Origin of the sequence: Clostridium sp. AF27-2AA, from assembly GCF_003478505.1 — a bacterium.
Taxonomy (GTDB): domain Bacteria; phylum Bacillota; class Clostridia; order Lachnospirales; family Lachnospiraceae; genus Brotaphodocola.
The window spans coordinates 1-57671 of record NZ_QUFI01000007.1 but is presented as its reverse complement, the minus strand read 5'-3'; the positions used below and the strand labels follow the sequence as shown (position 1 = coordinate 57671).

Sequence of the window (57671 nt, the reverse complement as noted above, 5' to 3'; positions counted from 1 at the left end):
TTTCTGTTTAGAAACTGTTATAATCAAATGTGCTTTATTTTATAGAAGAAACACATACAGCCGCATTTGTTCATGGGAGGTTTACATGGATACCAAACAAATCGAATACATATTAAAAATCGCAGAGGAGAACAACATCACCAAGGCTGCGGAAAAACTGTTCATCACCCAGTCTGCCTTAAACCAGCAGCTTTTAAAGCTGGAAAAAGAACTTGGCACACCTCTGTTTCACCGTTCCCGCACCAACTGGCGCCTGACAGAAGCCGGGGAAATTTATATCGAGGGTGCAAAAGCTGCTCTTCAGATTAAAAATACCACATACAACAGAATCTACGATGTTGTCAGCGCCCGCAAAGGCCATCTGACCATCGGCCTGACACCGGGACGGGGACTTCGCATGTTCACGTCCATTTACCCGGAACTGCACCGCAGCTTTCCGAACCTGGATGTGCGCCCTATTGAGATGCGGGTCCGGGCCCAACAGGATGCCATTGCCAAAGGGGATATTGATGTGGGTCTTATGACCCTCACGCAAAAGGATCAGACCAGCGATACCTACTATCCGCTAAAGCAGGAGGAGCTGGTACTGATCATCCCAAGCGGGCATCCGCTGGCAGCAAAAGCTGCACCTTCCGGCGAACCACTGACAACCCTGGACCTGACCGAGCTGCGCTATGAGCCCTTTGTGCTGATGGACAAGACCTCCACACTTCGTTCCTCCTGCGATCTGCTGTTTGAGAAAGCCGGTTTCGCCCCAAATATTCTGTTTGAAACCAACAATACCAGCGGTATTGCCGCCATGGTGCAGTCTACTCTGTGCTGCGGTATCATTCCGCGGTATTATACGCTGGGACTCACCGAAGGCGTTGCCTGCTTTTCCCTGCCGGAACGTCCGTCCTGGGAAATTGTCATTTCCTGCCAGAAAAATGGTTACTTAAACTCCGGTGCACGGGAATTCATTCGGCTCGCACGGGAATACTGGGAAAACTCAGCGCCATTATTTTAAGAACAAATATTAATTATTTTAAGAGTTGGCTAAGTACAGTTAATTTTACTTATGTATCAATTTTCGCTATAATGCCTCTTGTCATAATTTTATCACTTCGTTCACAGCCTTGCAACAGCGGCTTTGCGAATGCATCCCCCCATATTTGATGCATAGTTACTGTACATGGGTAGGCATTTTCTGAACTGAAAATGCCGTATGATACAGCCGTGGAAGCAGATTTTGCCGATTTGGAATGCGAAGCATCGGCAAAATCCGTTGCTGTTTGCGCAATGCGTGAACAGTAACGATGCATACGAAGTGAGCACACTACAGAAAGAGGTATGAAATATGTCACATGAAACCCAGATGCTGCTTGGCCTGTTCTTAGGCATCGCGATCATGATCTTCCTGGTTATGAAGACCAAGACCCACACCTTTATCGCGCTGCTGCTTGCTGCACTGATCACAGGTCTGATCGGCAAAATGTCCCCGTCTGATGCCATTACCGCAATCCAGGATGGCTTCGGAAACACCTTAAAAAGTACCGGTATCATCATCGGTCTCGGCGTTATGATGGGCGGTATCCTCGAAAAGACCGGCGCTGCAGAGCGTATGGCTTACTCCTTCATCAAGAAAATCGGAAGCGGCAAAGAGGAGCTTGCCCTTGGTATCACCGGATGGCTGGTATCCATCCCGGTTTTCGCAGATTCCGCAATCGTAATTTTCGCACCGTTATGTAAGGCAATGTCCCGCGTAACCGGTAAATCCGTTATCGCTCTGGCTCTGGCTCTGGCCTGCGGCCTGCAGTGTACCCACGTAATGGTTCCGCCGACTCCGGGTCCGTTAACCGCTGCCGGAATGATGGGCGTAGATGTTGGCCAGATGATCATCGCAGGTGCCCTGATGTCTGTTCCGATCCTCATCGCAGCTCTGCTGTATGCACACTGGATCGGCAAGAAGATCTACCAGATCCCGCGTGAGGACGGTACCTACGACCGCAAGGAATTCAAGAAAGAATACTTAAAATCCATGGATCAGTTAGATGAGATCATGGGCAGCAAAAAGCTTCCGGGCCTGGGCGAGTCCCTTGCTCCGATCCTGATTCCGCTGGTACTCATTCTGAGCAAAACCGTTTGCGATTTCGTAGGTGTTGACAAAGAAAGCTTCATCTACAGCATCATTACCCTGGTAGGTTCCCCGATCGTAGCCCTGGCTCTTGGTACCACCATTGCTGTTTACGGCATCGGTAAAGATATCCCGAAGGATAAGCTGATGAACATCATGGGCGACAGCATCAAAGATACCGGTATGATCATGCTGATCACCGGTGCAGGCGGCGCTCTCGGAAACATCATCAAAGTCAGCGGTATCGGCGATGTACTCGGTGCTACCGTAGTTTCCTGGCCGATCCCGGCTATTCTGATCCCGGTCCTGATCGGTGCCCTGATGCGTCTGGCTCTTGGTTCCGCAACCGTAGCGATCACCACCTCCGCATCCCTGACTGCTCCGCTCATTGCCACCCTGGGCTTAAATCCGGTTCTGCTGGCACAGGCTTCCTGTATCGGCGCGATCGCATTCAGCTACTTCAACGACAGTGGCTTCTGGGTGTTCAATGGTATGTTCGGCTTAACCGAGATCAAAGACCAGCTCCGTTGTAAGACAGCCGTATCCTTCGTCATGACTGGCGTCGGTATCGTAGAGCTGCTGATCTTAAATATGATCTGGAAATAAAATATTGCTTTATCATGAAACGAAAAAGAACCTTGCCCGATGGAAATATATCTATCAGGCGAGGTTCTTTTTTGCATCTTGTCACTTTCATTCTTTAATAAGCGGCGCGCACCACAAAGTTCTTCCGGTTCTCATCTGCCTTAAAGTACTTCACCCTATAGCGCTCTTTTAAAGAAATGGCAGCTGACCGTCCTTGATCACCATTTTCAGTTCCAGGTCTTCATCCAGCAGTACGATATCTGCTTTTTTCCCTTCCGAAATAGAACCGTAGGTGTCATACACACCCAGGCACCGGGCCGGGTTGGCTGTTGCGCAGGCCACTGCCGTTTCCAGCGGGATCTTCATAACCTTCACTACCGTGCGCATGCAGTCCATCAGATTGGTCACGGAACCGGCCAGTGCACCGCCATCCACCAGGGTTGCCCGGTTTCCGTTCACGCTGACATCCAGGCCGCCCAGCGTGTAAGTACCGTCCGGCATTCCGGTGGCCCGCATACTGTCACTGATGAGGACCATCCGGTCCGCTCCCATCATGGCAAAGGTAGCCCGCACCACCGCCGGATGAATGTGTACATTATCACAGATCAGTTCCACCATTACATGTCTGCTGTCTGCCACCGCACCGATGACTCCCGGTGCCCGATGGGTAAAGGCCGGCATTGCATTGTACAGATGCACTGCATGGTTTGCCCCGGCCGCAAAGGCTGCCATGGCCGTATCATAATCTGCATTGGTGTGCGCCAGGGAAATATCCACAGAATCTTTCATTTCCTGAATAAAGGCAACTGCCTCGCTGCTCTCCTCCGGCGCAATGCCAATGAATTTCACCAGACCTTCAGATGCTTTCAGGAAACGTTTTGCAATTTCCACGTTGCAGGGAACAATGTTTTTCTCATCCTGCGCACCCTTCTTGACCGGGCTGATGAACGGGCCTTCCATATTCAGGCCGAGAAGATCTGCCTCCGGAAATTCCAATTTTCCTTCTGGCATCCCGTCTGCTTTCTGTTCTGCCCTCTGCACACTCTGGCCTGCTGCCGCATTCGCCGCCCTGTGTTCGTCCTGCGCCCGCTTATAAGCCGCCGCATTCCGCAATATCTGCTCCAGCTCCTCCACCGGCAGCGTCATGGTAGCCGGAGCAATGGCTGTGACTCCGACAGATGCCTCATACTGCGCAATCTTTTTCAGCGCCTCCGGCGTTCCATCGCAGACATCTGCCCCCACACATCCATGGAAATGCAGGTCAATAAGACCAGGAATGGCATAAGCGCCTTCCCCATCCACCACGACCTCTTCCGCTTCTTCGTCTTCCGGGAATCCGTTTACTGAAAGCTCCGTTTCCAGAGCTTCTGCGGCAGCCTGTCTCTTCTCCCCGTCTGCACGCACCTTTGTGATCCGGTCTCCCAGAACCACGATTTCGCCAAGTACAAATTTCTGTTCTTCTGTGTAAACCCTTACATTTTTAATGATCATGCGTATGCACCCCCTATGGGCGTAGTATAGTTGACTCTGCGCAGAATTACAATAGTTTTTGCTAAACTGTTTTTTCTATTGTATTTCCGCCAAAAACCGATATACTTAAGGTGGAAGGGGTATTTTATATAAATAAGGGGGTATTACTTACTATGAACATCTGCAAAGCAAAAAACTATCAGGACATGAGCCGCAAAGCGGCCAACATCATCTCCGCACAGGTTATCATGAAACCGCACTGTGTATTAGGCCTGGCCACCGGCTCTTCCCCGATTGGCACCTACAAACAGCTTATCGAGTGGTACAACAAGGGCGATCTGGATTTTGCCCGGGTTATGAGCATCAACCTGGATGAATACAAGGGATTAAGCCCGGAAAACCCGCAAAGCTACCGCTATTTTATGAACACCAACCTGTTCGACCATGTCAACATTGATAAAACCCGCACCTTCGTGCCTAACGGTCTGGAACCGGACCCGGAAAAAGCCTGCGCGGCATATGAGGAAATCATCCGCCAGTCCGGCGGCATAGACTTACAGCTTCTCGGACTTGGCCGCAACGGCCACATCGGCTTCAACGAACCGGCAGACTCCTTCGCCCGCGAAACCCACTGCGTCAACCTGACCGAAAGCACCATTGATGCCAACAAGCGCTTCTTTGAGTCTGAAAACGATGTTCCGAGACAGGCCTACACCATGGGCATCGGAAGCATCATGAAGGCCAGGAAGATTCTGGTGGTAGTCAGCGGCGAAGACAAAGCCGATGCATTAAAAGCCACCATCTGCGGACCTATCACTCCGCAGGTTCCGGCATCCATTCTGCAGCTGCATAATGATGTCACGATCGTGGCCGATGAAGCTGCGATGAGTAAATTATAGCAATATCCCTAACGTAACAGGACCGCGGAAATTACCAAAGGCAACTTCCACGGTCCATTGTTTTACGCTCAAATTATTTACTCATTTTTCCAGGATTTCCCGCACCATCAGGTCAGCTGCTTCCTTCCAGCCATCCATGAAATGCGGAATAAATCCGTGGGATGCTTCCGGGAAGCGTTTTAAGATGACTTCCGCACCTGCGTCTGCCAGGCAGATCGCGTAATCTTCGTCTTCATAACGGAAATTGCAGAGACCTGCGGACAGAATCAGGGTTTTTGGCTGCTTTGCCAGAATCTCTCTCGGCGCATAAAGCGGAGAATTATGAATATCCTCAAAATTTTCTTTCTTATCATCGAAGTAGAGATCTGCAAATGCCTTGCACCGCTCCATTCCAATCTGGCGGTCGTAAGCATCGATCTTGTACTGATCCGGGATACGGTATTCCAGCGGAGGATAACACAAAATCTGAAGTTTTGGCACAAAGCCGCCGCGCTCTGCACAGCAGATTCCCATTGCTGCTGTCAGGGCGCCGCCGGCGCTGTAACCGCCAACGCTGATATCTTTCGCCGACGCGCCCCACGTGTTTGCATGCTCTGCCACATAATCCAGCGCATCCATGCACTGATGGAGTGCCACCGGATATGGTGCTGCATCAGAAAGGGTATAGTCCAGATCTACCGCAATTCCATGAATCTGATCTGCCATGTACGCACTGAAATAAGTATCGTTTTCCCGGTGCGGACCAATAAATCCGCCTCCATGGATATTGATAAACAGCGGGCAGTTTTTTCCCCGGTTCTTTGCCCTCAGAATATCCATGCGATAGGAAAAGCCATCCACGGTGCGGCTAATGCTTTCTATCTCTTCACAAAGATTGGGATATGCCATAATTTCTTCCGGGTACAGCGGTTTGCCGGTTTGTGCCGGTCTCCGGTTTGTATTTCTTATGATTTCGAGAATTTCCTGTTTTCTCTCCTCTGTCATCTTACTTTACCTCCCTGTACTCTGCTTTTTTCAGATACCGTATGATGAGGTCCTGGGCTTCTAACCATGCTCCTGTCATGCGGATGGTAAATCCATGGGCACTTCCCGGGAAAAGCCGAAATGCCACTTCGTTTCCGGCCTGTGCCAGCCGCTGTCCATAACGCTCGGTAACCGTCCGAAACGGGCAATGCTCTGCGTTGATGATCAAGGTGCGCGGCTGATTTTTCAACATTTCACCGGACGCAAAAACCGGAGAACAGTATGGGCTCTTTAATACACGTACATTTCCATCGCAGTAAAGCATGGAGAACGCGCGGCTGCGTTCATTTCCGCCCGGCTCAAACGACATTGCATTATCCAGTGCCGCATAATCCAGGATCTGAAGCGCAAATTTCATGTTTCCTGTTTTTGCTGCACGCAAGCAGATAGCTGCAGTCAGCGCACCTCCAGCGCTGTGACCGCCGATGGAAATCCGGTTCGAGTCTGCGCCAAGCTCTTTTGCATGTGCAAAAGCCCATTCTGCCACATCCCAGACCTGCTCAAACGCCGTTGGAAATACATATTCCGGTGTTACCGCATAATCGACATCCACTACAATTCCACCGATTTCGGCTGCCACCCTGGCGCAGAACAGGTCGTCATCTCCATCCTGCGGATGGACAAATCCGCCCCCGTGCAGATTAATAAACAGCGGGGCATCTTTCTCAAGATTGTTTGCTTTTGTGATCACACACCGCACCGGCACACCGGTTGACGGGCTCTCAAGCATCGTCTCTTTCTGTTCCACCTGGTTTTTGTAAGCCAGATAGCTTTCCGGGATCACGCGTTCTTTTGCTGCGTTTTTATGCATATTGGTGCGATCCAGGATTTCAAGCTGTTCCTGAAGCAACTCTTTCGTCATATCACTTTACCTCCTTAACTGTAAACCGGGAAAAAAATACTTGCGGAAATGATCAGGGAAACAGATCCCAAGATCAAAAACGGCAGCGTAAACCGAAGCAGCTTCATCGGGTTATGATTTCCAATGGAGAATGCCATCATCGCTGCGGCGCATCCGGTTGGGAATGCAATCGCCAGGCAGGATGCACCGAATACAACCAAAACAACTGCCTTTGGATTCATGCCCCCGGCCAGTGCCGTCGAAACTGCGATCGGTGTCATGATTGCAATGGTTCCATTGTTGCTTAAGAACGTAGTCATAATCACGGTAACAACACAGAACACCGTAATAACCAGGGTGCTGGACGGATTACTTCCCAAAAGCTTCAGCACAAAATCACCGATCAGCTGACCTGCACCGGAAGAGTTCAGCGCTGAAGAAACAACCAGAACACCCGCTACGCAGAATACCATGTCACCGGCAAGTGTGCAGGAAGCTTCCTGACTGGAAACAACACCGGTCAGCACCAGGATAATGCAGCCTGCGATCGGAAGCAGATAAACCAGATTTCCAAGCTGGGTAGAAAATACAAATGCCAGCATGATGACTCCAAATACGCCCCAGACAATCTGCTCCTGACGTTTTGTCAGCTGGGATGCCTTTGTATCTTTGTTGGTGTGCTGCATCGCATTCACGTCCATCTTTGTCTTTGGAATCAGCTTCCATGCAAACAAGCAGTAGATCGTCAACACGATGGACGGGATCAGTCCCACTTTCATATAGTCAAATACACCAAGCAGGAATTCCGGATGCTCTGCTACCAGCCCCTCATAGTAAGAGTTATGGATCATCGGCAGGGTTGCACCCATACCGATCGGAAAACGTCCGAACCAGGCTGCATTGACCGCTGCGATCAGGAAATAAATTCTGGACTGTGCCAGATCGCTGTCATCATCCAGTGTAACGACTAACATCAGCATGACAGACATCAGGGCAGTCATACCGATCAGCTGGGTCAATAAAATGGTGAAACCAAGAATCGCCAAAAGCAGGAAAATTCCGCTTTTCTCCTGAATGGAAGACATCCGCTTGCGGATTACGCTTACCAGACTTGTCTTTCCGATACAACCAGCTACCAGCATCATAGTTGCAACCAGAATTGTGGTTTTATTGGAAAAACCTGAAAACGCCGTGTTTAAATCTATGACTCCGGTCACTGCCAGTGCGAGCATGCAGATCATGCCAGTCAGACCGAATGATATTTTTCTCACCATAAACGATACTGCCATGAATACCAGCACCGCCAAGGTAATGATCAGTTGTGTGTTCATTATTTGTTGCCTCCTCCTTTGTACCATAAGAAAACTGCATCGTAATGATTTTGAATCCAGGCCTGATTCCAACAGGTTACTGTTTACACATGCGTACCCAGCACCTCTTATAGTTCCATCATACGCTTGAATCTTCGGATTTTCTAATATATACTAAACATAATACTATAAGAAAAAAGCATAGCATCTCTGTCCATACGCGGAATTACTGTCTCCACCGTATTTCTGACAGCAACTCAGATGCTTTTCAGGAGGAGACTCGTGAACACACTCCACTACGATTACTTCATTGCCATCGCTGAAAATAAAACACTTTCCCAGGCTGCCCGGACGCTTCATGTCTCACAGTCCGTGCTGAGCCGCTACTTGAAAAATCTGGAGGAAGAAACCGGGATCCGCCTTTTTCTCACCTCTTCCGGCTGCTATACCCTGACCCAGGCCGGACAGATTTATCTGAAAAGCGCACGCAAGATCCAGCTGCTGCAATCCCAGCTTCATCAAAAGCTGACTCTTCTGGAACAGGATTCTCCAAACGAAGTACGTTTCGGAATTCCGCCCATCCGTGGAGGCACTGCGCTTGCCTATATTTATCCGTATCTTCTGGAGCAGTATCCATACATTCAGGTTTCGGTGACAAACGAGGGATCTGCCTCTCTACATGAAAAGCTTCTCGCCCATCAGCTGGATTTTATTCTTCTGATGATCGATGACTGCGAACTTCAAAGAAAATACGACTACCTGTTTTTCTCTCTTGAACAGAAACAGATCCTGCTTGGCATTCCCAGTTTTCACCCGCTCTATGACAAAGGAGGTACTGCCACCGCGCCTGCTGCCTTATCCGTTTCAGAGCTTTCTGCCATGGAAGATGCTCCGTTTATTCTCCCAGATATCGGAACCGTAATCGGGGAACGCGTCAGCCGTTTTCTGGAACAGAATCATCTGAAGTTAAATATTCAGCTCAAAACTTCCAATCGCCTGACAAACGAACATCTGCTTGCAGAAGGAAGCTATGCCGGTTTTCTGGATGAAGCAAGCGCTTTTGGTCTTCCACAGCTCCATTATTTTTCACTTCCAGGTATGCCCACTCTTTTCGAAGGATTTGCCTTTCGCAAAGGGCATGTTCTGACCCCAATGGAAAAATTTTTTATTTATCTGGAATACCGACGCCTGCACCAGGCAAATTCTGAATTTTTGTGTCCGGACGAAAACACCAGACAAATTCTGAGAGAATATGGAGAAGACTGCTTATGAATTCCAGAATTTACGAATACCTTCTGGCCATTGAAGAAGAACAGAACATCAGCCGCGCGTCAGCGCGCTGCCTGCTTTCCCAGCCAGCACTTTCCCAACAGCTGAAAATCTTTGAAGAAAAACTTGGTTTTCCGGTCTTTGCGCGTTCCAAATCTGCTATTCTTCCGACTGAACGCGGAAAAATCGTGCTGGAGACCGCAAAGCAGATTGCAAAAACAGAGCAGGAGCTTCAGGATGCTTTAACCTCCCTGAAGCAGACTGCTCTGCAAAATGTCCGTATCTATATTGAATACACCATGCGAAACATGTTCCTGAAAGACATCTGGCCAAAAGTCCTGAAACTTTATCCGCAGGCGCGGCTTACACTCACAGCCGGAGACTGTGAAAATGCCTGGCAATTTCTGGAAAATGATGTCGTTGACCTGCTTATCGTAAATACCCGGACCATGTTTTCCAAGCCCTGCATTCAGCAGATCTTTCACCAGGATTCCTATCTTCTCGCCGCATCTCGCTCCCGGTATCAGGAAACGTATCTAATCGAAAGAATGAAATCCAAAGGCTCCTGGAAGTATGACCGCGTTTTTATGAAAGATAATTTTTCCCTTTTCCCATCCCTGCAGCAACAAGCTATGGAACAAACCGGGCTGGCTGACTGCCCAAACATCGTCAAAACCAGCACGTATCAGGAAGCCGCACGCCTCTGCTGCGAAAAAGAGGGACTTAGCATTCTTCCGGAAAGTCTGTTTCATATAATAGAAGCAGACCTGCTCCATATTCCTCTGCCGGAACCATTTTTTGTAAAAGGGCTGCTTGTCTGGAGAGAAGAGCAGGCGCTGAACCCACTCTACCCCTGCATACGGAAACTGTTGGAAGAACGATACCAGGAACTGTAGCAGATTACTCCTGCTGGCCAAACAGCAGATTATCCGCTTAACTGCTCTTCCGGTCAACAACCGGATGACCTGTCAGCCGGTTATCTGACAATTCCCAGAAGCTTCTCGGCCCGCTCCACTTCTTCCTTCGTCGGAGCCGGTACACCTTCCAGCGTATACGGGATTCCCAGATTCTGCCACTTGAACAGTCCCAGACTGTGATACGGCAGGATTTCTACCTTTTTCACGGTCTTTAATTCATCAAGCATACCTCGCATAGCCTTCAGATCATCTTCCTGGTCGGTGAGCCCAGGTACCAGCACATGGCGGATCCACATATCTTTTCCGGTGTCGGAAAGATACCTTGCCAGATCCAGAATGTTGTCATTCGCAACACCTGTCAGTTCTTTATGGCGCACGCCATCCATCTCTTTAAAATCCAGCATGACCAGATCCGTCAGTTCCATTAATTTCCGGAACTTACCGAAAAACGGTTCTTCCCTGGTAAATGGATTTCCTGCCGTATCCAGTGTGGTGTGGATGCCCTTTGCCTTTGCCAGCGCAAAGAACTCCAGCAGGAAATCAATCTGCAGAAGCGGCTCGCCGCCGCTGACGGTAATACCGCCGTTGTTCTTCCAGTACGTGCGGTAACGGTACACACGGTTGAATAGATCCTTCGCAGTCCATTCTTCGCCGCCGGACATGCTCCAGGTCTCCGGGTTATGGCAGTAACGGCAGCGCATGCGGCAGCCCTGCAAAAATACCACGGTGCGGACACCCGGTCCGTCTACCAGCCCAAAGGTCTCCAGGGAATGCACATGACCCACAAGTGCTTTGTTCTCTTCCATGAACTCTCCTCCTGTATTGTTTCTATGATTATAGTATCTCCCGAAAAATAAAAACACTCCGGTATAGGGAAATTTTCGTTTCCCCCGGAGTGTTTTTTATCAGACTTCCGTCCGTAAATTACATGCTAGCGTGGCAGGTTCTGGAGATTACATCCATCTGCTGCTCTCTGGTTAAGTCGATGAACTTAACTGCATAGCCGGATACACGGATGGTGAAGTTTGCGTACTCCTCTTTCTCCGGATGCTCCATAGCATCGATCAGCTTCTCGGTACCAAATACGTTTACGTTTAAGTGGTGAGCGCCCTGATCGAAGTATCCGTCCATAACCTGTACCAGGTTGTCGATACGCTCCTGAGCGTCGTGGCCCAGTGCATCCGGGTTGATGGTCTGGGTATTGGAAATACCATCCAGAGCCCACTCGTACGGAAGCTTTGCAACAGAGTTCAGGGAAGCTAACAGTCCGCTCTTCTCTGCGCCGTAAGACGGGTTTGCACCAGGAGATAACGGCTCGCCTGCTCTTCTTCCGTCTGGCATGTTGCCGGTTGCCTTACCATATACTACGTTGGAGGTAATGGTCAGGATAGAGGTGGTAGCCTCGGAATTTCTGTAGGTGTGGCGTTTCTTTAACTTCTCAAGGAAGGTCTTTAACAGCCATACTGCGATGTCATCCGCACGGTCATCATCGTTGCCGTAACGCGGGAAGTCACCCTCGGTCTCGAAGTCCATGATCATGCCTTCCTCATCACGGATTGCTTTTACCTTAGCGTACTTGATCGCGCTTAAGGAGTCTACTACGTGAGAGAAACCAGCGATACCGGTTGCGAAGGTACGGCGGACGTCGGTATCGATCAGAGCCATCTCAGCTGCCTCGTAGAAGTATTTATCATGCATGTACTGGATCAGGTTTAAGGTATTTACATACAGACCTGCCAGCCAGTCCATCATAACATCGTATTTCCGGATAACCTCATCGTAATCAAGATACTCGGAGGTGATCGGTCTTAACTCCGGACCAACCTGCTCTCTGCTCTTCATGTCGCGGCCACCGTTCATAGCGTACAGCAGGCACTTAGCCAGGTTTGCGCGTGCGCCGAAGAACTGCATCTCTTTACCGGTCTGAGTAGCAGATACGCAGCAGCAGATGGAGTAGTCATCGCCCCATACCGGTTTCATCACGTCATCGTTCTCGTACTGAACAGAGCTGGTGTTGATGGAGATGTGAGCTGCATACTTCTTAAAGTTTACCGGCAGAGCAGAGGAGTACAGAACAGTCATGTTCGGCTCCGGGCTCGGTCCCATGTTCTCTAAGGTGTGCAGGAAACGATAGTCGGTCTTGGTTACCATAGAACGGCCATCTACGCCGATACCGCCAACCTCAAGGGTAGCCCATACCGGGTCACCGGAGAACAGCTGGTTGTAGGACGGGATTCTTGCGAACTTCACCATACGGAATTTCATTACCAGATGGTCGATCAGCTCCTGTGCCTCAGCCTCGGTCAGCACGCCGTTCTCAAGGTCACGCTCAATGTAAATATCAAGGAAGGTGGAGATACGGCCAACACTCATTGCAGCACCGTTCTGGGTCTTAACTGCGGACAGATATCCGAAGTACAGCCACTGAACAGCCTCTTTTGCGGTCTTAGCCGGCTGGGAAATATCGTAGCCGTAAGACTGAGCCATAACCTTCATATCCTTCAGAGCCTTGATCTGCATGGACAGCTCTTCTCTCTGACGGATGATGTCGTCGGTCATAACGCCATCGCCACAGTTTGCGAAATCATTCTGCTTCTCCTGGATCAGGAAATCGATACCGTACAGAGCAACACGACGGTAGTCGCCTACGATACGGCCACGGCCGTAGGTATCCGGAAGACCGGTAATGATCTTATTGTGACGAGCCTTCTTCATTTCAGGAGTGTAAGCATCAAATACGCCCTGGTTGTGAGTGCGGCAGTACTCGGTGAAGATCTTATGCAGCTCCGGATCCGGCTCATAACCGTAGTTCTGGCAAGCCTGCTCAGCCATCTTGATACCGCCGTACGGCATGAAAGCTCTCTTTAACGGCTTGTCGGTCTGAAGACCAACGATCTGCTCTAAGTCCTTATCAGCCTCGCTGATGTAGCCAGGGCCATGGGAAGTGATACCGGAAACAATGTGGGTATCCATATCCAGAACGCCGCCCTTTGCGCGCTCCTCTTTCTGAAGACCCTGCAGGATTCCCCACAGCTTGTCGGTAGCCTCGGTCGGGCCAGCCAGGAAGGACTCATCTCCCTCGTAAGGCTTGTAGTTATGCTGGATAAAATCACGGGTGTTTACTTCTTCTTTCCACAGACGGCCGTCAAATCCATCCCACTGATCAAAGTTAGTCATTTGGTGTTTTCCTCCTTAAAATTGTACTGTGTTTTTGCATACTGTATACATAGTTGCCAGAAAAAAATATAACTTCTCAAATATTTTGCTATCTGATTAGTCATATTGTCTGTCCGTCAACTGCCGCTGTCTGTTTTGGGGGGATCAGCAGCTTCTCTGTATACCTTAATACCGTCATGATTTGTTAAATTCATAACGATTCATTCTATAGCAGGCCATTCATCTGACCTGCATATAGAATATCATATTTTTTCTAAATTGCAAGCGGTATATTTGCGTTTTTTTCTCAATACATCCCAGGTATCTGTTTTTATACAATCATCCTTTTTGTTAGGTTGAATGACTATTTTTCTGTTGAATGTATTCCTTCTTTGTTAAAATATTATCTCCCTACGCAGCCGCTTCTCCCAACATCTTCACTGCCTGAATCAGCAGCGTCGGCACAAAGGCGCAGACCAGCACCGTTGCCAGCTGCCTTGCGCTCAGATCTGCCACCGCAAACAGCACCTGCAGCCCCGGCAAAAACAACACTGCTGCCAGAAGCAGCGTTCCCGTTTCAAAAGCCATCACACTCCACATATTGCTCCGGATTCCAAGGCTCAAAAGCGAATGGCTGCTCCGGCAGTTAAATCCGTGAAACAGCCGGGCCAGAGTCAGCGCGGAAAATGCCATAGTACTGGCCGTCCCGGCTCCGCCTGTATCCATCCCCACATGATACGCCGTCATCGTGCTCACCGCAATCAGCATTCCCTGTAGCACAAGCCGGAGCAAAAACGCGGCGGTCAGAATTCCCTCCTTTGGATCCCGCGGCGGCTGGTCCAGAAGTCCCTCCTCCTGGGGTTCCATGCCAATGGCAATCGCCGGCAGCGAATCTGTCAGCAGGTTAATAAACAAAAGATGCACCGGGGCAAAGGGCATGGGCAGAGCCAGAATTGAGGCATACAGCACACACAAAATGCCGGCCATATTGCCGGACAACAGAAACTGTACCGCATTGCGGATATTCCGGTACACATTCCGGCCATTCGCCACCGCCTTGATCATAGTGGCAAAATTATCATCTGTCAGGATCATGGATGCCGCATCCTTGGAAACCTCGGTTCCCATGATTCCCATGGCCACACCAATGTCCGCTTTTTTCAAGGCCGGGGCATCATTCACCCCATCCCCTGTCATGGCCACAATCCTGCCCTGCCGCTGCCACGCTTCCACGATGCGGATCTTGTGCTCTGGTGAGACCCGCGCGTAAACAGAGATATATTCCAGCTTCCGGTCCAGCTCCCCATCCGTCATCTGATCCAGTCCAGGCCCGGTCACCGCCAGGTCACCGGCCTCCAGAATTCCGGTCTTTTCTGCCACCGCCAGTGCCGTCACCGGATGATCTCCCGTGATCATGACCGGACGGATGCCCGCCTTTTTTGCCGTCAGCACCGCCGGTTTCGACTCCGGCCGCGGCGGATCCAGCATAGCAGCTATGCCCAGGAAAATACAGGAATCCTCCAGTTCCAGGCTGCAGGCCTGCATCTGCTCCAGAGGCCGGTAGGCCACTGCCAGCACCCGCAGGCCTCCGGCCGCCCAGCTCTCATTCTGCTGCCGAATCTGTTTCTTCTGCTCCGGCGTCATAGGTCTTACTCCACTTTTTGTCAGAATCTGGTCAGTTCGTTCCAGAAGGACATCCGGCGCTCCTTTGGTAAACAGGACACAGATTCCGTCGCACCAGTGCAGCGTACTCATCCGCTTTCTCCCGGAATCAAAAGGAAGTTCTCCCAGGCGCGGCATCTCCCGGCGCAGCGCCTCAGGTGAAACATCTGCCCGCAGAGCCATTGCCAGAAGTGCTGCTTCCGTTGGGTCTCCCGTGCAGACGTCCCCCTGTACCACTGCGTCGTTGTCCAGAACTGCCCCATATAAAAAGTACCTCTGGACCGGGTCATACAGCCTTAGCTGCCCGGGTTGCAGAACCCTTCCATCTACCAGCACCTGCTCCACTGTCATACGGTTCTGGGTCAGGGTTCCAGTCTTATCGGAACAGATTACCGAGACGCAGCCCAGGCTTTCCACCGCTTTTAAATCCTTGATGATGGCGTGTTCCCGGGCCATCTGCTGCGTTCCCATGGCCTGCACAATGGTCACGATGGAACCGAGCGCCTCCGGAATGGCTGCCACCGCCAGCGCCACCGCAAACATCAGCGATTCCAGTACGCTGGTTCCCCGGTACAGACTCAGCCCAAACACCAGTACACAGATTCCGAGAATCAAAGCCGCCAGATGGGTACTAAACTGGTCCAGACTCACCTGCAGCGGCGTTTTCTTCTCCTTTGCCATATTCATGAGCCGGGCAATCTTTCCAAGCTCCGTTTCCATGCCGGTGGCCGTCACCACAAACACGCCACGGCCACCCGTCACCAGCGAACCAGCAAAGACCATGTTGTACTGGTCTCCCAGGGGAATTCCTGCTACATCTTCCACCCCTGCCCGCTTCTCCACCGGCAGCGACTCCCCCGTCAGTGAGCTTTCATTCACCTGCAGGTTATAGCATTCCAGCAGACGGCCATCCGCTGCCACCAGGCTTCCGGCATCCAACAGCACAATATCTCCCGGCACTACCTTCGCTGCCGGAATCTCCTGGCTTTTTCCATCCCGCAGCACCTGCGCAACCGGCGCGGACAGTTTTTTCAGGCTCTCCAGAGACTTTCTGGCCTTCTCATGCTGAATCGTTCCCAATACCGCATTCATGGTGATCACCGCAAAAATAACAGCCGCACTCTCCCCACTGCCAGAAAGAACAGAAATTGCCGCTGCCACGATCAGGATCAACACCAGAAGATCCTGAAACTGCTCCAGAAATACCTGCCAGATTTTTTTTCCGGCATGCTCCTGCAGCACATTTTCTCCAAACTGACCACAGCGCACCTCAGCCTGGCCGGATGAAAGTCCACCATGGCTGCTCTCCATCCCGCGCAGGGCTTCCTCTGCCGTCATCTGATACCATGTTTTCATTCTGCCACCGCGCTCCCGGAAATGTTCAGGCTCCGCGCTTCTTCCCATGCCCGAAACCATTCTGCTCTATCATATGTAAACGCCCGGTCATTCAGTACTTGTTTGCAGTTTCATATGCTAAAACGCAAACCCTATTTTCCCGCCTGCTGCCAGCCTTTCTTTTACCGGCTCCGCGCATGCCATTCCCGCAATTTCCGGTAAATCCAAAGCAGCGCAAGCACTAAAAGTCCGCCAAAAAAGAAGATAGCCCCGATTCCCACCGCAATCAGCAAAATCCTGGTCACTCTTTCCAGAAATTCCTGTAGCCTGGACTTCTTTTGTTTCGGCTGTTTCTCCACCTCTTCCGGCTGTGCCGCGTCCGTTTCCGCCTTTGCCCCGGCTGTCTCCTCCGCTTTCTCCGAAGCAGATTCTTCCTGCATCTGAGCCTCGTCCAGTTCTCCCGGCGCGCCACCCCGTTTCAGCTTCTCCCATCGTTCCGGATCCACAGTCCCTTCATACATTACCTGATAATCCCGCAACAGCCGGCTTCCGCGGGCCACCGCGTCCCGGCACACAATACCGTCCTCATTTTCATAGGGCATTCCTGCCCAGCCAATCTCCTCCACTTCGTATTCTTCTTCGGAGAGTCCCATGCTCGAGAGCAGTTCTGTTCCATACTGCTGCGCCAGCTCAGTCAGCTCAGAAAAATCTATCAGCTCCGATTCCTTTACCATAATCTCCCCCAGCTGGTATTCCCCCGCCCCATACTCATAAAATGTGATGGGAAAGGAAAAATCATCCCGCCAGTAAGCATCCTCTTCCACCTGATCCACCGCCCGGCACCGCACCAGCTCCTCATCGTTCCCGGCCAGCACCGAAACCGTGATCTCATCCGGAAGTTCCGCTTCTCCCTCCACTGCTTCATAGGTCACCTCCCGCCGCACAGTTTCCGCGCGCACCTGAAGCGCGCCGACTACCGTCATCTGCACCAGTACCAGCGCCGCCCAGAGCGCAGTCTGTATTCCCCTTGCTTTTTCTTTTGTCACCCAAATCCCCCTGAAACATTAAGTTGCTGTCTCTTCCCTTATGACACAGCTGTAACCTCATTTTGATACTGAAATTCCTGTCACGAACGGGACAGGTTTGTCTGCACATGCCGGAACCGGCGAACTGTGCGAAACGGTGTGTCTGCTGACTGTACACACCGCGTTTCTTATGCCCATTGTACTTCGGGCCGGAACACGCGTCAAGCGCATTCCGGCCCGCTTATAGTTCTCCTCGCCGCAAAAATCGACACGGTTCATATATGCTATGAACTGTGCCGACTTTTGCCGATGCTTCTTCTCTATGATTCATATACCAGATGATACAGCCGCTCCAGTTCCTGAAATGGCGGCAGTTCCCGCAGTTCCTGCAGGCCATCCATAATTCCTTCCAGATACCACTGGTGGCATTCCCGGTGCTTTTCGTTGAAACGCTGCCAGATTTCATCCCCGATCACCATATAATCGCGGGCGGTGCTGCGCATATTACTGAGTTTGTCTCCCAGCGTGAGCAGCTTCACCTCACGCGGCGCCCGTTTTAAATGGGCAATCGTACTGGCCTTCCGCTCCCGCCAGGTACGGGACTTGTCCTCACTCTCCGCCATCACAAACGACAATACCCGGCTTCCAAAATTCTGTTCCAGTTCTTCCGGCGTCACACTGGTATCTTCCAGGACATCGTGAAGATACGCCGCGGCAATGACCTCCGGATCATCGGTCATCTGCGCCACAATGAGCGCCACTTCCATTGGATGATAGATATAAGGAATCCTGCTTCCCTTCCGTATCATGCCCTCATGGGCCTTTGCCGCAAATAGCGCCGCTTTCTGAATCATCTGTTTATCCCCATTCATATACCGTTTTGCCGCTGACCTTTCGTTCTCTGCCTGAAAACATGCTTCAGCAGCATCTCCTCTTCTGCAATCCGCGTTACCAACCATCTGATATTTACATTCTACCATACTCCCAGGCTTCCCGAAAGGGGATAACTCATGGAATCGTAAGAAAAGTTGTCTTGTAAATCCGTGGTTTTTCTGTTATGCTAATGGACAGATCATCGGGCATTTTGCCTTGCGATAAAAGGAGTTTTTTATGGAACAGAATCAGCCATCTGCGTCCCGCCGTGATCACCGGTACCGCAGAAAAAAACAAAGTGAATGGCCGCATATCCTCTTATTTTATGTGCTCCCGTTCATTGTATTTAACAGCATCCTATTTGTCTGTCTCACCGCGAAGCCAAAGCTGGACGTTGTGGTAGAAGACACCAACGACTACCTTTCCACCCATGTTGTCCTGACCGTAAAGTCATTTTTCCCGACCAAATCCGTCAGCATGACATTAGATGGTGAACCGCTGGAACTGGAAAAAGGCAGGCACCGTACATACACAGCCACCGTTTACAAAAACGGCTCCATTGAGTCTTCCGTAGTGAATTTAAACGGCATGCCGGCCACTGTCTTTGAGCACGTAAACGTGTTAGACGATAATCCGCCGGAATTTTCCAGTACCGATATCAAGGACGGCGTCGTTACCATCACCTTATCCGACAGCCAGTCCGGCATCAATTTTGATTCCATCTACGCACTGGATTCCGCCGGAGTACGCGTAGAGCCCACCAGCGTGGACCGCGCCAGCAACACCCTCTCCTTCGAGATGGACCCGGCCGGACTTCATATTTACGCCCGCGACAAGGCTGACAACGAGGTACAGGGTACCTTTACTTCCCACAAAGAGGGCAGCGTAGAAACCCTGGAGGGCGGCGCAGTCGACCCGGAGGAAAACGGCAATGCCGCATCTGACACAGACGCACAGGCCGCAGCTGCTACACAGGTTTCCTTTCATTAGTCTTTCCATTGTCATGGAAGCATTATTTTTCAAACAAAAAACGCGCAGATTACAGCATCATCTCTGTAACCCGTGCGTTTTTCTTTTTTATACTGCGTTACTGCGGTGCTTCATCCGCGGATCTTCGTTCTTCTTTTGCAGTCGGCTTCTCTTCCTTTTCCGCCGGCCGCTCTTCTTGCATCTCCCGGGTGTCTTTATCTGCCCGCTCTTTTTCCGGTAAATCTGCCTGAACCTTCTTTGCCCGTCCGTAAATCTCCGCCATCTCCCGGCACTTTGCAATCAGCTCCGGTGTCAGATCATCCTTCTTCATGCGCCAGCGCCAGTTCTTTCCAAGGGTGGATGGCTCATTTGTGCGCGCCCAGTTTCCCAGACCCAGATAATCCTGCACCGGAATCACCGCCAGCTTTGCCACACTGGCCAGCGCCAGGCGGATATAATCCCAGTGGATCTCCCCCTCCGGCGTATACGCATTGCCCAGATACCGCAGCGCAAACGTCTTCGATGCCGGAGACAGGCTGTGATACCAGCCCTGTAGCGTCATATTGTCGTGGGTTCCCGTATAAACCACACAGTTCTTCGGATAGCGGTGCGGCAGATAACTGCTGGCGCCCTCATCATCAAAAGCAAACTCCAGCACCTTCATGCCCGGGAATCCAGTCTTCTTCACCAGCTCCAGCACAGAAGGAGTCAGGAATCCAAGATCCTCCGCAATGATCGGAAGCTTGCCAAACTGCTTCTTCATTGCCTTAAAGAGGCTATAGCCAGGTCCCTTCTCCCAGTGGCCAAACTCCGCAGTCTTGTCCTTTGCCGGAATCGAATAGTAGGCATCAAATCCACGGAAATGATCCACCCGCACCACATCATACAAGCGGAAGCTGTACTCCATCCGCGCAAGCCACCAGGCATAACCGGTCTCCTTATGGCGCTCCCAGCGGTAGAGCGGATTGCCCCACAGCTGACCCGTTGCCGAAAACGCATCCGGCGGACATCCGGCTACCGCCTCCGGCTGACCCTCCGCATCAAACTGGAACAGTTCCGGATGCGCCCAGCTGTCCGCGCTGTCCATGGCCACATAAATCGGAATATCCCCGATGATCTTCACGCCGTGCTCATTGGCGTAATGCTTTAGCTTCGCCCACTGCTCCTGAAATTCATACTGCAAAAATTCATAAAAGAAGATCTCATCCTGGCAGCTCTCCCGGTACCGCTCCAGCGCTTCCGGCCTTCTGGTACGGATATCCTCATCCCACAGAAGAAAGCTCTTCCCGCCAAAATGATTCTTAACCGCCATGTAAAAGCAATATTCCCTGGTGTCCTCTGTAAGAGCATCCGCAAAAAATTCCTGCAGCTTTTTTTCGCTGCGGCCTTTCTCCTGCTGCTGTTTTTTCCATGCTCCAAATGCCTTTTTCAGCAGTGGGAATCGATGGAAATACTGCTTCTCATAGTCAATATCCTGCGAATCTGCTCCCAGGTCCGCCGCGTCACATTCTGCCTTCGTCAAAAGTCCCTTCGCAACCAGCGTTTCCAGATCAATGAAATACGGATTTCCCGCAAAGGCACTAAATGACTGATACGGAGAATCCCCATAACCAGTAGGCCCTAACGGCAAAATCTGCCAGTACCGCTGCCCAGCCGCAGCCAGCTGATCAACAAAGGCGTAAGCCTCTTTTGAAAAAGCTCCAATTCCATACTCCGATGGCAGACTCGCCACCGGAAGCAGTATACCACATGCCCGTTTCATACTCCGCTCCTCCTTCTCGCTTCCATCACTGTATCATACGGAATTTTCAGTCCAGAAAAATCCCACCTGTAAACTGCAGTCTTCTCACACCTGACGCACCCGCGCTGAAAATCCCTGAAACCGCCATACAAATACCACCAGGCGGAAGATCCAGTCTACAAACATGGCGTACCAGATTCCCATCACGCTCATGTGAAGTCCCTTGACAAATACATAGCCCAGTCCGATGCGGAACACCCACATGGAAAATACCGAAACCATCATGGTAAACTTCGCGTCCAGTCCGGCACGCAGCGTATTCGGCAGTGCGAAAGCCAGCGGCCAGAGCACCATGCCGCAGGAATGCGCCAGCAAAAGTTTCTGTGCCAGAACCGATGCCTCCGGGGAAAGGTTATAAATTTCCACCACACGGCTCCGGAAAACTGCCATGCAGGTACAGATCACAAGCAGCAGGCCATAGTTGACCGCAATGACCTTTCTCGTGTAGAACTTTGCCTGCTCCGGCTCACCTGCGCCCACACACTGCCCCACAATGGTAATAAGCCCCAGTCCCAATGCCACACCTGGCAGATACTGAAACGTCACCAGGTTGGTGGCCACTGCGTAACCCGCGATGGATGCCGTGCCAAGCGTTGAAACCAGGCTCTGCAGCGCGATCTTTCCAAACTGGAACATGCCGTTTTCCAGACCGCTCGGAATTCCCACCGCCAGAATATTCCGGATCATATCCGGCTGCGGAATCATCTGCCCCAGATGGTCCACCCGAATGCTGTTTTTCGGATTCCGCACCAGGATCACCATGACCACCGCCGCAAACATACGGGAAACCAGCGTAGGAATTGCCACACCTTCCACTCCCATATGCAGCCCGAACACGCAAAGAGCATTGCCCGCCACATTGATGGCATTCATTGCCAGGGAAACCTTCATGGACACCTTGGAATTGCCCATAGACCGAAACAGCGCCGCCCCGGAATTATAAAGCGCTAGAAACGGATACGACATGGCAGTGAACCAGAAATATGTCTGCGCGTTGTCCATGACCGCCGTCTCCACCGAACCGAAGATCAGCCGCAGCAGATGCCGGTTTCCGATAAATGCCACCGCCGCGATCAGAAGCGAAAGCGCCGCTGTGATCAGCACCAGCTGTCCTGCCGCCCGGCAAGCCTGATCCGGCTTTTTCTTTCCTATATATTGCGAGCAGACCACCGCGCCTCCGGTTGCCATAGCCGAAAGCACCTGAATCACCAGCACACTAATGGAATCCACCAGCGCCACGCCGGAAACCGCCGTCTCTCCAACAGCCGCTACCATCACCACATCCGCCATGCCCACCAAAACAGCCAGAAGCTGCTCCACCAAAAGCGGGCCAAACAGACGGATCATATCTTTCCGTGAAAACATTCCCATTCTCTTATCCTCTGTTTCTCTTTGTTTCAATAATTTTTATGAGTTACTGTTCACGCGTTGCGCAAACAGCAACGGATTTTGCCGATGCTTCGCATTCCAAATCGGCAAAATCTGCTGCCACCACGATATCATACGGCATTTTCAGTTCAGAAAATGCCTACCCGTGTACAGTAACTTTTATGATACATATTTTGCCGTGAATTTACAAGTATTACTTTTCACAGAAACAAATCTGGGATATACTAGGGAATGCAGTTTGGCGCTCCAAAGAGCAGCAAAAAGACACCATCTGATAAAAGAATCTTTAATATAAGAAAGTGAGACACCATGATCAATCCGATGAAATTAATGAAAATGAAAAATGCCTGGTCCCGCTTTGCGGCACACCATCCGAAATTCCCGCTCTTTTTAAACGCAATCGTGAGAAAAGGCATCCAGGAGGGTACCATTTTTGAATTCAAAGTCACCTCCCCGGACGGCCAGGAACTTGTCACCAATATGCGCCTCAGTTCCGAAGATATTGAACTGTGGAAGGAAATCTCAGAAGCCATGCGGTAATCTTATGGCTTCATCAGCTGTTCGTACCCGGCCGCGCCGGACGCTTCTCCGACGTGCTGATTGACAGCAGCGGCGCAGCATTGATTCGGCTTCTGGGACCGCTGTTCTGGCGGCATGACAATGAATTATGAGCAGCCCTGGAAAGCCTCATTACTGCGTATGCCAGAATCAGACCATGATCAAAGGCAAGCCCGTGCTCTTCCGTTTCTAACTGTAACCGCGGTTCCAGCTGCCCTGGCAGCTGTTCCGAACGAAACGGAATGCGGATCATTTCCTGTTTCCCACAAAGTTCCAGTACCCAGCGGTGAACCTGCCACAATTCTTCTTTTCTTCTATTCCCGGCCTTCTCGCCCGGCCCACTCGCATCCGGCAGCCGCTCCAGCTTTACCGAAAACCACTCTGCCGCCTTTGCGTCATCTCCCGCTTTTACAGTAATTTCCGACTTCTCAACCAGAGCCAGATACGCGCAGGTAATCACCCAGCGCCGCGGATCCCGCCCCGGCGTGCTGAACGTGCGCAGCTGCTCCAGGCATCCACAGTCCACGCCCGTCTCCTCTTTCAGTTCCCGCGCGGCAGCATCGTCCACCGACTCATCCGGGTTTACAAAGCCGCCCGGCAGCGCATACTGGCCGCGAAACGGCGGACGACCGCGCTGAATCAGAAGCACCTCCAGATGTTCCTCTTCACTGCCACGGGCAAAAATCACCATATCTGCTGTCACAGACGGCTTTGCGTATTTGGAATCATCGTAGGTTTTCACAAATTCCTGATCTTCTTTTGAGAGATTCATCCGTTATTCCTCCCGGCCAGAATTTCTAACGCCGCGTAAAGGGCCGCCACATGTACAGCTTGTTCAAACACGCCATCCCGCAATGCCCTTCGCACATCCTTTAAATCCATGAACTCCACCGCCACATCTTCCATCTCATCCAGATGCTGCTTCGCCGCCCACTCTGTATCCGTTGCCAGATAGCAGTAAGCATATGCTGTAGAATTGGCTGCGTTCGGCGCTGTCTTCATCAGAAACTCCAGCTTTCCGGCCCTGTACCCGGTCTCCTCCAGAAGCTCCCGCGCGGCTGCTGCCTGAGGATCCTCCTCTTTTTCAATCGCGCCGGCCGGCAGCTCCACAAGCACCTTCTCCGCGCCATGGCGGTACTGGCGCACCAGCACCAGACGTTGATCCTTTGTCACCGCTACTACAACCGCGAAATTCGGATCCCGGTGAATATAGAAAGGCTCAATAATCCGCCCGTCCGGCAGTTCACAGCTCGATGCCTCCAGCTGCACCCAGGTATCCTGAAACACAATTTTCCGGTTCAGCACCTTCCAGGCCATATCCCGTTTCTTCTCCATCCAGACTGCCTCCTCTTCCCAGTTACAAATTTAACACTTTAAATACTTTCATTATACGGAGAAGGCAGAGAGAACGCAAGAAAATTCTGGCACGGCAGCTCTTACCGTTTTTACAGGCAATACTCCTGAATCGCCGCTACAATGGCGTTGCGCTCACATTTTACCGTTACCCGGCAGTTGATCTGCATCCGCTTTGGCACAGGAGAAGCATCCCAGTCCCGGACACCAATCAGTGGCTTGTGCATTTCGTTGGCAATGTCGATTGCCAGATCAATCCACTCTTTATAATTCCCATACATTTCCGCGAAAAGTACCACGCAGCCGCACTCCGAAATCTTGCGGCGCAGGAGAAGCATCCGACGTTTTCGGTCCAGTTCTTCCAGTTCATTGTTGTAACTCACCGAATCATCGGTCCACTTAAAATAATTCGTTGTATTCAGCCACTCACACACCGTATCGTAAATTTCACGGCCATTTCTCGCACGGCTGATCACAACATGTCTGTCTTTCAGTACCGGCATTATCATCCCCCCTAACCTGCTGAAAAGAATGCTGCTTCCATGAACGGAAAAAGACAGCTCTTTTCAGACTGTCTTTTTGTAATGTAATGCCTTTATTTTACTGTAGTTTTCCGAAAAGAGACACCTCACTGTCAACTTTTCCTGTTATTTGTCACCTTTTGCCAGTGTCCAGAAACGGACAACATTCGTTTCAGAACAGCTTCCCGGACTTACCCGGTAGAGCCTTCTACCAGCCAGCCTCCATACGGGATGCCACCTTCTCGCGGTATTTCGGGCTGATACGGAATGTCTCGCCGTTCTTTAAGCGGATCATCTGGCTCTTAACCGCATCTACGTATTTCAGATTGACCAGATAGCTGACCTGAACCCGTACAAAATTGTAATCCTGCAGAATCTTCTCGATGTCATCCAGCTTGCCGCGAATCAGAGGCTTATTGCCATTGGCCATATATACATCAATATAATGGTTCCGGCTGACAAGATACATAATCTCGTTCACATCCCACACATGGTACTTCGCGCCCTCCGGCACAATCACCTGCGTTGCGGAAATCTTTCTTTTATAGGAAATGATTGCCTGCTCCAGATCCTCATCCAGATTCGTTTTTCTTACAAAATACAGCGGATTGGTGTCAAAAGAAGCAAACACCTTATCATCATATGCGGATACAAAAACCACTTCCTCAAAACGTCCGGAATTCTTCCACTGTCTTGTAATATCAATTCCGTCCTGCTCCGGCAGCACAATATCCATAAATGCCAGCTGATAAGTTTTATCACACGCCTCCAGCTGACTCAGTCTGCTCATGCGGTCCACTTCAAATTCCAGACCGTACTTTCTAAACAGGGCCTCCACCTTCATCTGCACAAGCTCTGCCAAAATTTTATTATCATCAAAAATTAACGCATTTCTCATACTGTATCCTTATTCTCCCCCAATGAAAATCACGTACCTTATTAATTAAACGAACTCATTATACTAGAGGGAAATATGTTTGTAAAACGTATTTGAAAGATTCAGAAGTTCGCACAAAGAAGCAACGGAGAAACGGGGATTCCATGGCTGTTTTTGCCATAGGCATTGATGAAATTTTGTCACAGTGTACCCTGTGAAATCTCATTCTCTCCGATTCCATTCTTCTTTTCCAGACCTTCAATTCCGCTTTTAACCATATAACCAAGCAGATTTTCTCCGGATTCCTTCATCTCCAGCCAGATCCGGAAGCTGTTCGCCTCTCCATCTTTAAAGTCGCAAAGTTCTCCATCCAGGGCAATCAGTTCTCTGGATTTTGATTTCGTTAAAACAGACGAATTATTTTTTTACCATATATTGCCATAATATCCACTGCTTCTCCCCAAAACTGCTGATATCGTCTTGATGGATAATTTTTCCTATTTCGGTCTCCGTAATCCACCCTTTCGGCGCAAGCCAAATCCATGCAGATAGATTTCCGGCATGTTGATTCTTTCATCCGTGTTTTTCTGTATGATACCCAAAGACATCAGCAGATTCATTAATTCTTCAACCGTTCTAACAGGAGGTTTCACTTTCGTATCCATATCAAGAAGCTGTTTCATCTTCTTTCTGAACTCCATCCCCGGCATCAGCAATGTTTCTCCTTCCAGAACCGTCTTCAAGTTTTCCAGCCACGGAAAGTCCTCTTTCAATTCAGCCACACGATCTGCGGATACCTCCTGAACTGCCCCCTGAATGGAAGATGCCGTCAATAAAGCTGTTGTTGACTGCGTCTTAGGATTCTGCAGCATCACCTTAGCAGCACAGGCATAACACTTTAAAAAAGATCTCGGTGCCAGGTCTCCATTGGCATCCTGCAGATGATTCGGTACCCAGGAATAACTGTCTCCCTTTTTCGGAGATGCTCCCATATAACGTCCTATCAGATAAATAATAAATCTTCTGATGATTTCTTCCTCTTCCGTCGGAAGATAACCAACAGAAGGATTCTCCTGAACCAGCCCCGGAACTGCTGACATATATTCTATCATTTCCCGTGTCTGCTCCTCCGTTTTTGCATTGGCAAGCCGACGAATCAGGAGACGGTACAAAGAAAGCGTATTCCAGCTTAAATCAATCTGCCGGCTTCCCAGTTTTGATGCATCCGGAAACTGCAGGCTTTCTGAGTTCCGCAAATCTGTACGGATAAAGACCTTGCATTTCAGCCTGCGCCAGCGTGTGCTGACCGAGAACCAGTACATGATTAATGTACGGATATAAGAATACATGATATCATGGTCCGGACTGATTCGGTCAATCTGATCATATGCCATAATTAGCCAACGATCTCTCCGCGCAAGAATTTCATCCACCTCGTCCAGAAAATTTTCCCAGTTTTCCGGGTGTTCCTGATAAAGCGAAAGCCATTTGCCCGGCGATTTTAATGTGGTTTTCTTTTCAAACAATTCCAATTCCTGCTGTGAAAAAAACTCTTCTGCCACTGTACAAACTTCCGTATCATTGGCAAAAAAGGCTAACAGCTTCAATACAATAGCCCCCACCCAGAATGCCATTGTGTCCTTATCTTCCTGAAGAGTTCCTAAAACATTTTGATTTGGCAAACTGTTATCTTCCTTCGAATACCCCACCAAAACATCCGTATTTTTATAATTTGGCCTGTTAAAATAAATTCCAGCTCCGATTACACGACGAAATCCATCTTCACCCACAAATGTCTTAAATACCCTGGTCTTTCCCGCACCTCGTCCGCCTACGATCAGGAACTTTGTAGGATCCTGCAATTCCTGATACTGCTTTACCTGCAGGAAACTGCGGATATCCTCCATCTCATATTCGGTTGTTCCACCAAGCTGCTCAAATGTTTCAAGCAAAACTGTCCTGTCCACTGTTTTCCGCATCTCCTTCCTGAGCTTCCCCAAACCGTTCCATGATCCGTTCTGCTATCTCCCGATAAGGCTGATCAGACAACTGGGTTTTCAAATCTTCTGTTCTATTCTCGTCATATAACGGAATATCCCCCGACAAAGCAGGCATGTACCGAACAAACACTGGATCATGAGCTTCTCTGCTGGCCCGGATTCCTGGCTGCATATCGTTGTCATAATAATCTGAACAAAATACTTCATAGGACTTTTGCCGAAAGTGTTCTTTTTCTTCCTCAGACACAATTCCATTCACTCCGCAAGCACTGTCCACCATAATCGCAAATGGCTTGTCAGCCTGACTTGTTGCAATGGTTCGTACCGCCTGCTGAATTCCAAACCACGACTGGAAACTGTCTTTTCCAAAAAGCACTATGCCATGAGGAATCTGTGCCGTAACCACTCCGGCCATATCATGAAAGCCCGCTCTGGAATCAATCAAGATATAATCAATTCCACCGCTGCCCTTCAAAGCTTCACAGCAATCCTTCAGAAGCTGAACCAAATTCTTTTTTAAATTTTCTCCCACCAATTCCTGACTGTCTATTCTTGCAAGCTTCAGCAAAAACTCATCGTTCAGTTTTCCTCCGCTTACCAGATACAGATTACCCATACCATTCTCCATATAAACAGGACTGGTCAGAGGAATAATATAGTCTGACATATTCATCGGAGTGTTCGGATTCATGCTCTTTTCCTGCAGATAATCTACCGTTCCTTTTCTAATATAGCCCGCATCATCAGCTGGGAAAAAGAAGGTTGATAATCCCGGTGCTTCCAGATCTGTGTCAAGCATTAAGACATTCTTCTTTCGTCTCAGCAATTCCAATGCCACTGCCGTTAACGCTGTTGTTCTTCCCATGCCACCTTTATAAGAGAAAAAGGTTACAATCTTAGGCAGCACTTCTGAAGCGTCTGGCTGCGTATCTCCATAAGGCCACGCTGCCTGTTCCTTCTGACAGCATTGAATCCATGCTTTCTTTGCAATTCCACGTTCTACCACATACCACTTTACAGACGTATTTGCCCCAGACGGCGGATCCTGATCCTCCACACGCAATTCATGAATCTTACCAAACAAATCCTTCGTCCAGTCTTCTGCTCCTTCTACAAATATCGTGTCTGAAAAGAATCCACCTATATTTGTCGTCAGATCATTTTTCAACACATCCACACTGTTTTCTGCCACTGTATAATGATTCTGCGGTACCACATAAACAGAAATCCGTCCCTTTGCATCCCGCACAAGATTTACTTCATCCAGTCCGGCAAAATCATTCCATCTCGCGATCCTGCTCTTTGCTGTATCCAATGCATTCTCAAAACTGACCAACTATTCGCCCTCCTGCCTCATATTGTTATAAGCCCATCCATTAGCATATTCATAATCACCTGCTCCATACTCTGGGCAAATGCCTGGCAATCAGCCATCTCCTGCTCCGTAACATCAAAGCACCGCTGATATCGTCTTGATGGATGATCCTTGTAGAGTTTTGGCGGCATTATACCTATGGGCATTGCAGAAGCAAGTCCGCTATCTATAGCGGCCCAGGCATTCAGAAGAGAAGAAACCTGTGTCCAGTCCTTATCTATGCCATGCGCAGACGGCCTCAACTGATATTTCCAGTATAACAATGCCTTCTGCGCGCATTCTACTGAGAATGCATAATGACACAAAGCATTTTCATACGCATCTGCATCTCTCAGAATCTCCGCATCATGAAAATGCCGTAACGCTGCCGCCGGATAGTTGTCGTTTGCATTTTGTGGATTTCGGGTATTATTGCCGCTGCCAGCCATGTCTTATCCTCCGAATGAAATAATATGTTTATTATAAAACGAATATGTTTTATGTACAATTGTAAATTTGTATCTATATATCATTTACTCCTACCTCTCCCCCTCCTTCATCAGCAATCCAACCTTACTCTCATAGATCAGCCCATCAATCCGGTTATGATGTTCTGACTCCGATGCCGCAAATATGGTCTTCAGCAAGGTTTCAAGATTTTCCCACCGGAACAATTTTGTATGACAGCAGTCGTTTCGCCGGTTTTTGCATTCGAATAATTTTGCCCGGAAATCGTCCCACCACTGCCGGTCATATACCTCATAACCAAGCTGAGCCATAATACTGCCGAGATTATTCTTCTTATACTTAATGAAGGTCGAGTACCAGCCAAGTGTAAATTCTTCCGGACTGGCATCTTTCAGACACCGGATCCGCTGATCCGGAGAACCGGCAGTCCGCATTCCCCGCATTTGATGATCCGGGAAATAATGCTTTAACGCGTCTGCAAAGCATTCCTGCATCTGCTTAATTCGCCAATCACTTCCTCCGTTGATGGGATATATTCTTCCTCTTCTTCGCTTTCGCCCTGCTCATGCTGAGCCGGGAATGTTGTTCCTCCCGGAATCTGCAGGCATAAATGTTTCAGTTTTTCCTGATCCGGCTGCGCTTTCTGTAATTCGCGATCCAGGCCTTCAAACGCATAGGTGTCTATAATCTCTTTCGCCCTGCTGACGCATTTTGACTGCTTCCATGCCTGAATATCACCAATCACATAGAGCCTGTATTTTGCCCGTGTTGCAGCTACATTTACAATGTTATTGTTGACCCACCGGATTGCCGGCCCGGCATCCGATGATGTATCGCAGCCGAGCAGGAATATGACCTCCGCAGCCTCTTTTCCCTGAAACCGGTGTACCGTTCCCACATTTTTGTCCAGCCAGCCAGAAAGTGACGGCTCATACTTCAGCAGAACACTCTCCCTGTGGTTGTTCTGACAGGCTTTTGCATACTTCTTCACATAATCCTTAATTCCCGATACCACAGTTGTAAACGGGCTTATAATAAACAGATCCGGAGACGGATTCTTTGAAAAAGCGGTTTCCAGCATTTCGATCACTTTATCGCCCTGTTCCTTCACAAAATGTCTCTTTCTTCCCGCTTCTTTTCCGCTTATATTCATCCACTGCGACTGCGCGGCTATGAATGTGGCCAGCTTCTCCGCCTTAGGCTGGGCGGTCTGCTGTTTCATGATATTGTTATAAGAAATGTCATTGGAAATATCATACATCGGAGCAATACATCTTCTGTGCACCAGCAGCGGACAGCCTACCCACTCCTGTGCTCCCTGGTCATTCTCAAGATAGGTTCCGTATGGATTCATAAGATCCGCAAAACGCTGAACGGAGTTTGTCTTATCCGCATAGAGCTTAAACATATCCTCTGTATACGTCTGCTTCAGCACATCCTGGTCATCCGTAACAACAGGCTCCACCTGCTTCGGATCCCCCACAATTACCGCTTTTCCAGCCCGGCAAAGCGCGCCAATCGCCATATGAGGAGAAGCCTGTCCGGCCTCGTCCACAATCAGCGTTCCAATGATATCCTCTTTGACATTTTTTAATAATCTTTGTACAGACGCAAATGTAGAGGATACAACCGGGATAAGTAAAAACAGCGTCTCATAGACCGCAGTCGTGCACGCCTGCAGGTCATCATCTACAAACCTCACCGGATCCGCATCGCCATAGCTTCCGCTCCAGAGGCAGTCCAGATGCTTAAAATTATCTCTGCACTTATTCGATCCAAGAATGAATTCCTTTGTCATCTGAAGCGCATATAAAAACAGTTTTTCACGTTCCCGATTGTAGTGCTCTGAAATCCATGGATTTCTAAGCTGCGCCTTTGTTGAGACATCCATATCCGATGACAAAACATCTTTGATAAATTGACGCTCCAAAACAAAGCCACGCTCATAAGAATCCCGGCTCTGATAACTCAATTTTGCTTTCTCAAGAAGTTTTTTCTGCTCTTTCACTTTCCTGTCCGCAGCAGCAAGCTCCGTTTCTAATCTTTGTCTCTCCGCCTCAATTGCTGCCCGTTTCGCCTGAAATTCTTTCAGTTTTCTGCCATTCTCGTAAATTTCCGTTTCCAGGCTGTCTATCTCATCCTGAGAAGCAGGCAGTTTCCCGTTTTCATCATTCAGTTCCTGATTCAGTTCATTCATCTGCAGCAAATACTGCTCCTGCATTGCAGATGCCTGTGTGATGCCTTCCTGAGCTTCCTTATATCTGGATGATTTAAAAAGCTTTCCAAACAAAGAGACACTCTTCTGCAGCGTATCTATTCTTGTCTGGGCAGCGGCAATATTTTCTCGCTGTAATGCTATTTTATTCTCCAGGTCCGCACAAACGGCACGGATGCCGGTGATTTTTGTCTCAATCTTCTTCTTTTCATCGTTGAGCCGGCCTATGTTTTCCTGCTGTTTTGCAACCGTTCTGTCAAGTTCAGATAACTGCTGAGTTTGTTTCTTCCGCTGAATTTCTGCCTGATGCTTCTTTTCCCCTGCCCTTTTTGAAACATTGGTAAATTCTTTCTCCTGATCGGACAATTGATCCAATTTTGCTCGCAGATCTAACACGAAAGAAAGCTGTGAACCAAACCGTTCCCTCGCAGCGAGATATGTTCTCTTTCTCTTTATTACATCATCATTTCTCTTCATAACTTCCAGAAGTGGAACAATGACGTTCTTTTCCACTTTATCGATATTCGCTTTCTTACCCAGTGAGGCTGATATCAGCCCAAAGGCCTGCTGTTTCTCCTGCTTTCCAATCTCATCATTCAAAAGATCTGTCGCAAATCTGGAAAAATAAATATCCGGCTCGTCCATTACAATTTCTTTTAAACGCGCCTTTTTCTCGCCCTTTTCATTTGTATATTCTTCCCAGATTTTCTGTTTGAACGGCAGCGTTTCTCTGCTTTCAGACACAGTAAATAACCCTGTCAGTTCATCCAGGGCAGCATCATTCGGCCCATCATTCTTTTCTGACGAAGCCAGATCCCCTATGATTTTTTCCTCAAGCGGCAGCTCTTTGGTGATATTTTCTACAGCAGTATTGTTGCTGGATGCCACCAGAATACTGTACCCGGAAATTTTCTTATTCTTCAGCCTGTGATATTTTTTCACCCACTGATTATAGGAATTTCCCGGCCCATTGCCATGCTGAAAAGAATAGTCATCAAACGCCTCATCCGGATCCGCGTACTCCGCAAGAAGCCTTGCTTTCTCAATGATATTGCTGACAATAATTTCCTTTAACAGCGTGGTTTTGCCCGTTCCAGGCGGTCCATTCACGGAAAATACCGGCAGCTTTGCATCCTCATCCGTTGCCAGATTTACAGCGATCTGCTGCATCAAAACCGGCATAAAACGAGAAGGCCATTTCCCTAATGGCGCCTTTTTCGCCGTAAGGGTATCCCGCATAAACTGATATAATTCCTCTTCCTTTTGCGGTTTCACAACATCAAGTCGATGGGGTTTCTTTTCAGAATCTATGCCGTAACGATAAAGGCCCAAAATATAATCAAGAAGAAGCTTTTTCTTACCCTCTGTAAAACTATGATTCCGAATCCCATCCGCAGCCATCGCAAGATCTTCCGAATAAAAATCCATATGAAGACCTATTTCATTCTCTTCTTCTTCGATTTCATTCTCTGACGCATACAATTTGAAATAAACGGTAAGAAATGATCCTCTCGTCTCAGATACGTTTAAATGAAGCGCCTCCAGAACCATATTCTCTATCTGTTTTAACAAACCATAAGAAACCGTATCAGAGACAGCACAGGATTCCTTTAATTCCGATGCCAAATCCCCTTCTTCTATCGGTTCAAATAACCTGCTGATCTGATCCTCAAGCTCTCTGACCTCGGAGTTATACTCTGACACTGCCAGTTTCTGACTGGCATTGGCCGTACCTCCGGATAACCGTTTCATTGCCCATGCCAAAGGAGATATCGACAGTGAATCCGCGACATAGCTGCCATCTTTCGAAAATTTTAATGACGCAAGGGCTATCTCATCATAGTTTTCTTCCGGTTCCTGACCAGCCCATTCCACATTCTGCGCTATGTTCTGGATGCATACTTCCTTCCTCATACAGCCCACAAAAACCGTAAAATCACTCCATACCGGAAGCCGCATGGCCTCTGATTCCGCTTTCACCAAAGTCCGAAGCGTATCTCCCGGCTTAAACCAAACAAAATCCTCTACCTTCTTATTCGGGCGCTTCTTTCTGCCTTCCAGCAGCTGTTTTTTATATGTTAATGCACTCGTTTCTTTCTCCTTATATTTTTTCAGGCTCTGCTGGTTTAAAAATTCCATGATGAACCAGTAATCGAGAATTTTGATTGCGTCTTTTTCATCTGTGGTTAAATTTGCTAGCATGTTTTCACCCCTCTTGAAGTTCTGATTCATTTCTATACGCCCATTCCAGCATCGTCTCCTGATACACAGCCTTTCCGTACTGCCGGATCAGATCCGCTATTTTTACCAGTTCTGCATCTTTCAGCTTATCCAGCTTTTTCATGCGCTCCGGCGAAATCGTTTCTTCCGGGAGATTTTCCGCTGATCTGGCCCGGAGGTAGTATTCCGGCTTATATTCCCATAATTCCAGCCTGCTGCCATACCGGTCCTTCAGTCTCTGGGCTATGCCAAGTCCCTCCGGATCAAAATCCCCGGCATAATGCAGCCTGCTCTCCCGGCTCAGAAGGTCCAGAAGAATCAGCGCTGACAATCTGAGCTGTCCATTGGTACAGACAAACGCTGTTTCGGGATAACGGTTGGAAAGCACCGCAAATACTGCCGGGTTCTCTACTACATATACATCTTTCCCGCCGCAAACCCGCTCCAGACGATACAGGGTCTGAAGCGTACACTGCAGCGGCTCCCGCATCCGGTAAAATCCATCCATTCCGCTATGCCTTGTCCCATCCTGTAAAAATGCCTGGATTCCATAAATTAATACCGTGTTGGACAGGTCATCCTTCAAAATACCGGCACGATATAAAATCCGCGCTTTCCACTCTGTATCCGAATAGGATGGCTGGCGTTTTATCCCATAATGCTTCTGAATAAACAGCCGCAAAAGCCTGTCCGTTGTGGTTCCTTCATCAAAATAGTGCGGATCTCCGCTGATTTCCGCGGCAAAAACCGGCAAGGCCTGAGCAAGCCCGCGGTCTGCCGGCAGATTGTCACAGGCATGTATCAAAACGCGCAGCCGCTGCCCAAGCAATTCCTGGTCTGCCCGGTATTGCGCGTACAGCAGGCTGCGCCCCTCGCACTCCCCGCTTAATATTTCTGCCAGAAATCTTGCCCCTATATCTCCTGATGGGTCTGCGTACTGCGCAAAAAAATCATTCCGGTCAGATTCTTCCCTCTCCCGCTGCTCCTTTTTTCCAATGAATGGACCGCCAAAATACGCGCATAAAATCTCATCCCAGGAAAGAGCCGCAAAGCGGCTGTCTGCCAATGCCCGCTCCAGAAGCTCCACGGAAACCGTCAGCTGTTTTTTTCCATGAAGATTTTTCTGGAAAAATCCCTCCAGCTGGTCCCGTTCCGCCCCGGACCGGATGGAAATGATCGTCTTTCCCCCGATATGGCCAAGGCTCTCTGCTTTTTCCCGCACCTGGCGGAGGACACGGTCAAACACCGGCCGTGCCCGCAGATAGCTGACGCACTCCTCCAGAAGTTTTTCTTTACTCTGCATCGGTCTGAAGCACACGCTCCTTTCCATTCCACTGGTACGGAATCACGGAAACAAACTTCGCGTTTTCCGGACGCACCAGCTGATAGATCGCAAGCTGCGGAACCGTCTCATAATCTCCCCACAAGATCTGGGAGTTGATGATAAAATCGAACTCAAAATCTACCATCAGGCGGAACATATCGCGAATGTTGGTCTCATCCACACCCGCAAAGGCCTCATCCAGCGAAATGATTCTCGGCGCGTCTTCTCTTGCGCCCTTATACTTTGCCACTGCGGCTGAAAACAGCGGCACATACATCGACATGGCTTTTTCGCCGCCACTGAAGGTAAAGAACGCCCGGTCGGTCAGTTCCTTTTTCACTTCCCCGGTCTTCTGATATTCCAGCCTGAACTCAAACCATTTCCGGTAATCTAAAATATCCCGCATCACGGCATGGAACGAAAGGGCCGAATCGCCCTGTTCTGCCTGTCTGCGCGCCTCCGCGATCTTGGAACGGAAATGCCGTGACAGCTGCTCCACTTCTTCCTCCCGCATAATCTCAGCATCCTTCTGAAGCAGCGCCACCAGATCCCTGGTATCCAGCTGATCCTCGTTTTCCGCGCGAAGACTCTTCCATTTCAGGCTGAGCTTCAGGCCACTGGATGTCTTCATCTGTCCCATCAGCTGATCCATGCGCTCTACCCAGGCATTGCTCTCATGAATCCTGGAGCGAATCTTTTTACTGATGGTATTTGCCAGAATATCCTCGAACAGTTCCCGGTCTTTATCACTCAAAAGCCGCTCCTGCTCTTCTGCCTCCGTTTCCAGCCTTCCAATGAGATCCGGGAACTTCATCTCCACGCCGCGGTACCTGCCCACCAGGTCAATACGCCTGGATGATGGAATCCCTGCTTTTTCCTCACGGTCGAGGATGGGCTTCATCTGCAGCGCGTAATCCAGAAGATATCCTCGGTTTTCGTGATATTTTTCCTGAAGCGCACTGTGACAATCGGAAAGCTCCCGCAGCGAAGCATTTCCTCCAATCTGCCGGACCACCTTCTGCGCCTGATCGGCCAGATCCTCTGTTACCGCAAACTGACGCGGAACATAGCCAAGCTCGTACTCTCCGCGAAAATCCTGTTCCAGAATTTTCACACGTTCCCGGCTCTCCAATAACCTTGCGGCATTGTCCCGGTCCTCCTTCTGCTTCTGTGTGATTCTGGCTCTCAGGGTTGCCTGACTACTGACTGCCTGCTCCTTCTCCGCCGGGATCTGGCTTAACCGCTGCACACAGTGATCCAGGGTTTCCCGGATTTCCTCATAATCGGTCATCTGAAGCTGACTGCGGACACGCTCCAGACGTTCCTTCAGGCCGGAAAGCTTTCTGCGGATATCTGCCAGATCATAACGGATATCATCCAGATCCGCATCCGCTTCCTCCAGGGAAGCCTGCTGGGTTCTGAGTGCCGCGCAGCCATTCCGGTAGGCGTGATGACTGATCTGAATCCGGCCAAGCAGATCCCGGTACTGCAAAATGGTCTCCCCCGCTTCCCGGAACAGATCCAGTCTCGGCGCAAGATACGCCTTTTCACAGATTTCTACAACCTGGATTTTCACTTCATTTAACTGTTTTCCGGCTTCATCCAGACTCTCGCGGGCCTGCTTCACCAGTTCTTCCATGCGGGAAGCCAGCAGAACCGCCTTTCCAAATGCCTTTGCAGTCTCCTTCAGATCCGCTCCGTCCGGAAATGTCTCCATTTCCAGCTTCAGCTTTTCCAGTCGCGATTCCTGGCTTCTAACCCGTTCATCTGCCTGTTCCTTCTCCGCTGTCAAGACCGCGCACGCCTGCTCCAGCGCCTGAATACGCTGCTGCCGGTAACGCTCCCGGGTCCCGGCTCCAATATAGCGTGCCTCCTGCTGCCCGGCAACCGTGCCTTCCAGTACGCCAATCCGGTAATGACCATCTGCCCCGACCCAGGTATCGGCACTGCTTATCTGAAAGCCAATCTGCTCCAGCACCGGCGCGATCTGCTGGTATAAAAGAATATCCTGCTGCGGATTATCCACGGAAAAGCAGGAAAGAATGCTCTCACCGGTCTTCTTTCCATCCCCAAACAGATACCGGTCACACATCCCCGGATCTGTGGCAAGCACCTGCTCCCGGTATTCCTCCGGCACAATCAGCGCATCCAGAATTCCCATCTGTTCCAGCGCTTCTTCCAGACGCGCGCAGGCCTGCGCGTCCATGCCCGGGTCAAAATCCACCACCTCATAAAACGGATAGCATGGAATTCCCAGTTCTTTCAGCCGTTTCCGGTTTGTTTCCACCGCAGAACTTCTCTCCGGTTCCAGTTCCTTCTGATTCCGAACCTGTTCCAGCTCATCCTGCTTTGCTTCCAGGGCCTGACAGACTTCCGTCTGCTTCTGTCTCTCAGCCTGCAGCATTTCACGGATCTGGTCTTCCCGTCCATACGCTTCCCGGCGCACCTCTTCCCGGATTTCATTATAATCAGAATCCTCGTCAAACTGATGCACCGCCCGGGTCAGTGACTGAAGGACTCCGTCTGTCAGGGAAAGCTCCGCATTGCCCCGGCTCCAGCTGTAATACTGCTCCGTCAGTTCACTTCTCTTCTGCTCCAGAAGCTGCTCTGCCTGAATCCGTTCCCGCTCAGCCCGGTCCCGTTCCTCCCGCCTGCGGTCCACCTCCGCGAGCCGCTGGTCATAACGTTCCCGGCACTGTTTTTCTTCCTGTAGGATTTCGATTCCTTCTTCTACTCTTTTCCGGTACACCTCCAGCTGTTTCCGGTGACCGTCAAAATCATACTCCCGCTCCGGATTCTCCCGCAGGTCCCGGGCCATGAAGGAAGCCTCGTCAAAGGGCAGCTCCTCCATAAGCTCTTCGGTCTCATCCAGCATCTCGTTTAACTTATCCAGTTCCAGTTCGTTCTTCTGGGCAAGCTCTTTGAATCCGTAGTCAAGCTCCTGCCACCGTGCTTTCTTTTCCTCTTCCTGCTTCTGCTTCTTCTGTTCCTGGGTCTGTCCTTCCGAAATCTGAGCGACAAGCTCCGTTTCCTGTTCTTTTAAACGCACCGCGTCACTGGCATTCAGAGAATCCTGCTGCTCCCGCAGAATCTGTTCCTCCTCGGTCAGAGCTGCATGCCGTTCCTTCTGGTGTTCACACTCCTGCTCCATCTCATGAATCTCTGTTTCACAGGATTCCGCCAGCGCTTTGTACTCCTTTTGTTTCTGCAGCTCCGCCACATAGCCCTTCGCTTTCTGGCACAGCATTGCCTGATTGTACTGATCATAAACCCGCCGGATCTGGCCTGCTGCCTTCAGGCTCTCCCGCAGGTGATCCAGGTTGGTTTTCAGCGCGTCCATATTTTCGATTGCTTCCGACATCGGACGCAGGTCTTCCTCAGACAGCATCAAAAGAGAATTGCTCAGAATCTCATTGAGCACCGATGGCTTAAAATCTTTGGAGAGCTTCGGAGAACGCAGCTGAATCAGCAGATCCGTCATCTCCTTATATTTCTCTGCCGATTCAAATCCAAATACCAGACGGTTCACCGCGTCCATATATTCGCTCTGGCTGTCCATGACACGCCCGCCCTCACCAATCCGGTTGCGCAGCTCCAGCCTGGTACAGGCAATCTTCTGGTCCACATCCTTATAAAGGAAAAAATCCCTGCCAATCCGCCTTCCATCACTGATGTAAAAATACCAGGTATCCAGCTTCTTTCCACGGCGGGCACGCAGTCCGACCCCAATCGTCAGGTAATTATTCCCCTCTTTGCGCTTCAGCTCCAGATACAGATATGCCGTCCGTTCCTCCCGCTCATCGCCCTCTTCTAACAGATAATTTTCCATCTTTCTTGCCCTGGAGCCAAATGGATCCAGTCGCTCCGGGCGCATATTTCCATCCAGGATCAGCGGGATAAAGCTCTGCATGGTAACGGATTTTCCAGAACCATTGGAACCACGCAGCAGCATCCTTCCATCCGCAAAAGCAAACTCTTCTTCATCATAATACCAGAAATCAATCAGGCCAATCCGGTTCATCTGCCATCTGCTGTTCATTCCTCTGTCTCCTCTTCCCCATTATAATCCACAGGATATTGTCCCAATACTTTTCCGACCACAGGAAAGATTCTCACCCGATCCTGTTCCCGTCCGGTCAGCGAACGCGCCACAGCCACATCTCCAGCATCCAGGGCAATAAAATCCAGTTCCTCCAGATAACCCTGAACTGCCTCACAGAACTCTCCCGGCGTCATATCCCGGTAAGTTTTCACAAATCCAGCCCCATACCTGCGACGGCACTCTTCTAAAAGCCCGGTCAGTTCCGCACGCGATACCAGAATACTTTCATCCGCCTGAAGCTTCCAGGTTCCGGCTTCCACTTTCTTGCGGATCAGAGAGCAGCATAACAGCACAATATCTCCCACTGTTTTTTCTTCCGGAAAACAATGTCCCAGATTGGCGCTCTCGCCCTCAACCAGATACGCGCTTCCCCGGTGAACCTGCAGTTCGCAGCCCAGAAGCGCTTCCAGTTCATCTGATATTCTGCCCTGATAATTCCGGATATAGTTAAAATCCTCGTCTGCTTCCGAGGTCCGGTATACTCCCACATTCATCAGCAATCTGCGGTATACGCGCTGTCTGCGCGCCACACCGCGGTCCGTGTTGACATCGATCCATTCATCGGTTTCAAAATCTTCCATTCCCCGGTATTCCATAATATCCCGCGTAAAATTCCGCATAAAATAACGGCTTGCCCCTGTGTTCCGGTAAAGAACCTCACCGGTTTCACTGCGCATAAAGCTGTCCTCCGTGCCGTCATCAATCTCCAGCATTCCCTCACTGACACAAAATTTCAGGACACGGATCAGATGACGCCTGTGGGTATAGGAGGTCCAGTCAATCTGCACCTCCCGGCACTGTGCCTGCACAAAATCCGTCAGCTGCGACAAAACAAACTGATCTCCCGCCTCCCGCACTTCCAGAAAGCTTAAGATCAGGCATAAAAACACATATTGCAGCGGATCCTGAAACTGGCGGATTCCCATCCAGGGCCTGGCCTTGGCCGGTATCTTCTCCACCCGGATCAGATACGGATTCACGATCACCTGGTATCCCACCTTTTCCGTCAGAAATTTTTTCACGCTGTCCAGTTCATCGCGAACCTGATAATAAAGCTCCCGGTCCCTTGATTTTAAGATCCAGCGCCGGTTCAACAGGGTCTCCAATACATTCATCACTTTTACTCCTCAAATATGATCGTAAACACCGGCATGGAAAAGGTTCCATCCGTACACTGCAAAACACAGCGTTTTCCAGGTTCCCGCTCCTCCACAGTATAATACCGCCCATCCTCCGTCTTTGCCGTCCGTGACTTATTTTCCAGTGCCTTAGACAGCCAAAGCAGAAATACATCCCGCACATAGGGCTCCAGCACAGGCAATTCCGCGAAAATAAGCCGCCCGTCTTTGATATACTCCTGCAGCAGATCCCGGTTCTTCCGTTCTCTCTGCAGGACCGCATCCCTGGCCTCCTGCTTTTCTTTCGAACGGTCCGCAATCACACTGCGTTTCGCTTTTTCCTTATAATTCCGCACCCGGGGCGCAATGGTCACGCGCAGCGGCTCTTCCTCATAAACACCGCTGTTGATGCTGTCCGTCTCTCTTTTAAAATCTCCTTTCAGATGAACAGGCTTTTCTATCCCAAACACCATGGCGGACAGGCAGTGCGCCTCCCGGATATCCCTGCACTTTGCGAACAGGGACGCCAGCTTCTGATACTCCTCCCGCCGGTTTGCTCCTCTGTTTCCGGCTTCACTGATCCGCGCGGCATACCGGGTAATTTTCCGGATAATCTCATTGGTAGTATCAAACACCTTCGCCGCCTCCGATTCCTCCCCGGCGCCTCCCACAAACCAGCTGCGAATGCTCTGAAACCGCCCTTCCATACGCTCCCGGATCTGCTCTTCCTTCACTTCCACATCCATTCTGGGAACAGACAGTTCAAACTGCGTCACCTTATCCAGAAGCTTTGCAACAATCTGCGGATCCGCTTTCTTTAAATGCTGCTCAATCTTACCCACATTCATCTGAAGGCTCTGCACAAAGCTGCGCAGATAATCAATCAGCCGGTCCTTAAACACCAGGAATTCCTGTGTCCGCATCAGTTCTTCCGCCCGGACACTGTTTAATTCCCGCATATAATCCTGATAGTTCTGGTTCAGCCGCATAAAGTCATGGTTCAGATCATTCCACCAGACATGCACCTGGTCACTTTCCAGCGCAGCCGTCTCCTCCAGCTTTCCAATCTGTATGCGCAGCCGGTCCAGAAGCGCCGGTTCCAGCGAAGCTCCCTCCACAAACAGGTTCTCAAGCCGTACCACCATACGCTCAATCTCTACGGAATACTCCGTCATCTGATAGCGGAAATTTTTGTTCTTAAACGCCTCAATGCTCTTCACATTTCTGGTATCCTGCAGCGTAGACAAATTTCTCCACCCCACCAGGGCATTTAAGTCCTGCCGGCACTGCTCCATCGTGTAATCCGCAAAATACGGCTCCGCCTTCAATTCCTCAAAAATTTCTTCCTGATAAAGCCAGTAACGCATTTTCTCATAATACAAATAAAAAAGCCGCATGATTGAACGATACCTGTCCGCGTTTTCCGCGCTCAGGTACCGTGATTCAATCAGCGGCACAGTGATTTTTTCTGTGATATTCATCTTACGTGTCTTCCTCGGTATGTAATCCATGGATATAGATAGCTTTAGATTTTATTATAGCGGGAGGGGGGTGGAGGCGCAAGAGGTTTTTGTAAATTTCTTATTTTTTGAAAGTTTCATCTTTCTCTTTTATCCGATAACCACTTGATTTTTTGCGGAATTTTATATATGATTGTTTTTACATAAAAAACTATAATTTTTTATTCCGTATTGGTAGTCCCTGTTTTGCCTCATAAACCATTGGCAAAATGGGGATCTTTTTTCTTAAAAGCGAAATCCCTGCGCAATTCGCGCAGCCCAAATCACTCAATTGGAGGTATTTCTCATGAACGCTAAAACGAAGACACATCAACTCCATCTAAACGAATGGATTACCTGCTTTTCTGAGCAGAAAGCCAGTGGCTTAACAGTAAAACAATGGTGCGAACAAAATCATCTTTCAGTCCATGCTTACAATTACTGGAAACATCTTGTCAAAGAATATCTCTCCAGACGGGTGCTTCCTGATATCGTTCCTTTAGCTTTTCCAAACTCTGAACGCACTTCGGTTCCAACAGAATCAAGCACTCCAGTTTGCATGATTCGCACAATTCGTACAACAGCTACCATCACAATAAATGGCATTACCATTACAGTTGACTCCGGCATCTCAGAAGATTTCCTGCATACACTGATCAAGGCGGTACGCCATGCTTAATCTACAATGACATATGCAGCGTTCTATTCATAGGCAATTTCACGGTTCTTTTCCCCATTTTAATTCGCCACACAACTTTTTTTGCTATAATAATGACATGTAATAGCACTAACGGAGGCAACTTATGATGATTCTTTCTGAAGATCAACCGAATAATCTTAACCGGGAAGCTCTCATTATTATCGTTGCGTCCCTGCAAGATCAGCTTGCTTCTGTACAATCCCAGCTTGATACCGCAAACACTCAGCTTGCTGATACAAACCACCAGATAGAACTTCTAACTGAACAGATCCGTATCATGAACCAGCGACACTTCGGTCGACAGGCCGAAAGTAATCTCACAGAAGGACAACTCACTCTGTTCGATTCTTTTAATGAAGCCGAAATGACTGCTGATGAAAATGCCTCCGAACCAGAAATCACAGAAGTAATCATTGCCTCATACCGTCGTAAAAAAAACGCTTGGAAAAAGAGATGCGGACCTGGATGGACTTCCGGCCCGAATTATCGAGCATTCTCTTTCGGAAGAAGAACTAATCAGGCTCTTTCCTGATGGTTACCAGGTGTATCACAAACCCAGTAAAGAGCGCCCTGATCTGGTTATTGGCGGCTATTGGATTCACGCACGCAGACCTTTCGCTGATTTCATCAAATCAATCAAAGGTTCGGCAGACGGCACCATTGCCCATAAAGCTTATTCACTGATCACAGAAATGCTTCACATCGACAATGGATTTGATGATCTGCCATTAGATGATCGGTTAAAATAGCGACAGCTTATTCTTACAGAAAAAGTTGACGCTTATTTCAAGTGGGTGAAATTAAAATACAACCAAGTCACCCACAACAGTACCATTGGAAAGGCTCTGGCATACAGCATCCACCAGGAGCCATATCTTCAAACTTTCTTAACAGATGGTGATATCCCAATGGATAACAATTATGCTGAACAGGCCATCCGTCCATTCACCAGCGGTCGGAAAAAATTTCGTGCTAATTGAGTCTTCTAATGGTGCTCGTGCCAGCGCCATGATTTACAGCCTGGTTGAAACAGCAAAAGCTAACTACCTAAATGTATACCAGTATTTAGAACTGCTTCTCACCGAAATTCCCAAACATATGAATAACACAAATTTAAGCTTTCTGGATGAACTGCTTCCCTGGGCACCAGGAATTCAGGAAAAATGTCCAAGTCGTTATAAGAAGTCTTGAACCCCGCAGCTATGCGGGGTTTCGCTTTGGATGGTACCCGCAATTGATTACTTACGGTTATTTTTTGTCCTTCAAAGACTTTTCCTCACTGCGAAACAGCTCTTCGTAAGAAATTACCACCTTTGTCTCATCCTCTTTCCCCACACTTGTATTCTTTAAAAGCCACCGCTCCATGCTAGCTGTGATAGGATTATCTTGTTTTAGTATATCCAACGCGTCATCTGCGGCATTCAAGTCCTTTACCAAAAGCAATGTCGAAAAAATTTTAAAGTTTCCTCGTTTTTCTTTAAATATATCCCGTTCTATTATCCGGTGTTCAAAATTAACATCTGATAGTTGTTTTACTTCTTGTTTTTCCTTTGTCGAATATAAATAACACATATAATCAATCATCACTGATCTATTTTTCCATATATCTACTGTATCCTTTCCATGCTTTGTTATATGGTTCTGTTTGTCCTTTCCACTATTGATCATGTTCTTCCGCTTATTCCATTCAGCATTTGCCTGATCACTTGAAAATCGGATTCTCTGCTTATTTTGTATATTTTTATGTTCTAAGTAATAGCTGAGCCCGGTTTCTGTAAATTCTATTACTAATTCGTACTGCAATTTCCTCAATTTATCTACCAGTTCACCCGCATTTTCTCCACAAAGCATCAAGGCCTGCTCTGCTGCATCCTGCAGGTACAATGTTCTCACATCTACCTCTGTATCTTCTTTTTCCGCATATTCCATGAACTGTTTTAATTGCTTATACATGCTTTCTGCAATCCGGTGTCCCAATCTGTCAAGAACCACTCTGTCCTGATTCTCTCCCTTTGTAACCACATCGCTAAAACCTGTAATATTTTCTCTGGATACATCCAACTGAAGCCAGCTTGATGGAAAATTAATCCAGATTTTATTATTCCACCCTAAATGACGGTCTCTAAACCCACTGTCATGTTTTTTTGAATGCCAGTGAAACAAACTTGCAACCGAAACTTTTTCCACCGCAATTCCAGAATTAAAAATCTCACTGTTTCCTACATTTTCTTTATTTTTGCCAAGCAGCAGTCCATACTTATACTTCTCAACATACTTGCCGCTAAGAATATCCTGTTCATAATTGGCTTCGCCGATTGTACCATCTTCGCAAAACGGCACAAAGAACTTAAAGGTTTCTGCAGCAACCGCTCTCCGCATTGCATGAGATTCAATCTTCATTTCCATTGAATAGTTTTTATAATTCTTCCAATGCAGCTCTACCGGATACGCAATATCCCGCATCGCCTCCTCTATGTATTTCATAATCTGGGTATCATCAATATCCGTCTCCAGATATAATTTTATTTCCGTACCAATTTCCGCCTTTTCATCTCTTTCAATAAAGAAGCATCCATCATAATTCGGAATATGCAGCTTTAATCCTTCCGAATTATCCGTGTAATATTTGGTCCTAACATCAATTTCCCTGCACACCATAAACGATGACAGGAAACCAATGCCAAAATTACTGATTGGCTTATAGGAAATGTTCAGATCTTCATACTCTTCTCCAGAATAAAAGCTCCGGCCAATGCTGGTAAAATACCGTTCTATCTTGTATTTATCCATCCCGGTACCATGGTCCACAATCCGGAAATATCGTCTGCCCTGCTCATCTTTGTTCATATCAATCAGAATTTCTTTCGAAAACTCGCTGGAATCTTTTTCTGCCCTCACCGCAATTGCATCAATTGCATTCTGAATGAGTTCTCTTGCAAAAGCCGTCTTTGAGGAGTAAATATTGTCGCCAGTCAGCAGCGGAATCAGGGTTGGAATATACGCTTCAAAGTTATAATTATCCAGCGTGTTCTTCATCACATCCTTATCGATTTTAGGCAGTAAATAATATAGTTTTAACCCAATCAGTTTGAAATAATCCTCAAATTTGTGAATCATCAGATCAAACTCTTTTACAAACAATACCGCCATTTTATGTGCTGTAGCTTCATTGCACAACAACTCTACATACGCGCTTCTCCTATCTGCATCTGAGCGGATTACAATGCGGGGAGCCGGTACATTTTCATGGAATTTGTTTTCTTCGATTTTAATATTTACCTTGTATTGAATACTTTCTTTAAAATCATCCGCGTACCTGGTCAGCACCATATACAGATCTGAAAAGAATATTCCTAACATCGTAAACGCCAGATAAACCTGAGATGGTTTATTGCCGCACCGGTTTAAAATCTTATCACAATGTGCTGCTACATCCTTCAGTCTTTTCTGCATAAACAACTGATGATACTCTTCTTTCGAAACAGAAAATCCACTGTTTTCCAAATTCTCCGTATAGAAAGCATCCCAGTTTTTAGATGCCGATTCAAAATAGGAATCCGCTTTTCCTACCAGTTTCATATAACTGATAACTCTGTAATTTATCGCATAAAGCAGGAACAAAATATTGTGATAATCATGCTCCAGATACCTGTACGCATCCGTAAATCCTGTGATTGCCGCACTCACCCAGTTTATGATGTCCTTGCAATAATCATACGACGAAAATGCTTTTTCTGAAGTTGTTACATACGTTTTGTATTTTTCAGGCCGCAGCATCTCCAATATTTCAAGCAGTTTTACAACCCGTCCACTTGTTTTCTTCGGAGGCACCTGTTTTTCCTTAATTGGCTCCAGTTTTTCATCCTTATAACAGAATTTATAATGCCGAAGTTTTATATCATCATCCTTCCCATACAAATCCAGTACACCAAATGTATGCTCGTCTTTCCGATCTGTCCCGACAGAACCGCCGGCAAATACGTCTATGATATTCTCAGGAGATTCAAAATAGCCTTCCGTGATAAACGGACGCTCCAACGCATAATGTTTATGTCCGTGCATCACTACACTCACATGCATATAGCTTAGCTGCTGCATTACCTCTGCATAGTTCCGAATCAGGCTGCTGTCGCCAAAACGCTGTGCAATTTCCGGGAACAGATAAAAATGGTGATGAAATAACGCCACCACTGTATAATCATCCATCCCCCGAATTTTCCGTGCCATAGCCGTAAGCTGAGACACTGGAATCCTTCCATAATCATCATAACTGCTCGCGGTCACAGCCTTCATTGCCTCAATGACTTTTTGCTTTTCAACACTTTCCAGTTTTTCTTCGCCCATATACTTTTCAAAAGTCCGGATATAATCAGAATCAAAGAGCTTTCTTTTTTCAATTTCGCAGGAATTAAACCCAACAAAAACAACCTTTTTACGCTTATATTCTCTGCATAAGGAATAGTTTTTCAGATCATACCAGGAAGGTATTTCCCCATAAAATTTTTTCAGAAAATCACGATACTTATCCCATCTCTTAGCCACATCATCCGTTCGTATTATATCATGATTACCTGGTACAAAAATGACATCTTCCCGGCACAGCGGGGTTTCTGGCTGATTGCTGTTTATTTCATCCAATAAAGTCTGGAAAAATCCTGCTGCAATATGAATCAGCTCCGGTAAATTATCCTTCCCAAGCTGTGCCTGTCCGTCAAAAATATCGCCGGTTACTACAATACACTCAATATTGCTCAGGCCATTATGATCAATATCCGCCGCAATATTACACGCCATGCTCTCTGGATCTTTGTATGTTTTTCCAAGATGAATATCTGATAAATGCAAGATTCTAAGCATCTCTTTTCTCCCCCTGCCTGTTCAGTTCTTTTCTGTTTAATTGTCCCGTATGCTTGGAATTTTCTCCGATATAAAATTAACCTTCCAACTGATATATCTATCTTACTCCAGTTGGAAGGTTTCCGCAAACGCTATCTGTTCTCGCTTTCCTGCTGCTATCTTCGCATCCTCAAACTACACATAAATTGCTACCGGAATCACAATTGCTGCCGGCGCACTGATTTGAATTTCTACCTCCGGCAGATGTAGTTGTTTCAGATCATTGCTCTCAAACGCCTGAATCAAACCATCCAGCGAATCCGCGTCTAAAATGTCCAGCGGTGTTTTCCGCACCAGGCTGATTCCCTCATCTTTCTCTGCACAAATCTTAATTACTTTACCCAGAATTTTGAAATTTCCTCCGATCAGTTCAGAGATATTATCATTTTCCAGATATTTCTCCTGTGCGGACAACACCAGTGAAGCCCGATCACTTTTCAGCACAAAGTCCAATGTTCCTGTAACACGAAGTTCCTCTAACAGTGCCCTCATCTGCTGTATCTGCGCATCCTCAGCCAGTTCCTTCTGTGAAGCCTGCTTCTTATGCCCAACGGCCACTGGCTCTGAAAAAATTTTACTCATACGGTATACAGAAATAAATTTTTCCAAAATATCGATGAGCGGATTTTTCATTAGTGCTCCCTCAACCTCGATAAAATCTCCAATCTGTATTTCATGGATATCCAGCGAATCCGATGCCATGCAGGTCAGCATATCATGCTCAATCAGCTGTCTGCGAAACTCTGAAAACAAGGACGCACTAGTATGAAATCTGGCCTCCTTGCTTACCCATTGTTCTTCCTGCTTTTTTTCACCAGAAACCTCCGCCCCAAGTTTGATTTTCAAGACCCGATTCAGCAAACTGCCAGAACTCATTTCTCCTTTTGTTGTTCCACTCACATCATTGCTTTCCTGAGACGTTGTACTGATCTCACTAACCATAGAAAATCCATCCTGCAGGATTGCAAGCATATCCAGCACGACCTTTTCATTTAAGTAAACCGGCAATACCAGATGTTCTCTTTCTGTCACGTTCTCTCTCATGTGATAACCTCCTTCTTTTCCATCAGGTTACCACATGTCCTTTCTATTTTCGTCCGCTGCCAGCGGACTTTTCCTCCTCACGATCTGTTATGTTTCCGTTCAGGCTATATACTCTTTCATTACTCCAAAAGCCCCACAACCACTGCCGCCACGCAAAAAAACAACACCAGATACCCACATCCAAACAAAAACTGTCCCCATAATTTTCCCTTCATTCCCGGAAATTTTCTGCGCAGTCCAACATAATTTCCCACAAAAAAGACAGAAAATATCATATAAATCCACACGACAATCCGGTTTAACCACAATGCATATCCCATTTGAACTGCGCCGCTTCTGTCATGAAAATTCATGGTCAAACAGCAATACGTAATCAGCCAGTAACCAAACCCTGCTGCAAACATTTTCCATACTTTTCCTGTTCGAAAACCAACGGGTAAATACCGTTTTTTCAGATGTAAAACCATTCTTTTTCCCGTATTTTTCTTTCGCTGCTTTTCATTTTTACCACTTTCCAATGCCCTTTCCAGCAGCTCCACACTCTGGTAACGGGCATCCGCATCCATCTGGATACACGTTTGAATGACCGGCTTTAATCTGCCCTCATATAACTTATTTTTCGGAAAATCACCTGTCAAAAGCCTGTTTAAAATAACGCCCAAAGCATAAATATCCGTACGGGCGTCTGATTGGCCAAAGCCATATTGTTCCGGTGCCGCATACTCCCTGGTTCCCATTAAACAGGTATCTTCCATCTGCCCCATCCGGTATTCCTTCGCTGCATTAAAGTCAATCAGTTTGACCACACCATCACTGCTGATCATAATATTGGCAGGCTTCAGATCCCGATGGATAATCGGCGACCGGCAGCGGTGCAGCTGCTTCAAAATCCTGCAAAGCTGGATAATCATGGAAACCGCCTCATCTTCTCCCATGATTTCCTTCTTTTCCAGATATTCTTCCAGCGTTTCTCCGTGAATATATTCCTCTATTACAACCAGTTTCTTCTCCTGTTCTACACACAGATAAATTTTCGGAACACCAGAAATATCCAGCCTGCTCAGATGTTCATAAACACGCTGGTTATAAAGGTCAATCTGCTTTTTAATGAACAGCTTTCCCGTTTCCACATGGCGCACCAGGTATACTTCTTTATCATCCCACAGACGGTCCAATACCCGGTAACAGGATAATTCATACTCTTCCTGTAATGTCATACCCTAACTCTTTTCCCCTTTGTAATCCTCTGCTATAATAGTCTCAAACACACGAAAGAAGGAATCCTTATGCCGCAATCCGATACCACTGAACTCCTCCATCTTTTCTCCAAAGTCCGCACGGAAAAAGACATGGAGCGCTACCTATCCAGACACGCATCCACGCCTTCCATCCAAGACTATTTCAATGAATATTTCGCCAGTCATTCCATCACAACCGCTGAAATTGTCAGTCGCTGCAAAGGACTGATTTCCAAGTCCTACATCTATGATCTGTTAAACGGTCAAAAAACACAGCCCTCCCGTGATATCGTCCTGATGCTCTGTCTCGCCGCTCACATGAACTGGAAAGAAACCCGCCGCACTCTGGAACTGTTTCAGCTCAGAGAAATCTATGTAAAAGATCCACGGGATATCATCATTGCCACCGCGATCAATCAGGAACAGTTTGATATCGATCAGATCAATGATAAACTGGCAGCGCATGGACTTACGGTGCTGAATGGAGGCTGACGCCTCCATTTTATGCCAGTATCATCCGTGTCCCTTTCATCGTCTGAAGACATGTTTGTATCTTCTCTAATTCTACACCAATTGCCTTCAAACGCATAGCATAAATCAAACTCTCCAGAATCGCAAAATCGGATATATGAACCGGATCAATTTGCAGATCGATATTGCCGTGCGCTGCGTCATTCCTCAGCTGATTCATTCTGGCACAAATATCTTCAATCAAATCATCTGACTGATCGTCACGATAATAATACTTCAAAAAAGGGCAAAGAATTTCCTCACAGTCACGCATTGCTTTCTCCATGCGGTCTGCATATTTATTTTCTGTTTTACTTAAAGTCCGTTCCATCTCCCCAATATACTTTTTCTTCTTTCCATGGCTATTTTCCTTCAAATTTTCCAGAAATTTCATTACTTCCGCGCGCACCTCAACGTACATATCTGAACGTACAATCGTATCATCATACAGATTACGGAACTCCCGCTCAAAAGCCACAAACATCAAAATAATATGGTTGATTCCCCAGGAACGCCGGTCCGCAACAGAAGGGCACAAATGTTCCAGATAAATCTGGTCTTCTGCAAGCGGCGGAAACAGCGCCATCATCTTTTCCCCAAGATCATCATATACAATCATCTCTTCCGCGTCTTTTTGTTCAACTTCCCCTGCCAGATCATTCTGTGGAAACCACAAAATACCTTCGTTGGATTTTCTTCCGTCCCGCATGCCGTATATATCCGGGGAATCCAGTTCTATATTGCGCCTGTAACACACATAATAGAAAAACCTGCAGCAATGCTCATAAACCTGAAGCAAATACTCCAGATTCTGCGGTTTTGAAAAGGAAACTATCATCCGGCTGTGCGCAGATAATGGTGCCTCTGAACGAAAGTGAAGCGTTGGAACCGCTCTAAAAGAAACAGTAATTTCTGTATCTCCATATCTATAACTTCCTGCACAAACTGCCCCATTATCATTCTTATTCTCTACATATACCCCAGTTCTCTGTATCCCCAATTCATCGCACGATACGTCCGTAGTAAACACACACCTCGGATTATAAAAACGATCTACGTCTTTTCCTGTCAAAGAAAAACCATAAATCTGCTCGTCGTCTAAATATGAGACATTATATTTAAAGTGATAATCAACTGAAAAGCTCTCAAATCCATTATCATTTGAAGAAAGGTCTGAAACCGAAAACACAATACTATCTCCATCATGTGTCCGCCCTTTCAAACGTGAATGTCCAACCCACTCCTGTGCCTGACATTTGGCCTTTAATTCCTGCAAATTCTGAAACAAACTTCTCCTGCGTTTCCGCCAGTCTTCCCTGGTCGGTGGAAACAAACGTAAGATTCCATCCTCAAACAGGAATGGATATTCTTTCTCCATATATACAATGTATCCCATAAGGGGTGATGTTGGTTTCATAACAGCCTCCTGTTCATCTGTAGCTATATAATGATCCTGATCTGGATATTTCTATATTATAAATATCAAATCCGTAAATTACATAGGGTATGTTTTCTTAGTATATTAAAAACAGTTTCCTCATTACAATAATGATACATCATATTTCTTCGTTGCTTCTGCATCTACTACCATTCTCCGAAAACGCCACCACACCAGCAACAATTTCTTTCCTATCTACCTTATATAAATAATCTCCGATTCACTTCCCTACACGTAACTTTTTCTCAGTTTCCCATCCACTTGTCAAGCACCAACAACTGTCTTTAATAAAGCATAGGTGGCCGTCCTTTATTTTCCACTACTTTTCTCACATTCACCTCCCATTTTCCAATTAGCTGTATCCATTCATCTGATTTAAAATAATCATTCAAATTTCCACTTAAACTAAATTCTGGCATGTACATTCCTAATACCCCTTTTTCCAGAATTCCCTCTTCAAGAACGCCTTGCTCTCTCAGTATCAATACCGGCAAACCTAGTTGAAAAGCCATTGCAGGTTCAATTTGGCAATATGGACTTGTCAACCATTTTCCGGACAAATCATAGTCTTTTTCGCCGATATCACTATCTGGTTTTCCCGAACCTTTTTCTATCCGATTTCGTCTAAATGCTACAGTTATTAGTCCATTTGATTCCAACATCAATCTCCGTATTGCAGTTAATGGTGCCTCCATATCATAATCTGTTACACCTAATGTTCTCGGTTGCAATCCTCTCTGTTCCAAATACTCTCTTAATTTATTAACAAAGTCTTTCTGACTTTTTAAATGTGGTTTTGGATAACTCAAAAATACAGAAATATTCATACATTCTCCCTTTCGTTTCTCTTGGTTAACTCAAAAACTCCTTCTGCTTCATATGCGATGCCAGATATACCAGCACCAGAGAAAAGAAGAAGAATTTAATTGCCGAATCCGCATATAAAAATACATCTGACATCCAGGGAAGTGTTTCCGCCCATGAAACATGCTCTGGTATGTTCTGGAAACCCAGAAGACCACACTTTCCCGCTGCTCTAATCGAGATCAGACCACCATGGCCCCAGCTGAACCAACGCTCACAGCATCCATACAGCACCGAAAGATCCAACGCTGCCTCCATATAGTTCATAAACAGCATGAGCCATGTCCGAATTAGGTTTGCTGATGGTCTCTGAATGTCTGACATCATCATCAGAATTAGCAAATAGGTAAGCGTATCCGCCAGGCTATACACGATCAATGCCGACAATCCTACCAATAGCCATTTTGCCGTTATCCGGTTCAGAAACAGCAGACTCACAAATGGCAGCGCTATCTTGCACGCAACTAGCCATTCCACAAAACTCCGGCGTTTCTCCCAGTCTCTTCCGCCAAATAAATCTTTCAGAAACATTACCGGAAGAAACAGCATCCGAATGAGCATTAAGATTTCCCATACCGTGCGCGCAATAGAAAAATATCCCCGTTCCCGGTCATACATGCGTATTTCCTTCCAGTAGCTCAGATGCGCCTGCCACGAGGTCAGATACGTAATCTTGCGGTTACTCATCAACAGCTGATGGTACTTCTGCATTACCCAATTTGCCGTCTGGAATTTTTCATCCGTTTTTGCCTTGGAAGGATGGAAAATAAAAATGTAGACCCGTTCCAGTTTTGCCTTTTCAAACAGTTCTGAATCTTTCTGGCGCCACTCCAAAATCGCGTTGTTAATGCTGCAGACCGCAATTTCCATAGCAAGTTTAAATGGGAAGCCATAATCCCCAGCGCCAATGACAGGCACTGCCACATTTCGAATATCCGGATGTTTTTTCACCTCATCGATTACAGAATGATAGCAGTTTTCCAGTGTCTGTATCCGGGAACTGGAGCATATTTCTCCGCTTCCGTCATACTTGGATCCCACCGTATGTATAATATAACGGCACAATTTCTTTCCTTTTTCCCCATCAGAGGTTGTCACCGCTTTTCCCCGCCCACAGCGCTGCCGGTTCGCCAGCCGGTCCGTTCCAAGCTCCTTACAAATCCGCTTTTTCAATTTCGGCAGCTTCGCGTGGATAGCTCCATCCACGCCCTGATCGCTTCCCATCAGCGTAGGATTCGCGGCATTGACAATCGCATCTACTCTCAGCTTTTTCAGCAGTTTTTTATCTGTGATGTCCCCTTTGATCACAACAATTACATGATCCATTCCCAGCGTCATATTCTTCTCCTTTGTGCCTCTTTCTGGCTCCTAAGATGGATTTTCTATATTACCAGAACCTTCAACCGCAAATTTACCAATACATGCGTCAATTGTCTGATAACACTTTACGTTTTTTATATGTAAGTCTCTTGTCACCCGTTTGATCCGTTTTCGGTCTTCGCTTGAGAAGCAGCTAATATGCCAGTTCGCACTATGTTTTCTTTCTATATGTCCCCCATCTACATATTCCATGTACCCCAGAATTGAATGACAATTTGCCGGAACTTTTTTCCCATACTTTTCGGCCAGTTTTTCAAGTTTATTTTGGGTCCGCTCTGCCTGCTCCATCCAGAAACGCTGCTCCACCGCTAATCTGCTCAGTTTTTCATCATACGGCATTTTATCATCGCATCCCTCATCCAGGTATGCAAACCAATCCTCCTGTTCCGGGTTCAGTCTATTGCTGTGCCTTTCTGCATACTGCAGATTCAGGATAATTCCAGCCATAAGTACCTCGTCATTTCCATTCAGCATGGCCCCCAGCATCTCCCTATCCATATGTCCAACTGGAGACAATGCTTCATAGTTACAGTTACACCGAGTAACTGCATGAAGAAATTCAAAATACTCCGAATCTGCCGGAGCAAAGGAATGCCCCAAAACATAAATATTTTCAATGTCTTCCATGTGCACTCCGTTTTCCATAAAAGCCACGCACAGATCATCCATGCGGTCCACTACGTGTTTATCAGTCTCGTATAAAGCCGCCTCCACTGCATACAGACCTTCCAGCCGCGGTAAGCCCTTCTTCGGATCTTCCGAACGAATAAACCGATGCTCAATCAGTTCTGAAAAAGGCTTCTCCGGATGACTGGCATGACCTACTACAATAGAATTTAAATCCGACGCACTTCCATGAATATGGAAATCATTTCTAGCATCCACTCCAAACCGTTTTTCCAAAGTATCCGTATAATTAAAATTGATAACGAAACAGTCATCTCCAAACACAAAACCACTGTTTTTTTCTTCAATCTCAATCGTTCCAACCCAGTCACAAAACAGCTTTCGCAACAATAATGTTGCTTCACTCACGGCTTTTTTTAAGGCTTTACGCCCCTCCTCACTTCTTCCAAAATGGAGATTAATTGCCTGGTCATTCATGCGGTCCATCCGCGCTTCCAGATTCCAGAAAAATTCATCCTCCAGATTTCCCGGATTCAGAATATCTCCATATATAAGTTCCACGGCTGTCAGTTTCTGTTCTTTTCCAGTCTTATCTATCACTGTATAAAAGGAACAGCCCAAGGCCTCAGCCGCGCTTATAATGTGATCCTGATAATAAAGGCGAAAGTTTTCATAAGATGTTGGAAGATTTTGCCAACGGTCAAAGCCATTGCCAACGATAATTAGGTTTTTATATTTTTTCATGATTTTCATCCCCTCTTCAATCATGGATACTGCAAGACCTGCATCTGCCAAATTCCCCCCCAAATACTACCACTCAATCTCTTCTGGATATTCAAGCTTCGGATCTTCCAGTTCATGAACGCTGCAATGATAAACCTTCGCTGAATATTCCAGATCCTGTTTCAATCTTTTATATGAATCCGGCTGCTTAAGGAAACGCTTTGCAATGTTGCGAATCTTGTCTTTCCGTTTTTCCACGACCGTTTTCAAATATTCAATATTGCATTTATATACATACTGCTCTGCATAATCCCAAAAAAGAAATGTATAACAGTTTTCCTTCAATTTCATCAGCTTTTCTAACTCTTCGTCCCCGATTACTTCTGCTAATGCACCAAGAATTGTCACAGATAATTTATCTATGACTGCCTTGTCCCGTATGTAGTCTGCATAAGAAAAGGCTGGAAGCATTTCTGTTTCCTCCTTCCTTTTTGCACGGATCCCGTAATCACGCCGCGCCCGGACGTAAAGTTCTGACGATGATAATGCCACAAACACTGCTTCAGGAAATAAGAGATTCACACTGAAATGCACTTCTGTTTTGGGCATTTTCATAGAATGCCATTTCACTATCTCATCGTGAACCCCGTTATCAACTTTCTTCACATCTCGATATCCCATAAACGCATGCCTTATATCATAGCAAACACTGAGAAGCATATTTTTAACAGCATAATACTCATCGCAAACGTCCTCTTCCAGACCGCTCATTCTATGGATACTGTCCACGATCTCATGAAAATCATCATAATCACCCTCTAAGGTAATTCCCGTAAGTTTTTCTGTCGGCTTTGCTGAAATCATAGCTGATCTACACCGCCCTTTCTGCTTTTATACCATCCTTCAATTCCACATACCACTTTGCAGATGCTTTTTAATATCGTATAGGCATTTGAGATTTATGGATTTTAACATCCATCTTCATATTTCTAAAGAAATACTGCAATCCCTTTTCTGCTATATCGCTTTTATTCTTAGGACCTATCATAACCGATTCTAACGCTTCCAAACTTACAAGTCTTTTCTTAACAAATGGTATCATAACTTCATTTTTTATTCTGAAATATTGTTCTTCTCTTCCGTCATCGTTTACTCTGCCTCCATCATGAATACAGCAAAATACCATTCTATATTCATTCTCACCTTTAAAGCAATCCAACTTAAAAAACATATTATATGCATCAATCAACACTGATAACCATACATACAAATCTTCTATATTTTCGTCTGTCAGATTGTCCAACTCTTCCCATGAATTTAAATATTCAAACCCTGGCGCGTGTCTTATGATTTCATTTTCTATGGTTTTCTCAATGATAGATACTTGTTCTTTATGATCATATATAACCTGGCCATGCAAAAGTTCATAGCTCGTTTTCTTTTGAATTCCTGCTACTAATTTTTCAAAATCAAATTCCATGCAATATCCATAAAAATCCGAATATTCACTCCACATAAGGATGCTATCATTATCCAAACTAAATGAAATGACATAATCACCCGAATACGCTACTTCTTCTCCCAGCATTCCAGGTTTTGTCAGTCTTTCAATTTCATCGCAGGTTTTCTTCTTTAACTTTTCAGCGCGTTCCTTATTTTTCATATGATTATCTATCACTTCACAAAAAATTTTAGTCGCCACTTGAAATTCCATTGTGTCGTTTAAAAAACTTCTTTCTGTGACCCAAAATTCCCCACTACAAATTCCCTGTAAGCCAGCAGCTGATGTATAGTGATACAATTTCTTCCCTTTTCCAAGAATCGGTATCAAAAGTGTTTCATCTATGGTTTTCGTTATGGTTTCCTGCTCTTGTTTCAAATCGTATTCCTGCTTTCTATAAATTTTTGACGTTCATACATAATCTTAAAAATTCATTTTATTTTCTGAAACTACACACCGAATAAACGTAAGCGCTTAAATTTCAGCCGTTGATATAAAAATTCC

The 57671-nt window shown here is 47.5% G+C and carries 44 protein-coding genes; 11 read left to right on the top strand and 33 right to left on the bottom strand.

Annotation, left to right across the window (positions count from 1 at the left end; genetic code table 11):
* Positions 1-85 precede the first annotated feature (85 nt).
* Positions 86-1006: a LysR family transcriptional regulator gene (locus tag DWY84_RS05640; protein ID WP_118531619.1), complete on the top strand. Its 921-nt coding sequence runs from the start codon at positions 86-88 to the stop codon at positions 1004-1006.
* 330 nt (positions 1007-1336) lie between these two features.
* The gene (locus DWY84_RS05635) at positions 1337-2719 is read left to right on the top strand and encodes a gluconate:H+ symporter (RefSeq protein WP_118531618.1); all 1383 of its coding nucleotides are present in this window, start codon (positions 1337-1339) and stop codon (positions 2717-2719) included.
* Positions 2720-2887: 168 nt separating this feature from the next.
* On the opposite strand, the gene nagA is transcribed toward DWY84_RS05635, so the two are convergent.
* Positions 2888-4189 carry an N-acetylglucosamine-6-phosphate deacetylase gene (nagA, locus tag DWY84_RS05630; RefSeq protein ID WP_118531617.1) on the bottom strand — a complete coding sequence of 434 codons (1302 nt, stop codon included), beginning with the start codon at positions 4187-4189 and terminating at the stop codon, positions 2888-2890.
* A gap of 152 nt (positions 4190-4341) precedes the next feature.
* Here nagA and nagB point away from each other — a divergent pair, with 152 nt between their 5' ends.
* Positions 4342-5067 (top strand): glucosamine-6-phosphate deaminase, encoded by a 726-nt coding sequence (gene nagB, locus DWY84_RS05625; protein WP_118531616.1) that lies wholly within the window; start codon positions 4342-4344, stop codon positions 5065-5067.
* Positions 5068-5148: 81 nt separating this feature from the next.
* On the opposite strand, the gene DWY84_RS05620 is transcribed toward nagB, so the two are convergent.
* From DWY84_RS05620 to DWY84_RS05610, 3 genes are read right to left on the bottom strand one after another with little or no spacing between them, the layout of a single operon-like run.
* Positions 5149-6051, bottom strand: coding sequence for an alpha/beta hydrolase fold domain-containing protein (locus tag DWY84_RS05620; RefSeq protein WP_118531614.1), 903 nt, complete (start codon positions 6049-6051; stop codon positions 5149-5151).
* 1 nt (position 6052) lies between these two features.
* Positions 6053-6952 (bottom strand): alpha/beta hydrolase, encoded by a 900-nt coding sequence (locus tag DWY84_RS05615; protein WP_118531613.1) that lies wholly within the window; start codon positions 6950-6952, stop codon positions 6053-6055.
* Between the two features lie 14 nt (positions 6953-6966).
* The gene (locus DWY84_RS05610) at positions 6967-8262 is read right to left on the bottom strand and encodes an SLC13 family permease (RefSeq protein WP_178716269.1); all 1296 of its coding nucleotides are present in this window, start codon (positions 8260-8262) and stop codon (positions 6967-6969) included.
* Positions 8263-8523: 261 nt separating this feature from the next.
* On the opposite strand from DWY84_RS05610, the gene DWY84_RS05605 reads away from it, so the two are divergent.
* Both DWY84_RS05605 and DWY84_RS05600 read left to right on the top strand, forming a co-directional pair.
* Positions 8524-9513 (top strand): LysR family transcriptional regulator, encoded by a 990-nt coding sequence (locus DWY84_RS05605; RefSeq protein ID WP_178716268.1) that lies wholly within the window; start codon positions 8524-8526, stop codon positions 9511-9513.
* Positions 9510-10406 (top strand): LysR family transcriptional regulator, encoded by an 897-nt coding sequence (locus DWY84_RS05600; RefSeq protein ID WP_118531609.1) that lies wholly within the window; start codon positions 9510-9512, stop codon positions 10404-10406. Before DWY84_RS05605 ends, DWY84_RS05600 begins: the two co-directional genes overlap by 4 nt.
* Positions 10407-10486: 80 nt before the next feature.
* On the opposite strand, the gene pflA is transcribed toward DWY84_RS05600, so the two are convergent.
* The 5 genes from pflA to DWY84_RS05575 form a co-directional block, all read right to left on the bottom strand.
* Positions 10487-11233, bottom strand: coding sequence for a pyruvate formate-lyase-activating protein (gene pflA / locus DWY84_RS05595; protein ID WP_118531607.1), 747 nt, complete (start codon positions 11231-11233; stop codon positions 10487-10489).
* 118 nt (positions 11234-11351) lie between these two features.
* Positions 11352-13604 carry a formate C-acetyltransferase gene (gene pflB, locus DWY84_RS05590; RefSeq protein WP_118531605.1) on the bottom strand — a complete coding sequence of 751 codons (2253 nt, stop codon included), beginning with the start codon at positions 13602-13604 and terminating at the stop codon, positions 11352-11354.
* A 390-nt stretch (positions 13605-13994) separates the two neighbouring features.
* Complete coding sequence (locus tag DWY84_RS05585) at positions 13995-16601, bottom strand: cation-translocating P-type ATPase (protein ID WP_118531736.1); 2607 nt, start codon at positions 16599-16601, stop codon at positions 13995-13997.
* A gap of 161 nt (positions 16602-16762) precedes the next feature.
* Entirely contained in the window at positions 16763-17626 is an 864-nt protein-coding gene (locus tag DWY84_RS05580) for a hypothetical protein (protein WP_118531604.1), read from the bottom strand.
* Positions 17627-17925: 299 nt separating this feature from the next.
* The gene (locus tag DWY84_RS05575; RefSeq protein WP_347560773.1) at positions 17926-18585 is read right to left on the bottom strand and encodes an HD domain-containing protein; all 660 of its coding nucleotides are present in this window, start codon (positions 18583-18585) and stop codon (positions 17926-17928) included.
* A gap of 130 nt (positions 18586-18715) precedes the next feature.
* On the opposite strand from DWY84_RS05575, the gene DWY84_RS05570 reads away from it, so the two are divergent.
* Positions 18716-19468: a hypothetical protein gene (locus DWY84_RS05570; RefSeq protein ID WP_118531602.1), complete on the top strand. Its 753-nt coding sequence runs from the start codon at positions 18716-18718 to the stop codon at positions 19466-19468.
* Between the two features lie 97 nt (positions 19469-19565).
* Here the strand turns inward: DWY84_RS05570 and malQ are convergent, their stop codons facing one another.
* Positions 19566-21209, bottom strand: coding sequence for a 4-alpha-glucanotransferase (malQ, locus tag DWY84_RS05565; RefSeq protein ID WP_118531600.1), 1644 nt, complete (start codon positions 21207-21209; stop codon positions 19566-19568).
* Between the two features lie 84 nt (positions 21210-21293).
* Positions 21294-22619 (bottom strand): MATE family efflux transporter, encoded by a 1326-nt coding sequence (locus tag DWY84_RS05560; protein WP_347560772.1) that lies wholly within the window; start codon positions 22617-22619, stop codon positions 21294-21296.
* Between the two features lie 327 nt (positions 22620-22946).
* On the opposite strand from DWY84_RS05560, the gene DWY84_RS05555 reads away from it, so the two are divergent.
* A complete protein-coding gene (locus DWY84_RS05555; RefSeq protein WP_118531598.1) occupies positions 22947-23177 on the top strand; it encodes a hypothetical protein in 231 nt (76 codons plus the stop codon).
* 13 nt (positions 23178-23190) lie between these two features.
* Here the strand turns inward: DWY84_RS05555 and DWY84_RS17560 are convergent, their stop codons facing one another.
* The 13 genes from DWY84_RS17560 to DWY84_RS05490 form a co-directional block, all read right to left on the bottom strand.
* Positions 23191-23967 (bottom strand): NUDIX hydrolase, encoded by a 777-nt coding sequence (locus DWY84_RS17560; protein ID WP_207665123.1) that lies wholly within the window; start codon positions 23965-23967, stop codon positions 23191-23193.
* Entirely contained in the window at positions 23964-24530 is a 567-nt protein-coding gene (locus tag DWY84_RS05545; RefSeq protein WP_118531596.1) for an NUDIX hydrolase, read from the bottom strand. Before DWY84_RS05545 ends, DWY84_RS17560 begins: the two co-directional genes overlap by 4 nt.
* Positions 24531-24640: 110 nt before the next feature.
* Positions 24641-25051 carry a TIR domain-containing protein gene (locus DWY84_RS05540; RefSeq protein ID WP_118531594.1) on the bottom strand — a complete coding sequence of 137 codons (411 nt, stop codon included), beginning with the start codon at positions 25049-25051 and terminating at the stop codon, positions 24641-24643.
* 226 nt (positions 25052-25277) lie between these two features.
* Positions 25278-25967, bottom strand: a complete 690-nt coding sequence (locus DWY84_RS05535) for a LytTR family DNA-binding domain-containing protein (protein WP_118531592.1) — start codon at positions 25965-25967, stop codon at positions 25278-25280.
* Between the two features lie 476 nt (positions 25968-26443).
* Complete coding sequence (locus DWY84_RS05530) at positions 26444-27913, bottom strand: hypothetical protein (RefSeq protein ID WP_147354282.1); 1470 nt, start codon at positions 27911-27913, stop codon at positions 26444-26446.
* A complete protein-coding gene (locus tag DWY84_RS05525; RefSeq protein ID WP_118531588.1) occupies positions 27891-29282 on the bottom strand; it encodes a ParA family protein in 1392 nt (463 codons plus the stop codon). The genes DWY84_RS05530 and DWY84_RS05525 overlap by 23 nt, the downstream gene beginning before the upstream one ends.
* A gap of 17 nt (positions 29283-29299) precedes the next feature.
* A complete protein-coding gene (locus tag DWY84_RS05520; protein ID WP_118531586.1) occupies positions 29300-29749 on the bottom strand; it encodes a HEPN domain-containing protein in 450 nt (149 codons plus the stop codon).
* A gap of 90 nt (positions 29750-29839) precedes the next feature.
* Positions 29840-30262 (bottom strand): hypothetical protein, encoded by a 423-nt coding sequence (locus DWY84_RS05515; protein ID WP_118531584.1) that lies wholly within the window; start codon positions 30260-30262, stop codon positions 29840-29842.
* Positions 30235-34185 (bottom strand): AAA domain-containing protein, encoded by a 3951-nt coding sequence (locus tag DWY84_RS05510; protein WP_182434923.1) that lies wholly within the window; start codon positions 34183-34185, stop codon positions 30235-30237. Before DWY84_RS05510 ends, DWY84_RS05515 begins: the two co-directional genes overlap by 28 nt.
* Before the next feature lie 4 nt (positions 34186-34189).
* Positions 34190-35506, bottom strand: coding sequence for a TIGR02679 domain-containing protein (locus tag DWY84_RS05505; protein WP_182434922.1), 1317 nt, complete (start codon positions 35504-35506; stop codon positions 34190-34192).
* Positions 35496-39566: a TIGR02680 family protein gene (locus tag DWY84_RS05500; RefSeq protein WP_118531578.1), complete on the bottom strand. Its 4071-nt coding sequence runs from the start codon at positions 39564-39566 to the stop codon at positions 35496-35498. The genes DWY84_RS05505 and DWY84_RS05500 overlap by 11 nt, the downstream gene beginning before the upstream one ends.
* Entirely contained in the window at positions 39563-40744 is a 1182-nt protein-coding gene (locus tag DWY84_RS05495) for a TIGR02678 family protein (protein ID WP_118531576.1), read from the bottom strand. The genes DWY84_RS05500 and DWY84_RS05495 overlap by 4 nt, the downstream gene beginning before the upstream one ends.
* 5 nt (positions 40745-40749) lie before the next feature.
* Positions 40750-42228, bottom strand: coding sequence for a TIGR02677 family protein (locus DWY84_RS05490; protein WP_118531574.1), 1479 nt, complete (start codon positions 42226-42228; stop codon positions 40750-40752).
* Positions 42229-42553: 325 nt separating this feature from the next.
* Between DWY84_RS05490 and DWY84_RS05485 the strand changes: the two genes are divergently transcribed.
* From DWY84_RS05485 to DWY84_RS05470, 3 genes are all read left to right on the top strand, one after another.
* Positions 42554-42925 carry a hypothetical protein gene (locus DWY84_RS05485; protein ID WP_118531572.1) on the top strand — a complete coding sequence of 124 codons (372 nt, stop codon included), beginning with the start codon at positions 42554-42556 and terminating at the stop codon, positions 42923-42925.
* A 124-nt stretch (positions 42926-43049) separates the two neighbouring features.
* Positions 43050-43478: a hypothetical protein gene (locus tag DWY84_RS05480; protein ID WP_118531570.1), complete on the top strand. Its 429-nt coding sequence runs from the start codon at positions 43050-43052 to the stop codon at positions 43476-43478.
* A 389-nt stretch (positions 43479-43867) separates the two neighbouring features.
* Positions 43868-44137 (top strand): transposase domain-containing protein, encoded by a 270-nt coding sequence (locus DWY84_RS05470; protein ID WP_243024771.1) that lies wholly within the window; start codon positions 43868-43870, stop codon positions 44135-44137.
* A gap of 57 nt (positions 44138-44194) precedes the next feature.
* On the opposite strand, the gene DWY84_RS05465 is transcribed toward DWY84_RS05470, so the two are convergent.
* The 3 genes from DWY84_RS05465 to DWY84_RS05455 all read right to left on the bottom strand — a co-directional run bounded on the left by DWY84_RS05465 (position 44195) and on the right by DWY84_RS05455 (position 50103).
* Positions 44195-47803: a metallophosphoesterase gene (locus DWY84_RS05465; RefSeq protein ID WP_118531564.1), complete on the bottom strand. Its 3609-nt coding sequence runs from the start codon at positions 47801-47803 to the stop codon at positions 44195-44197.
* Positions 47804-47977: 174 nt separating this feature from the next.
* Entirely contained in the window at positions 47978-48886 is a 909-nt protein-coding gene (locus DWY84_RS05460; protein ID WP_118531562.1) for a hypothetical protein, read from the bottom strand.
* 119 nt (positions 48887-49005) lie between these two features.
* Positions 49006-50103, bottom strand: a complete 1098-nt coding sequence (locus tag DWY84_RS05455; protein WP_118531560.1) for a serine/threonine-protein kinase — start codon at positions 50101-50103, stop codon at positions 49006-49008.
* 69 nt (positions 50104-50172) lie between these two features.
* Here DWY84_RS05455 and DWY84_RS05450 point away from each other — a divergent pair, with 69 nt between their 5' ends.
* Positions 50173-50616, top strand: a complete 444-nt coding sequence (locus tag DWY84_RS05450) for a hypothetical protein (RefSeq protein ID WP_118531558.1) — start codon at positions 50173-50175, stop codon at positions 50614-50616.
* A 10-nt stretch (positions 50617-50626) separates the two neighbouring features.
* Here the strand turns inward: DWY84_RS05450 and DWY84_RS17230 are convergent, their stop codons facing one another.
* The 6 genes from DWY84_RS17230 to DWY84_RS05420 form a co-directional block, all read right to left on the bottom strand.
* On the bottom strand, positions 50627-52051 hold the full coding sequence (locus DWY84_RS17230) for a hypothetical protein (RefSeq protein WP_147354281.1): 1425 nt from the start codon (positions 52049-52051) through the stop codon (positions 50627-50629).
* Positions 52052-52356: 305 nt separating this feature from the next.
* On the bottom strand, positions 52357-52899 hold the full coding sequence (locus DWY84_RS05440; RefSeq protein ID WP_118531554.1) for a hypothetical protein: 543 nt from the start codon (positions 52897-52899) through the stop codon (positions 52357-52359).
* A 25-nt stretch (positions 52900-52924) separates the two neighbouring features.
* Complete coding sequence (locus tag DWY84_RS05435) at positions 52925-54274, bottom strand: macro domain-containing protein (protein WP_118531552.1); 1350 nt, start codon at positions 54272-54274, stop codon at positions 52925-52927.
* A gap of 30 nt (positions 54275-54304) precedes the next feature.
* Positions 54305-55687: an AbiH family protein gene (locus DWY84_RS05430; RefSeq protein WP_182434919.1), complete on the bottom strand. Its 1383-nt coding sequence runs from the start codon at positions 55685-55687 to the stop codon at positions 54305-54307.
* Positions 55688-55753: 66 nt separating this feature from the next.
* Positions 55754-56530 (bottom strand): hypothetical protein, encoded by a 777-nt coding sequence (locus DWY84_RS05425; protein ID WP_118531548.1) that lies wholly within the window; start codon positions 56528-56530, stop codon positions 55754-55756.
* Positions 56531-56600: 70 nt separating this feature from the next.
* The gene (locus tag DWY84_RS05420) at positions 56601-57545 is read right to left on the bottom strand and encodes a DUF2971 domain-containing protein (RefSeq protein WP_118531546.1); all 945 of its coding nucleotides are present in this window, start codon (positions 57543-57545) and stop codon (positions 56601-56603) included.
* Positions 57546-57671 lie beyond the last annotated feature (126 nt).

Coding starts and splice junctions, on each gene's coding strand:
- DWY84_RS05640 (WP_118531619.1), top strand. CDS start 86: ATGGATACCAAACAAATCGAATACATATTAAAAATCGCAGAGGAGAAC.
- DWY84_RS05635 (WP_118531618.1), top strand. CDS start 1,337: ATGTCACATGAAACCCAGATGCTGCTTGGCCTGTTCTTAGGCATCGCG.
- nagA (WP_118531617.1), bottom strand. CDS start 4,189: ATGATCATTAAAAATGTAAGGGTTTACACAGAAGAACAGAAATTTGTA.
- nagB (WP_118531616.1), top strand. CDS start 4,342: ATGAACATCTGCAAAGCAAAAAACTATCAGGACATGAGCCGCAAAGCG.
- DWY84_RS05620 (WP_118531614.1), bottom strand. CDS start 6,051: ATGACAGAGGAGAGAAAACAGGAAATTCTCGAAATCATAAGAAATACA.
- DWY84_RS05615 (WP_118531613.1), bottom strand. CDS start 6,952: ATGACGAAAGAGTTGCTTCAGGAACAGCTTGAAATCCTGGATCGCACC.
- DWY84_RS05610 (WP_178716269.1), bottom strand. CDS start 8,262: ATGAACACACAACTGATCATTACCTTGGCGGTGCTGGTATTCATGGCA.
- DWY84_RS05600 (WP_118531609.1), top strand. CDS start 9,510: ATGAATTCCAGAATTTACGAATACCTTCTGGCCATTGAAGAAGAACAG.
- pflA (WP_118531607.1), bottom strand. CDS start 11,233: ATGGAAGAGAACAAAGCACTTGTGGGTCATGTGCATTCCCTGGAGACC.
- pflB (WP_118531605.1), bottom strand. CDS start 13,604: ATGACTAACTTTGATCAGTGGGATGGATTTGACGGCCGTCTGTGGAAA.
- DWY84_RS05585 (WP_118531736.1), bottom strand. CDS start 16,601: ATGAAAACATGGTATCAGATGACGGCAGAGGAAGCCCTGCGCGGGATG.
- DWY84_RS05575 (WP_347560773.1), bottom strand. CDS start 18,585: ATGGTAGAATGTAAATATCAGATGGTTGGTAACGCGGATTGCAGAAGA.
- DWY84_RS05570 (WP_118531602.1), top strand. CDS start 18,716: ATGGAACAGAATCAGCCATCTGCGTCCCGCCGTGATCACCGGTACCGC.
- malQ (WP_118531600.1), bottom strand. CDS start 21,209: ATGAAACGGGCATGTGGTATACTGCTTCCGGTGGCGAGTCTGCCATCG.
- DWY84_RS05560 (WP_347560772.1), bottom strand. CDS start 22,619: ATGGGAATGTTTTCACGGAAAGATATGATCCGTCTGTTTGGCCCGCTT.
- DWY84_RS05555 (WP_118531598.1), top strand. CDS start 22,947: ATGATCAATCCGATGAAATTAATGAAAATGAAAAATGCCTGGTCCCGC.
- DWY84_RS17560 (WP_207665123.1), bottom strand. CDS start 23,967: ATGAATCTCTCAAAAGAAGATCAGGAATTTGTGAAAACCTACGATGAT.
- DWY84_RS05545 (WP_118531596.1), bottom strand. CDS start 24,530: ATGGAGAAGAAACGGGATATGGCCTGGAAGGTGCTGAACCGGAAAATT.
- DWY84_RS05540 (WP_118531594.1), bottom strand. CDS start 25,051: ATGCCGGTACTGAAAGACAGACATGTTGTGATCAGCCGTGCGAGAAAT.
- DWY84_RS05535 (WP_118531592.1), bottom strand. CDS start 25,967: ATGAGAAATGCGTTAATTTTTGATGATAATAAAATTTTGGCAGAGCTT.
- DWY84_RS05520 (WP_118531586.1), bottom strand. CDS start 29,749: ATGGCTGGCAGCGGCAATAATACCCGAAATCCACAAAATGCAAACGAC.
- DWY84_RS05515 (WP_118531584.1), bottom strand. CDS start 30,262: ATGCAGGAATGCTTTGCAGACGCGTTAAAGCATTATTTCCCGGATCAT.
- DWY84_RS05510 (WP_182434923.1), bottom strand. CDS start 34,185: ATGCTAGCAAATTTAACCACAGATGAAAAAGACGCAATCAAAATTCTC.
- DWY84_RS05505 (WP_182434922.1), bottom strand. CDS start 35,506: ATGCAGAGTAAAGAAAAACTTCTGGAGGAGTGCGTCAGCTATCTGCGG.
- DWY84_RS05500 (WP_118531578.1), bottom strand. CDS start 39,566: ATGAACAGCAGATGGCAGATGAACCGGATTGGCCTGATTGATTTCTGG.
- DWY84_RS05495 (WP_118531576.1), bottom strand. CDS start 40,744: ATGAATGTATTGGAGACCCTGTTGAACCGGCGCTGGATCTTAAAATCA.
- DWY84_RS05490 (WP_118531574.1), bottom strand. CDS start 42,228: ATGAATATCACAGAAAAAATCACTGTGCCGCTGATTGAATCACGGTAC.
- DWY84_RS05485 (WP_118531572.1), top strand. CDS start 42,554: ATGAACGCTAAAACGAAGACACATCAACTCCATCTAAACGAATGGATT.
- DWY84_RS05480 (WP_118531570.1), top strand. CDS start 43,050: ATGATGATTCTTTCTGAAGATCAACCGAATAATCTTAACCGGGAAGCT.
- DWY84_RS05470 (WP_243024771.1), top strand. CDS start 43,868: ATGCTGAACAGGCCATCCGTCCATTCACCAGCGGTCGGAAAAAATTTC.
- DWY84_RS05465 (WP_118531564.1), bottom strand. CDS start 47,803: ATGCTTAGAATCTTGCATTTATCAGATATTCATCTTGGAAAAACATAC.
- DWY84_RS05460 (WP_118531562.1), bottom strand. CDS start 48,886: ATGAGAGAGAACGTGACAGAAAGAGAACATCTGGTATTGCCGGTTTAC.
- DWY84_RS05455 (WP_118531560.1), bottom strand. CDS start 50,103: ATGACATTACAGGAAGAGTATGAATTATCCTGTTACCGGGTATTGGAC.
- DWY84_RS05450 (WP_118531558.1), top strand. CDS start 50,173: ATGCCGCAATCCGATACCACTGAACTCCTCCATCTTTTCTCCAAAGTC.
- DWY84_RS17230 (WP_147354281.1), bottom strand. CDS start 52,051: ATGAAACCAACATCACCCCTTATGGGATACATTGTATATATGGAGAAA.
- DWY84_RS05440 (WP_118531554.1), bottom strand. CDS start 52,899: ATGAATATTTCTGTATTTTTGAGTTATCCAAAACCACATTTAAAAAGT.
- DWY84_RS05435 (WP_118531552.1), bottom strand. CDS start 54,274: ATGACGCTGGGAATGGATCATGTAATTGTTGTGATCAAAGGGGACATC.
- DWY84_RS05430 (WP_182434919.1), bottom strand. CDS start 55,687: ATGAAAAAATATAAAAACCTAATTATCGTTGGCAATGGCTTTGACCGT.
- DWY84_RS05425 (WP_118531548.1), bottom strand. CDS start 56,530: ATGATTTCAGCAAAGCCGACAGAAAAACTTACGGGAATTACCTTAGAG.